This window comes from Burkholderia sp. 28_3 (assembly GCF_003253915.1).
GTDB classification, from domain to species: Bacteria; Pseudomonadota; Gammaproteobacteria; order Burkholderiales; family Burkholderiaceae; genus Burkholderia; species Burkholderia cenocepacia.
This window is the reverse complement of record NZ_QKZF01000005.1, coordinates 165,276-222,946: the sequence shown is the minus strand read 5'-3', so window position 1 is coordinate 222,946 and position 57,671 is coordinate 165,276. Positions and strand designations below refer to the sequence as shown.

The 57,671-nt window shown below is 68.8% G+C and carries 47 protein-coding genes (2 of these 47 cut by a window edge); 26 read left to right on the top strand and 21 right to left on the bottom strand.

Features of this window, described 5'->3' with window-relative positions:
• Window positions 1-623, top strand: the 3' portion of a protein-coding gene (locus DFS13_RS14015) for an ABC transporter ATP-binding protein (RefSeq protein WP_006489654.1). Its footprint begins 157 nt before the window's first position; the window shows 623 of its 780 coding nt (coding positions 158-780); its start codon lies beyond the left edge, outside the window; its stop codon occupies window positions 621-623.
• Between the two features lie 66 nt (window positions 624-689).
• Here DFS13_RS14015 and DFS13_RS14010 read toward each other — a convergent pair whose 3' ends face one another.
• Entirely contained in the window at window positions 690-1,187 is a 498-nt protein-coding gene (locus tag DFS13_RS14010) for a GNAT family N-acetyltransferase (RefSeq protein ID WP_006489651.1), read from the bottom strand.
• 134 nt (window positions 1,188-1,321) lie between these two features.
• On the opposite strand from DFS13_RS14010, the gene DFS13_RS14005 reads away from it, so the two are divergent.
• Window positions 1,322-2,248 carry a LysR family transcriptional regulator gene (locus tag DFS13_RS14005; protein WP_111441855.1) on the top strand — a complete coding sequence of 309 codons (927 nt, stop codon included), beginning with the start codon at window positions 1,322-1,324 and terminating at the stop codon, window positions 2,246-2,248.
• Window positions 2,249-2,795: 547 nt separating this feature from the next.
• Window positions 2,796-3,872, top strand: a complete 1,077-nt coding sequence (locus tag DFS13_RS14000; protein WP_006491862.1) for a porin — start codon at window positions 2,796-2,798, stop codon at window positions 3,870-3,872.
• 145 nt (window positions 3,873-4,017) lie between these two features.
• On the opposite strand, the gene DFS13_RS13995 is transcribed toward DFS13_RS14000, so the two are convergent.
• Both DFS13_RS13995 and DFS13_RS13990 read right to left on the bottom strand, forming a co-directional pair.
• Complete coding sequence (locus DFS13_RS13995) at window positions 4,018-4,356, bottom strand: P-II family nitrogen regulator (RefSeq protein WP_006398637.1); 339 nt, start codon at window positions 4,354-4,356, stop codon at window positions 4,018-4,020.
• A gap of 83 nt (window positions 4,357-4,439) precedes the next feature.
• Entirely contained in the window at window positions 4,440-6,158 is a 1,719-nt protein-coding gene (locus DFS13_RS13990) for an NAD+ synthase (RefSeq protein ID WP_111441823.1), read from the bottom strand.
• A gap of 109 nt (window positions 6,159-6,267) precedes the next feature.
• On the opposite strand from DFS13_RS13990, the gene DFS13_RS13985 reads away from it, so the two are divergent.
• Window positions 6,268-7,446 (top strand): GNAT family N-acetyltransferase, encoded by a 1,179-nt coding sequence (locus DFS13_RS13985; protein WP_006489664.1) that lies wholly within the window; start codon window positions 6,268-6,270, stop codon window positions 7,444-7,446.
• A 71-nt stretch (window positions 7,447-7,517) separates the two neighbouring features.
• On the opposite strand, the gene DFS13_RS13980 is transcribed toward DFS13_RS13985, so the two are convergent.
• Window positions 7,518-9,764 (bottom strand): glycoside hydrolase family 3 C-terminal domain-containing protein, encoded by a 2,247-nt coding sequence (locus DFS13_RS13980; RefSeq protein WP_048985781.1) that lies wholly within the window; start codon window positions 9,762-9,764, stop codon window positions 7,518-7,520.
• Between the two features lie 151 nt (window positions 9,765-9,915).
• On the opposite strand from DFS13_RS13980, the gene DFS13_RS13975 reads away from it, so the two are divergent.
• On the top strand, window positions 9,916-10,950 hold the full coding sequence (locus DFS13_RS13975; protein ID WP_060210802.1) for an AraC family transcriptional regulator: 1,035 nt from the start codon (window positions 9,916-9,918) through the stop codon (window positions 10,948-10,950).
• Between the two features lie 49 nt (window positions 10,951-10,999).
• Entirely contained in the window at window positions 11,000-11,851 is an 852-nt protein-coding gene (locus DFS13_RS13970; RefSeq protein ID WP_077020369.1) for a GIY-YIG nuclease family protein, read from the top strand.
• A gap of 54 nt (window positions 11,852-11,905) precedes the next feature.
• Here the strand turns inward: DFS13_RS13970 and ppa are convergent, their stop codons facing one another.
• A complete protein-coding gene (gene ppa / locus DFS13_RS13965) occupies window positions 11,906-12,433 on the bottom strand; it encodes an inorganic diphosphatase (protein WP_006489643.1) in 528 nt (175 codons plus the stop codon).
• Window positions 12,434-12,768: 335 nt separating this feature from the next.
• Here ppa and DFS13_RS13960 point away from each other — a divergent pair, with 335 nt between their 5' ends.
• From DFS13_RS13960 to DFS13_RS13940, 5 genes are all read left to right on the top strand, one after another.
• Window positions 12,769-14,208, top strand: a complete 1,440-nt coding sequence (locus DFS13_RS13960; RefSeq protein WP_111441822.1) for an aldehyde dehydrogenase family protein — start codon at window positions 12,769-12,771, stop codon at window positions 14,206-14,208.
• An 82-nt stretch (window positions 14,209-14,290) separates the two neighbouring features.
• Window positions 14,291-15,049, top strand: a complete 759-nt coding sequence (locus DFS13_RS13955) for an SDR family oxidoreductase (protein WP_048985777.1) — start codon at window positions 14,291-14,293, stop codon at window positions 15,047-15,049.
• A 145-nt stretch (window positions 15,050-15,194) separates the two neighbouring features.
• Entirely contained in the window at window positions 15,195-16,499 is a 1,305-nt protein-coding gene (locus DFS13_RS13950; RefSeq protein ID WP_006489648.1) for an MFS transporter, read from the top strand.
• A gap of 255 nt (window positions 16,500-16,754) precedes the next feature.
• Window positions 16,755-17,168 (top strand): helix-turn-helix domain-containing protein, encoded by a 414-nt coding sequence (locus DFS13_RS13945; RefSeq protein ID WP_006489657.1) that lies wholly within the window; start codon window positions 16,755-16,757, stop codon window positions 17,166-17,168.
• Complete coding sequence (locus DFS13_RS13940) at window positions 17,165-18,391, top strand: alpha/beta fold hydrolase (protein ID WP_006497166.1); 1,227 nt, start codon at window positions 17,165-17,167, stop codon at window positions 18,389-18,391. Before DFS13_RS13945 ends, DFS13_RS13940 begins: the two co-directional genes overlap by 4 nt.
• A gap of 97 nt (window positions 18,392-18,488) precedes the next feature.
• On the opposite strand, the gene DFS13_RS13935 is transcribed toward DFS13_RS13940, so the two are convergent.
• The 3 genes from DFS13_RS13935 to hemC are packed head-to-tail and all read right to left on the bottom strand — an operon-like array spanning window position 18,489 to window position 22,653.
• A complete protein-coding gene (locus DFS13_RS13935) occupies window positions 18,489-19,676 on the bottom strand; it encodes a heme biosynthesis protein HemY (protein ID WP_058901701.1) in 1,188 nt (395 codons plus the stop codon).
• A gap of 2 nt (window positions 19,677-19,678) precedes the next feature.
• Window positions 19,679-21,649, bottom strand: a complete 1,971-nt coding sequence (gene hemDX, locus DFS13_RS13930; protein WP_034201471.1) for a fused uroporphyrinogen-III synthase HemD/membrane protein HemX — start codon at window positions 21,647-21,649, stop codon at window positions 19,679-19,681.
• Window positions 21,649-22,653 carry a hydroxymethylbilane synthase gene (gene hemC / locus DFS13_RS13925; RefSeq protein WP_012492813.1) on the bottom strand — a complete coding sequence of 335 codons (1,005 nt, stop codon included), beginning with the start codon at window positions 22,651-22,653 and terminating at the stop codon, window positions 21,649-21,651. The genes hemDX and hemC overlap by 1 nt, the downstream gene beginning before the upstream one ends.
• A 208-nt stretch (window positions 22,654-22,861) precedes the next feature.
• Between hemC and ppc the strand changes: the two genes are divergently transcribed.
• A complete protein-coding gene (ppc, locus tag DFS13_RS13920; RefSeq protein ID WP_111441821.1) occupies window positions 22,862-25,876 on the top strand; it encodes a phosphoenolpyruvate carboxylase in 3,015 nt (1,004 codons plus the stop codon).
• Between the two features lie 123 nt (window positions 25,877-25,999).
• Here ppc and DFS13_RS13915 read toward each other — a convergent pair whose 3' ends face one another.
• On the bottom strand, window positions 26,000-26,752 hold the full coding sequence (locus tag DFS13_RS13915) for a class I SAM-dependent methyltransferase (RefSeq protein ID WP_006497169.1): 753 nt from the start codon (window positions 26,750-26,752) through the stop codon (window positions 26,000-26,002).
• A gap of 218 nt (window positions 26,753-26,970) precedes the next feature.
• Here DFS13_RS13915 and DFS13_RS13910 point away from each other — a divergent pair, with 218 nt between their 5' ends.
• Window positions 26,971-27,780, top strand: a complete 810-nt coding sequence (locus DFS13_RS13910) for a helix-turn-helix transcriptional regulator (RefSeq protein ID WP_006492931.1) — start codon at window positions 26,971-26,973, stop codon at window positions 27,778-27,780.
• A 7-nt stretch (window positions 27,781-27,787) separates the two neighbouring features.
• Here DFS13_RS13910 and DFS13_RS13905 read toward each other — a convergent pair whose 3' ends face one another.
• Window positions 27,788-28,783: a spore coat protein U domain-containing protein gene (locus tag DFS13_RS13905; RefSeq protein WP_012492815.1), complete on the bottom strand. Its 996-nt coding sequence runs from the start codon at window positions 28,781-28,783 to the stop codon at window positions 27,788-27,790.
• Window positions 28,784-29,079: 296 nt separating this feature from the next.
• Here DFS13_RS13905 and DFS13_RS13900 point away from each other — a divergent pair, with 296 nt between their 5' ends.
• From DFS13_RS13900 to DFS13_RS13880, 5 genes are all read left to right on the top strand, one after another.
• Window positions 29,080-29,616, top strand: a complete 537-nt coding sequence (locus DFS13_RS13900; protein WP_006484009.1) for a spore coat U domain-containing protein — start codon at window positions 29,080-29,082, stop codon at window positions 29,614-29,616.
• A 6-nt stretch (window positions 29,617-29,622) separates the two neighbouring features.
• Window positions 29,623-30,333 (top strand): molecular chaperone, encoded by a 711-nt coding sequence (locus tag DFS13_RS13895; RefSeq protein WP_006484014.1) that lies wholly within the window; start codon window positions 29,623-29,625, stop codon window positions 30,331-30,333.
• Between the two features lie 70 nt (window positions 30,334-30,403).
• Complete coding sequence (locus tag DFS13_RS13890; protein WP_006497172.1) at window positions 30,404-32,740, top strand: fimbria/pilus outer membrane usher protein; 2,337 nt, start codon at window positions 30,404-30,406, stop codon at window positions 32,738-32,740.
• Window positions 32,741-32,829: 89 nt separating this feature from the next.
• Window positions 32,830-34,239, top strand: coding sequence for an argininosuccinate lyase (gene argH / locus DFS13_RS13885; RefSeq protein WP_006484010.1), 1,410 nt, complete (start codon window positions 32,830-32,832; stop codon window positions 34,237-34,239).
• Window positions 34,240-34,335: 96 nt separating this feature from the next.
• Window positions 34,336-35,019 (top strand): HAD family phosphatase, encoded by a 684-nt coding sequence (locus tag DFS13_RS13880; RefSeq protein WP_006497173.1) that lies wholly within the window; start codon window positions 34,336-34,338, stop codon window positions 35,017-35,019.
• Window positions 35,020-35,097: 78 nt separating this feature from the next.
• On the opposite strand, the gene DFS13_RS13875 is transcribed toward DFS13_RS13880, so the two are convergent.
• The 5 genes from DFS13_RS13875 to apbC form a co-directional block, all read right to left on the bottom strand.
• Window positions 35,098-35,919 carry a lysozyme inhibitor LprI family protein gene (locus DFS13_RS13875; RefSeq protein WP_111441820.1) on the bottom strand — a complete coding sequence of 274 codons (822 nt, stop codon included), beginning with the start codon at window positions 35,917-35,919 and terminating at the stop codon, window positions 35,098-35,100.
• The gene (locus DFS13_RS13870) at window positions 35,919-38,198 is read right to left on the bottom strand and encodes an arginine/lysine/ornithine decarboxylase (protein ID WP_006497175.1); all 2,280 of its coding nucleotides are present in this window, start codon (window positions 38,196-38,198) and stop codon (window positions 35,919-35,921) included. Before DFS13_RS13870 ends, DFS13_RS13875 begins: the two co-directional genes overlap by 1 nt.
• Before the next feature lie 81 nt (window positions 38,199-38,279).
• The gene (gene dcd / locus DFS13_RS13865) at window positions 38,280-38,849 is read right to left on the bottom strand and encodes a dCTP deaminase (protein ID WP_006398615.1); all 570 of its coding nucleotides are present in this window, start codon (window positions 38,847-38,849) and stop codon (window positions 38,280-38,282) included.
• 195 nt (window positions 38,850-39,044) lie between these two features.
• On the bottom strand, window positions 39,045-39,581 hold the full coding sequence (gene sodC / locus DFS13_RS13860; protein ID WP_006493653.1) for a superoxide dismutase [Cu-Zn]: 537 nt from the start codon (window positions 39,579-39,581) through the stop codon (window positions 39,045-39,047).
• A gap of 133 nt (window positions 39,582-39,714) precedes the next feature.
• Complete coding sequence (apbC, locus tag DFS13_RS13855) at window positions 39,715-40,806, bottom strand: iron-sulfur cluster carrier protein ApbC (protein WP_006485416.1); 1,092 nt, start codon at window positions 40,804-40,806, stop codon at window positions 39,715-39,717.
• Between the two features lie 352 nt (window positions 40,807-41,158).
• On the opposite strand from apbC, the gene DFS13_RS13850 reads away from it, so the two are divergent.
• Both DFS13_RS13850 and metG read left to right on the top strand, forming a co-directional pair.
• Window positions 41,159-41,806: an OmpA family protein gene (locus DFS13_RS13850; RefSeq protein ID WP_006485420.1), complete on the top strand. Its 648-nt coding sequence runs from the start codon at window positions 41,159-41,161 to the stop codon at window positions 41,804-41,806.
• A 379-nt stretch (window positions 41,807-42,185) separates the two neighbouring features.
• Window positions 42,186-44,342, top strand: a complete 2,157-nt coding sequence (gene metG / locus DFS13_RS13835) for a methionine--tRNA ligase (protein WP_006493649.1) — start codon at window positions 42,186-42,188, stop codon at window positions 44,340-44,342.
• Between the two features lie 92 nt (window positions 44,343-44,434).
• On the opposite strand, the gene DFS13_RS13830 is transcribed toward metG, so the two are convergent.
• Together DFS13_RS13830 and DFS13_RS13825 are read right to left on the bottom strand one after the other, a co-directional pair.
• Complete coding sequence (locus DFS13_RS13830; protein ID WP_111441819.1) at window positions 44,435-48,478, bottom strand: translocation/assembly module TamB domain-containing protein; 4,044 nt, start codon at window positions 48,476-48,478, stop codon at window positions 44,435-44,437.
• A gap of 45 nt (window positions 48,479-48,523) precedes the next feature.
• Complete coding sequence (locus DFS13_RS13825; RefSeq protein ID WP_012492817.1) at window positions 48,524-50,338, bottom strand: autotransporter assembly complex family protein; 1,815 nt, start codon at window positions 50,336-50,338, stop codon at window positions 48,524-48,526.
• A 216-nt stretch (window positions 50,339-50,554) separates the two neighbouring features.
• Between DFS13_RS13825 and DFS13_RS13820 the strand changes: the two genes are divergently transcribed.
• From DFS13_RS13820 to panD, 4 genes are all read left to right on the top strand, one after another.
• Window positions 50,555-50,743: a DUF3460 family protein gene (locus tag DFS13_RS13820; protein WP_006484044.1), complete on the top strand. Its 189-nt coding sequence runs from the start codon at window positions 50,555-50,557 to the stop codon at window positions 50,741-50,743.
• A 4-nt stretch (window positions 50,744-50,747) separates the two neighbouring features.
• Window positions 50,748-51,620 carry a ScpA family protein gene (locus tag DFS13_RS13815; RefSeq protein WP_006478106.1) on the top strand — a complete coding sequence of 291 codons (873 nt, stop codon included), beginning with the start codon at window positions 50,748-50,750 and terminating at the stop codon, window positions 51,618-51,620.
• A gap of 273 nt (window positions 51,621-51,893) precedes the next feature.
• Window positions 51,894-52,733, top strand: coding sequence for a pantoate--beta-alanine ligase (gene panC / locus DFS13_RS13810; RefSeq protein WP_006496102.1), 840 nt, complete (start codon window positions 51,894-51,896; stop codon window positions 52,731-52,733).
• A gap of 44 nt (window positions 52,734-52,777) precedes the next feature.
• On the top strand, window positions 52,778-53,164 hold the full coding sequence (panD, locus tag DFS13_RS13805; RefSeq protein WP_006484038.1) for an aspartate 1-decarboxylase: 387 nt from the start codon (window positions 52,778-52,780) through the stop codon (window positions 53,162-53,164).
• Between the two features lie 131 nt (window positions 53,165-53,295).
• Here the strand turns inward: panD and DFS13_RS13800 are convergent, their stop codons facing one another.
• The 4 genes from DFS13_RS13800 to DFS13_RS13790 form a co-directional block, all read right to left on the bottom strand.
• On the bottom strand, window positions 53,296-53,958 hold the full coding sequence (locus tag DFS13_RS13800; RefSeq protein ID WP_006484037.1) for a ParA family protein: 663 nt from the start codon (window positions 53,956-53,958) through the stop codon (window positions 53,296-53,298).
• Between the two features lie 145 nt (window positions 53,959-54,103).
• Entirely contained in the window at window positions 54,104-54,517 is a 414-nt protein-coding gene (locus DFS13_RS13795; RefSeq protein WP_111441818.1) for a DoxX family protein, read from the bottom strand.
• 149 nt (window positions 54,518-54,666) lie between these two features.
• Window positions 54,667-54,804 carry a hypothetical protein gene (locus tag DFS13_RS40310; RefSeq protein ID WP_166677917.1) on the bottom strand — a complete coding sequence of 46 codons (138 nt, stop codon included), beginning with the start codon at window positions 54,802-54,804 and terminating at the stop codon, window positions 54,667-54,669.
• An 82-nt stretch (window positions 54,805-54,886) separates the two neighbouring features.
• Window positions 54,887-56,389 (bottom strand): cobyric acid synthase, encoded by a 1,503-nt coding sequence (locus tag DFS13_RS13790; protein ID WP_111441817.1) that lies wholly within the window; start codon window positions 56,387-56,389, stop codon window positions 54,887-54,889.
• A 75-nt stretch (window positions 56,390-56,464) separates the two neighbouring features.
• On the opposite strand from DFS13_RS13790, the gene cobU reads away from it, so the two are divergent.
• Window positions 56,465-57,025 carry a bifunctional adenosylcobinamide kinase/adenosylcobinamide-phosphate guanylyltransferase gene (cobU, locus tag DFS13_RS13785; RefSeq protein WP_006496107.1) on the top strand — a complete coding sequence of 187 codons (561 nt, stop codon included), beginning with the start codon at window positions 56,465-56,467 and terminating at the stop codon, window positions 57,023-57,025.
• On the top strand, window positions 57,019-57,671 hold the 5' portion of the coding sequence (cbiB, locus tag DFS13_RS13780) for an adenosylcobinamide-phosphate synthase CbiB (protein WP_006496108.1). 292 nt of this gene lie beyond the right edge of the window; only the first 653 of its 945 coding nucleotides appear in the window; the start codon lies at window positions 57,019-57,021; the stop codon falls past the right edge of the window. Before cobU ends, cbiB begins: the two co-directional genes overlap by 7 nt.

Below are 57,671 nucleotides of genomic sequence, written 5' to 3'. Positions count from 1 at the left end.
TCAACTTCCTCGAGCAACCGAACGCGGGCCGCATCTTCGTCGACGGCGAGGAAGTACGCACCGCGCTCGACAAGACGGGCGCGCTGCGCGCGGCCGACTCGAAGCAACTGCAGCGCGTGCGCACCAAGCTGTCGATGGTGTTCCAGCACTTCAATCTCTGGTCGCACATGAACGTGATCGAGAACGTGATGGAAGCCCCGGTGAACGTGCTCGGCATTCCGAAGAAGGAAGCGGAAGACCGTGCGCGCGAGTATCTCGAGAAGGTCGGCCTCGCGCCGCGCGTCGAGAAGCAGTATCCGTCGCATCTGTCGGGCGGCCAGCAGCAGCGCGTGGCGATCGCGCGGGCGCTCGCGATGCATCCGGACGTGATGCTGTTCGACGAACCGACGTCCGCGCTCGATCCGGAGCTCGTCGGCGAAGTGCTGAAGGTGATGCAGAAGCTGGCCGAGGAAGGCCGCACGATGATCGTCGTCACGCACGAGATGGGCTTCGCGCGCAACGTGTCGAATCACGTGATGTTCCTGCACCAGGGCCGCGTCGAGGAAGAAGGCGTGCCGGCCGAGGTGTTCGCCAATCCGAAGAGCGAACGCCTGCGCGGGTTCCTGTCGGGCAGCCTCAAGTAACGCGTCCGTCACGCACGACGCCCGAACGGGCGCCTCGCGGTTCGCCGCGCGGCGCCCGTTTCGCGTTTACGCGGCGCTCACCGGCGTGCCGTCGGCAAACGCGCGCAGTGCGTCGCCCGCCAGCCGGTAACGCACCCATTCGCTCTGCGGCGCCGCGCCGACGCGCTCGTAGAAGCGGATCGCCGGCTCGTTCCAGTCGAGCACGCTCCATTCGAAACGCCCGCAGCCCGACTCGACCGCGATCCGCGCGAGCGCCTTCAGCAACCGCAGCCCCGCGCCGGCGCCGCGAAAACGCGGCGACACGTACAGATCCTCCAGATACAACCCCTGCCGCGCGAGCCACGTCGAATACGAGAAGAAATACACGGCGAAGCCGGCCGGCTCGCCATCGACCTCGCACATCAGCGCACGCGCCGGCGAGCCTTCGCCGAACAGGCTGCGTTCGAGCGATGCGGGCGTCGCGACGACTTCGTGCTCGGCCTTCTCGTAGACGGCCAGTTCGGTGATGAAGCGCAGGATCAGCGGCACGTCGGCGACGGTGGCGGAACGGATATCGATTTGCACGGGTTGAGCCCTCCTCCGGCCCGGATATGAAACGGGAAAGCGGCGCCGCGCCCCCGCGCTGGCGCCGTTCGAACCAGCATGCTACGTTCACGTCCTGCCTGCAGGAAGTGCAGTTTCTTCATCCATACCTGAACATGATGCATCCCGATCTGCGCCGCCTCGACCTGAACCTGCTGCTCGTATTCGACGCGCTGTATCGCCACCGGTCGGTCGCGGCGGCCGCGCACGAGCTCGCGTTGAGCCCGTCGGCGTTGAGCCACGCGCTCGCACGGCTGCGCGACGCGATCGGCGATGCGCTGTTCGTGCGCCTCGGCAACGAGATGCAGCCGACCGTGCGCGCCGACGACATCGCCACGTGGGCCGGCGACGCGCTCGACGCGATGTCGAAGGGGCTCGCCCGCGCACGCCGCTTCGATCCCGCGCAAAGCGACCGGACGTTCGTGTTCGCCGCGACCGACTACACCGCGTTCGCGGTACTGCCGGCGTTCCTGGCCCGCATCCAGCACGTCGCGCCGCGCCTGCGGATCCGCGTCGTTCATTCGGACCGCAAGATTTCCGTCGACGCGCTCGCGGCTGGCCGGATCGACTTCGCGCTCGGCTACCACGAGGAAACGGCCGCCGACGCGCCCGGCATCGAGGATTTCGACTGGTTTTCCGACGACTACGTCGTGATCGCGAGCGCCGCGCATCCGGAAATCCGCCGGCGGCTGACGCTCGACCAGTATCTGGCGGCCCGCCACGTCGTCGTCACGCCGTGGAACGAGTCGCGCGGCGTGGTCGACTACGTGCTCGACCGGCTCGGCCTCGCACGGCACGTGGCCGTGCAGTTGCCGACCGTGCTGGCCGCGCCGTTCGTGATCGCGGAGTCGGCACTCCTGATGACCGTGCCGAACCGCGCCGCGCAGGCGCTGCGGCATGCAGCGCCGATCCGCATCTTCCCCGCACCATTCGAGATCCCGCGCTACACGGTGAAAATCTACTCGCACGCGAAGCATGCGCGCACCGATGCGCACCGCTGGATTCGCGCGCTGCTGCTCGACGCGCGGCCGAGCCCCGACTAAGCGCGGCGCGTGGCGGGACGGGCATCGCCAGCGTCGATCGGCGCTGGCGGCAATCGCCCGAATCATTACGAAATACTTACCAATTTCGCGACTTTCGCGCTTACGCCGGCGCCTTTGGAACGTCAATAGTGGCAATCCTTGACCCACGCCCGCGGAATCCATGTCTCCCTTGTGGCACAAGGGTTTTCCGGTAATCGGGAACCCTTGGGTCCGCTGTCGCGCACCGTGTTGCATGGCAATTTGGCGACAGCGGTTAGTCAAACAACGATTTCCATCGCCACAAAATTGTATTTTTGCTAAATTAGTAACCAAAGTAGCAAAACGAAGTTCGTGAAATGTAGTTTAGCTTCACGACACTACAAGGAGACCCGCAGGCCGACCCGGCTGCGCGGGACCGCTCAACGGGTTTTCCGTCCGCTTGCCCGCGTGCCGCGCTTACCGGCCCTGCACGAGGTCTCCCTGGTTATCCCGCTTTTGCCCGGTGCGTGCCGCGCCGGGCATCTCGTGCAGTTCTGGGTTGACTTTTTGACAGGGTATGGAGGAGACGATGAAGAAAGCTTTGGTCGCGGCCGCGCTGATGGCTGCTGGGGTGGTGACGGCGCACGCACAGAGCAGCGTCACGCTGTATGGCCGCCTGGACGCAGGCCTTGAGTACCTGAACGGCCTGCAAAACGGCCACCAAGTGCGCGCGGAAAGCGGCGACTGGGGCACGAGCCTGTGGGGCTTGAAGGGCAGCGAAGACATCGGCGGCGGCAACAAGATCCTGTTCCACCTCGAAGGTGCGTTCAACACGATGAACGGCGGCTTCAGCGGCTCGATCTGGGATCGTTTCGCGACCGTCGGTATCTCGAACGACCGCTACGGTACGCTGCTGTTGGGTCGCGAGCTCGCGATCGCCAACGGCGTGTGGGACTTCGACCCGTTCGGCCAGTCGGCCTGGTCGACGGCCTCGCTGGTGCGCGGCCGCAACTGGAACAAGACCAGCAACAACGTGTCGTACCAGTCGCCGTCGCTGTACGGCCTCGACTTCTACGGCCAGTTCTCGTTCTCGAACTCGACCAGCTTCAACGGCAACACGACGGCCGGCCAACCGGGCCGCGCAATGGGCGGTCAGGTTACCTACACGAATTCGCTGTTCCAGTTGCGCGGTATCTATGACGAAACGCGCGACAGCAACGGCCGCTTCTCGGACGTGTTCAACTACTCGCGTGAATACTTCGCGGGCGTGAACGTGTTCCTCGGCCAGTTCAAGGTCCAGGCGGCCTACCAGGCATCGCGCGCCGACGGCAGCGGCGGCCCCGCAGTGAACGCCGGCGTGACGGGTACGCAACAGGTCTGGGGCGGCGTGACGTGGCAGGCCACGCCGGCGGCGGCGCTGATCGCAGCCGTGTATCACGTGAACGCGAACCATGGCGGCGGCAACGCGAACATCTACACGGTCGGCGGCTCGTACAACATCTCGAAGCGCACGCTGTTCGACGTCCAGGTCGCGACGGTGCGCAACAGCTCGACGGCCAACTTCGGCCTGAACGCGAACGGCGCCGGTACGGCCGTGTCGACCGGCAACCCGCATCCGGGCGGCAGCCAGACCGGCGTCTACGCCGGTATCCAGCACCTGTTCTGATCAGGCGCCGTCAAAGAACGATTCGACAACACTTTCCACGCTGCTGCGAGAGGCGCGTATCGGTGCGGTACCCAGACGGGTATCCGCACCGTTTTTTCTTGGCGGGCCGGCTCGAGCCTGCCGCGCCGATCGACGAATGCGGCGCTCAGACGGCCGCTTCGTTCTCTTCGCCGGTGCGAATGCGGATCACGCGCTCGACGTCCGACACGAAGATCTTGCCGTCGCCGATCTTGCCGGTGCGCGCCGCCCCGATCACCGCGTCGATCACCTGATCGACCTGCGCTTCCGCGACGACCACCTCGATCTTCATCTTCGGCAGGAAGTCGACGACGTATTCGGCGCCGCGATACAGCTCGGTATGGCCCTTCTGGCGGCCGAAGCCCTTCACTTCCGTCACGGTCAGGCCCGTGAGACCCACTTCGGCGAGCGCTTCGCGGACTTCGTCCAGCTTGAACGGCTTGATGATGGCGGTGATGCGTTTCATGATGGTTGTCCCTCAATGCTCGTTTGGATGAAAAATCGCGATCCCGATTGTAAGCCGGCGGGCCGCATCCGGCCCAGCACCGCTCAATCGAGCCGTTCGGTGAAGCGTGACGTGATCGGGTAGCGCCAGTCGCGCCCGAATGCGCGATGCGTGACGCGGATGCCGATCGGCGCCTGGCGGCGCTTGTATTCGTTGATCTTGATGAGCCGCGTCACGCGCTCGACGTCGGCCTGCGCGTAACCGGCCGCGACGATCTCGGCGAGCGGCCGGTCTTCTTCCATGTACATCCGCATGATCGCGTCGAGCACGTCGTACGGCGGCAGGCTGTCCTGGTCGGTCTGGTTCTCGCGCAGCTCGGCCGACGGCGCGCGCGTCAGGATCCGCTCGGGAATCACGTCGCGCAGCCCGTAGTCGGCCGTTGCGTTGCGATAGCAGCACAGCCGGTACACGAGCGTCTTCGCGATGTCCTTGATCACCGCGAAACCGCCGGCCATGTCGCCGTACAGTGTGCAGTAGCCGACCGCCATCTCGCTCTTGTTGCCGGTCGTCAGCACGATCGAGCCGAACTTGTTCGACAACGCCATCAGCAGCGTGCCGCGAATGCGCGCCTGGATGTTCTCCTCCGTCGCGTCTTCCGCGCGGCCCGCGAATTCGCCGGCGAGCGCGGCGCGGAACGCATCGAACATCGGCGCGATCGCGATCTCGTCGTAGCGCACGCCGACGCGCCGCGCCATCTCCGCCGCGTCCGTCGTCGAGATGTCGGCCGTGAAGCGCGACGGCATCATCACCGCGCGCACGCGCTCGGGCCCGAGCGCATCGCACGCGACGGCCAGCACCAGCGCCGAATCGACGCCGCCCGACAGCCCGATCAGCACGCCGGGAAAACCGTTCTTGCCGATGTAGTCGCGCACGCCGGTCACCAGCGCGCGATACACCTGCGCGTCCGTCGACAGCTCGGGCGCGATCGCGCCGGGCAGCGGCCGCGCGCCATCGAATTCGACGATCGCGTGTCCTTCGTCGAACTGCGGCATCTTCGCGACGAGCGCGCCCGCGCCGTCGAGCACGAACGACCCGCCGTCGAACACGAGCTCGTCCTGGCCGCCGACGAGGTTCACGTACACCATCGGCAAGCCGGTCTCGCGAATCCGCGCGCGCAGGATGTCGATGCGCACCGCCTCCTTGTTCAGGTGATACGGCGAGCCGTTCGGGATCAGCAGCACCTGCGCGCCGGCCGCCTTCGCGATCTGCGCGGCCGACGCATGCCACGCGTCCTCGCAGATGATCACGCCGTATTTCACGCCGTTCAGCTCGAACACGAGCGGCTCGGTGTCGGTCGCGAAGTAGCGCTTCTCGTCGAACACCTCGGCGTTCGGCAGGTCCTGCTTGCGGTAGGTGCCGACGATCTCGCCGCCGACGATCAGCGACACCGCGTTGAAGGTGTCGGTGGGCGGCACGCCGCGCTCGATCGGGCGGTTTGCATTACCATCGACGGCTGACGCGCCCGGACCGCTGCCCGCACCGCTGCCCGCACCGCGCAACGGATGGCCGACCAGCACCGCGAGCCCGTCGAACGCCTTCAGCGCGTCGGCGAGCGCGTCGAGCGCGGCGGCGGCGGCCGCGTAGAACGCGGGCCGCAGCAGCAGGTCTTCGGGCGGATAGCCGGACAGCGCGAGTTCGGGGGCGACCATCAGTTGCGCACCATCGTTGTGCGCGGCGCGTGCGGCCGCGACGATCCGCGCGACGTTGCCGGCGAAATCGCCGACGGTGACGTTGATCTGGGCGAGAGCGAGTCGGGTCTTCATGGCGGGAGCGGCGCAACCCGGCGGCGCGCCTTGAACGGCTGACGAAATCGATCCGGGCGCGGGCCACGGCGGCCCGCATCCGGCAACATCCAACGGTACGGATTCACGCTTGAAACACGAACGCATCGATTATCGCACGGGCATCCTGTCGTCCCCCGCCGAGGTGCCGGCCGACGAATGGAACGCACTGCTCGCGCGCGACGCGCAGCCCACGCCGTTCCTGCGCCACGAATTCCTCGACGCGCTGCACGTCGCGCGCTGCGCGGTGGACGACACCGGCTGGTCGCCGCACTTCGTCACGCTGACCGACGCGGGCACCGGCCGCCTCGCGGCCGCCGCGCCCGTCTACGCGAAACAGCATTCGTACGGCGAATACGTGTTCGACTGGGCGTGGGCCGACGCGTACCAGCGCAACGACCTGCCCTATTACCCGAAGCTGCTGTGCGCGGTGCCGTTCACGCCGGTGCAGGGCACGCGGCTGCTCGCGGCCGACGACGACGCGCGCCGCCGGCTCGCGGCCACGCTGCTCGCGTTCGCCGAGCAGAGCGACGTGTCGTCGTTGCACGTGCTGTTCCCGACCGGCGACGAAGCGCGGCTGCTCGAATCGATGGGGATGATGCTGCGCGAGGGCGTACAGTTCCACTGGCTCAACGACGGCTACCGGCACTTCGATGATTTCCTCGGCACGCTCGAGCAGAAGAAGCGCAAGAACATCCGCGCGGAGCGGCGCAAGGTGCACGACGCGGGCGTGACCTTCCGGCGGCTCACCGGCGACCGCATCACCGATGCCGACTGGCGCTTCTTCTCGCGCTGCTACCGGCAGACCTACCGCGAGCACTATTCGAGCCCGTACCTGAACCTCGACTTCTTCCGCACGATCGGCGCGACGATGCCCGAGAACCTGCTGCTCGTGATCGCGGAAGCCGACGGCCAGCCGATCGCGAGCGCGCTCGCCGTGTACCGGCGCGGCGAACACGGCGGCGGCACGCTGTACGGACGCTACTGGGGCGCGATCGAGCACGTGCCCTGCCTGCATTTCGAAACGGCCTATTACCAGTTGCTCGAATTCTGCATCGAGGCCGGGCTCGACACGTTCGAGGGCGGCGCGCAGGGCGAGCACAAGCTCGCGCGCGGTTTCCTGCCGACCGTCACGCACTCCGCGCACTGGCTCGCGCATCCGGCGTTTTCCGACGCGGTCGCGCGCTTTCTCGAACGCGAGACCGCGCATATCCACGCATACGTCGACGAACTGCGCGAACACGATCCGTTCCGGCGCAGCACCGGCTAGCGCGATCCGGCGCACCGGCATGCGGCGAAGCCACGCATGGCCTCGCCGCATACGGCACGATCGTCGCCGGTTCAGTGCGCGGCGAGCGTCACTGTCTGCGACAGCGCCTGCGGGTCACGCGACGACGCGGCCGCCGACAGCCCATACGTGCCCGCGCCGATCCGCCATGCGTGCGCGCTCGCATCCCACACCGCGAAGCGCTGCGCCGGCACCGCGATGCTGACCGTGCGCGCCTCGCCCGGCTGCAGCGCGACCTTGGTCCAGCCGACGAGCCGCTTCGGCGGCTCGCCGAGCGACGCGGGCAGCGCCGCGTAGATCTGCACCGTTTGCGTACCGGCGCGCGCGCCCGTGTTCGTCACCGTCACGCCGACCGTCACGTTGCCCGCTGCGTCGGCCTGCGCGGACATCGCCGACAACGCATACGTCGTGTACGACAGCCCGTAGCCGAACGGGAACAGCGGCTCGATCGCCTTCGCGTCGAACCAGCGATAGCCGTACGCGAGCCCTTCCGCATAGACGTTCCGCAGGTTCGACGGATCGATCGTCGGCTGCGGCAGGTCGGCCTCCTGCTTCGGGAACGTCAGCGGCAGCCGGCCCGACGGGTTCGCGTCGCCGAACAGCAGGTCGGCGATCGCCTGGCCGCCCTGCGCGCCCGGATACCACGCGTCCAGCACGCCGTGCACGTTCGCGAGCCACGGCATCAGCACCGGGCTGCCGTTCTCGAGCACGACGATCACGCGCTTGGCCTTCGCGGCGACCGCGGCGATCAGCGCGTTCTGGTCGTATTGCTGGTTGGACGGGTCCGCCTTCGCATCGGGCAGCGACAGGCTCGCGAGGTCGAGCCCCTCCGTCTGCCACTGCGTGGCGAACACGATCGCGACATCGGCCTGCGCGGCCGCGCTGGCCGCGGCGTTCGCGTCGGTGCCGTCGAGATAGCTGACCGATGCATTCGGCGCCTTCGCGCGGATCGCCGCGAGCGGCGCGGACTTGTACCAGGTCGCGCACCCGCCGAACAGCGTGTCGGCCGGTTGCTGGCAGGTCGTCACCGCGTTGCCGTCGATCGCCGGCACCGCACCCGAGCCGCCGCCCGACAGCACGCCCGCGTCCGCATGCCCGCCGATCACGACGACCGACTTGAGCGTGCCGGCGGCCAGCGGCAGCACCGGCTGCGTGTCACCCGGCGCGGCCGCGTTCTTCAGCAGCACCGCCGCTTGCCGCGCGATCGCGAGCGCGTCGGCATTGCCGGCAGCCTCGTCGATCGCGCCGCCCGGCTTCGGCGGCGCATCCATCACGCCGATGCGGATCAGCGTGCGCAGCTTGCGCTGCACCATGTCGTTCAGCCGCGCGACCGACACGCTGCCGGCCTGCAGCGCCGCGCGCAGCTTCGAATTGAAGTACGAGCCGAGCGGCGCGTTGCCGTCGTCGGCCGCGCCCGGCTGCTCCTCGTCGAGCCCGGCCTGCACGGCCGCGACCGTCGAATGCGTCGCGCCCCAGTCCGACTGCACGACGCCCTTGAAGCCCCACTCGTTCTTCAGCACCGTCGTCAGCAAATACGGGTTCTCGCACGCATACACGCCGTTCAGCTTGTTGTACGCGCACATCACGTTGCCCGGCTGGCCGTCCTTCACGCCGATCTCGAATGCGAGCAGCTCGGCCTCGCGCATGGTCCGCTCGTCGACGACCGAATCGACCGTCATCCGGTTGGTTTCCTGGTCGTTGAACGCGAAATGCTTGATCGTCGCGATCACCTTCTGCGCCTGCGTGGCCTGCGTGCGCGCGGCGCTCAGCGTGCCCGCGAGCACCGGGTCCTCGCCCATGTATTCGAAGGTGCGGCCGTTGCGCGGCTCGCGCGCGAGGTTCACGCCGCCGCCGAGCCCTTCCGCGAAACCGAGCGCGCGCAGTTCGAGCGCGATGCGCGTGCCGTAGGTGCCCGCGAGCGCCGGGTCCCACGTCGCCGCGAGCGCGACGGGCGCGGGCAGCGCGGTCACGCGCGCATTCTTCACGTTCACGCCACCTGCCGAATCGGCGCTGCTGACGGCCGGAATGCCGAGCCGCGGCACGCCCGGGATGTAGCTCGCGCCGTTCAGTGCGTCGGCCGGAAACGGGCCGCCCAGGCTGAGCGCGGGCATGCCGGTGCCATGCACGAGCTGCAGTTTCTCGTCGGTCGTCAGTTGCGCGACGAGCGCGGCCGCGCGCTGGTCGGCTGCCGCGTCGGGGTCGGTCGGCGCATGGATGTCGTCGCCACCGCACGACGCGAGCAGGACCGTGAGCGCGCACGCGGACGCAATCGTCGAACACCGGAACAGCGAAGTTTTCATTGATCCTCCAGAATCGTTCTGTTGTACTTGTCGCCTCACTCCAGCGTCCGAGTCTAAAAATCAACCGGTCACCACGCTTGACCGGCAGGAGCATGCGTTGACCTCTCGCAGCGGGGACAAACCCGAACGGCATGACGACAGGGAGACAGACATGGAGTTGCAACAGAAATCGGTATCGGTCCGGATCTACCGCTGGCTGTGCGAAGACGCGCGTGCGAACGGCATCGATCCCGCACCGCTTTACGAGACGCTCGGCATCGGGCCGGCCGAACTCGCCGACGACACGCGCCGCATCGCGGGCGACCGGCACGTGGCCGCGATGCAGTTGACGAGCGGCTGGCCGCTGTCGTGGCATCGCCCGCCGCCGGAGGTCGTGCCGTGGCTCGTGCCGTTTCCCGAGCTCGCCGGCATCACCTGCAACGCGGCGACGCTGCGCGACGCGTTGCACGGCTACCTGCGCTATCGCGAGCTGATCGGCAACGTCGACTGGGTCTTCGCGCACGAGAACGGCGACGCGATCGCGATCGACTACGTGAACGAAGGAGACGGCCGGCACGCGGGCAGCGCGTTCGCGAACCTCGCGATCCTCGCGGCGCTCGCGCGCCTGTACGACCCGCAGGTGCGCATCGACGACGCCGAATTCGCCGGCCGCGCGTTCGCGCCCGTTGCCGCGCTGCGCGACATGCTCGGCGCGCCGGTCTCGTTCGATGCCGCGCACAACCGTATCGTGCTGCGCTCCGCGCACATCGACACGCCGTTCGAGCGCTACAACGCGCCGCTGGCCGGCATCCAGCGCCATGCCGCCGACGCCGCGCGCGAGCGCGTGCGCGCCCGCTCGACGTTCGGCTCGTCGGTCGAGCAATGCGTGCGCGACTGGCTGCGCACCGCCGACGACGCCGACGTGCCGACCGATACGCTGATGCAGCACGTGTGCACGCGCTTCGCGATGTCGCGCTGGACGCTGCGCCGGCGGCTGCATCGCGAAGCCGTCGGGTTCCATGCGCTCGTCGCGCAGGCGCGGCTCGGCGAGGCGCGCGACCTGCTGCTCAATACGCAGTTGCCGATCGGCGAGATCGGCGTGCGCGTCGGCTTCCGTTCGACGAGCGCGTTCACGCGCTTCTTCACGCGCGAACTCGGCGCGGCGCCGAGCCGCTTTCGCGACGGGCACGGCGACCGGTGGCGTTGACGCCGGTTTTTTCTGAGACACTGGCGGCTTCGCATCCCGCCGCTCCGCCATGTCCTGGTTTCTGTATCTGATCGAATGCGCCGACGACAGCGTCTACACGGGCATCACGACCGATGTCGCCGCGCGCTTCGACGAACACGCGTCCGGCAAGGGCGCGCGCTACACGCGCTCGCGCAAGCCGCGCGCGGTGCTCGCGTCGTTTCCACTGCCCGACCGGTCGAGCGCATCGCGCGCCGAATACTGGGTGAAGCGGCTCACGCCCGCGAAAAAGCGCGAGCTGGCGGCGGGTTTGCGTACGCTGGAATCGGTGTTGCCGGCGGCGGTCGCGCTCGACGAGCGCGGAGATACGGCCGGGACGAAGGCCACGGCGCGCGGGCGGAAGAAAGAGCCGACGGAAAACACCGGCGATGCGGCGAAGGCTGCGGCAACGGAACAGGTCGCCGGGAAAAAGCCGAAGGCCGGGAAAGTTGCCGGGTCTGCAACGGCCGCGAAGACGGCGAAGCCCGCAAAGGGCACACCAGCGTCGAAGTCGAAGTCGACGCAATCAAATCAAGCCGCACCGGACGCGAAACGTGCAAAAGCCGACGGCAACGCTGCTGCAAGAAAGACCTCGTCGCGTGGCGCACCGGTAAAGAAAACCGGCTCGCCCTCTTCCGCGTCGTCGAAAAGGAAGGTACCGGCCACTGCCGGCAAGCCGACCGCGAGCGTACGCGACGAGGCCGCTTCCGCACCGGCCCGGCGCCGTCCAGCGGCCAAGAAAGCCGCCGCTGCGACCGCTCCGTCCGTTGCCCCGCCGCGCGCGAAACGCGCGAAGAATGCACCGGTCACCCCGCCGCTGCCTGCGTCCCCGCCGGCCCGCCGGAAAACCGCACGCGCAAAACAAAACCGCGCGGCCTCCTGAGGAGACGCGCGCGGTTTGCGTTCCGTACGAACCGGCCGTCGGCCGGCACGCCGCTTACTTCTTGTAGTTCGCGGCGCCGTCGGTGATTTCCTTGTGCGCGGCTTCGATGCCGGCCCAACCTTCGACCTTCACCCACTTGCCCTTCTCGAGCGCCTTGTATTGCTCGAAGAAGTGCTTGATCTGGTCCTTCAGGTATTCGGGCACGTCGTCGATCGTCTTCAGGTTCGCCGTCATCGGGCAGATCTTGTCGTGCGGCACCGCGACCAGCTTCGCGTCGACGCCCGACTCGTCGGTCATCTGCAGCATGCCGAGCACGCGCGAACGCACGATCGAGCCGGCCAGCAGCGGGAACGGCGTGATCACCAGCACGTCGACCGGATCGCCGTCGCCCGACAGCGTCTGCGGGATGTAGCCGTAGTTCACCGGGTAGCGCATGCCCGTGCCGATGAAGCGGTCGACGACGAGGAGGCCCAGTTCCTTGTCCGCCTCGTACTTCACCGGATCGCTTTGCGCGGGAATCTCGATGATCACGTTGAAATCTTGCGGCAGGTCCTTGCCGGCCGGAACATGATTGAAGCTCATGAGCACTCTCTGTAGGTCGATGGGAATTCGGGACAGGGCGCCGCGGCCGATGCCGCCGCGGGCGTCCCCCAAAAGGAATGCGCCATTATAGCCAATCGACCGGTGGCGTCCGGATGACGATCGGCGCGATAATCGTTCCGGATGTCCGGGCGTCGGGCCGGCTGCGTTGCACGTCAATCACAAGGTATGGAACCCGAGCAAGCGCTGAAGCGCTAACCTGGGTCGACCGCGATGCATGGGACCCGAGTAACCGCTGAAGCGCTAACTCGGGTCGACCGCGATGCATGGGACCCGAGTAACCGCTGAAGCGCTAACTCGGGTCGACAGGAGGAGACATGGAAGAAGCGAAGCACTTCATCGCGGGCGAATGGACGTTGCCCGCGCAACTGGAAACCATCCCGGTCGTCGATCCGTCCGACGGCCAGCCGTTCGCGACGATCGCGCGCGGCACCGCGCCCGACATCGAGCGCGCGGTCGCCGCGGCCCGCGACGCGTTCGCGGGCCCATGGGGCGCCGCGAGCGCCGCCGAGCGCGGCCGCGTGCTGATGCGGCTGTCGGCGCGCGTGACCGATTCGATCGAGGAACTCGCCGCGATCGAGGCGCGCGATACCGGCAAGCCGCTGAAGCAGGCGCGCGCCGATGCAGCCGCGCTCGCACGCTACTTCGAGTTCTACGCGGGCGCGGCCGACAAGCTGCACGGCGAAACCCTCCCCTACCAGGCCGGCTACACGGTGCTGACGGTGCGCGAACCGCACGGCGTCACGGGCCACATCGTGCCGTGGAACTACCCGATGCAGATCTTCGGGCGCAGCGTCGGCGCGGCGCTCGCGGCCGGCAACGCGTGCGTGGTCAAGCCGGCCGAGGACGCGTGCCTGTCCGTGCTGCGCGTCGCCGAACTCGCCGCCGAGGCCGGGCTGCCGGCCGGCGCGCTCAACATCGTCACCGGCTACGGCCATGAAGCGGGCGCCGCGCTCGCCCACCATCCGGGCATCGACCACATCTCGTTTACGGGTTCGCCGGCCACCGGCAAGCTGGTCACGCAGATGGCCGCCGAGAACCACGTGCCGGTCACGCTCGAACTCGGTGGCAAGTCGCCGCAAATCGTGTTCGCCGATGCCGACCTCGACGCCGCGCTGCCCGTGCTCGTATCCGCGATCGTGCAGAACGGCGGGCAGACCTGCTCGGCCGGCAGCCGCGTGCTGATCGAGCGCGCGGTGTACGAGCCGCTCGTCGAGCGTCTCGCCACCGCGTTCAACGGGCTGCGCGTCGGCCCGAGCCGCGCCGATCTCGATTGCGGCCCGCTGATCAACGCGAAGCAGCAGCAACGCGTGTGGGATTTCCTGTCCGACGCGCAGCACGACGGCATTCCGATGGCCGCGCACGGGCAGGTCGTCGCCGATGCGCCCGAAAGCGGCTTCTATCAGGCGCCCGCGCTGTTGCGCGACGTGCCGCCGTCGCACCGGCTCGCGCAGGAGGAAGTGTTCGGCCCGGTGCTCGCGGCGATGCGTTTCGTCGACGAGGACGAAGCCGTCGCGCTCGCGAACGGCACGCCGTACGGCCTCGTCGCGGGCATCTGGACGCGCGACGGCGCGCGCCAGATGCGTCTTGCGCGGCGCCTGCGCGCGGGCCAGGTGTTCATCAACAACTATGGCGCGGGCGGCGGCGTCGAGCTGCCGTTCGGCGGCGTCGGCCATTCGGGCCATGGCCGCGAGAAAGGCTTCGAGGCGCTGTACGGCTTCACCGCGCTGAAGACGATCGCGATCCGGCACGGCTGAACGCACGGCACGCGACGGACGGCCGCTAGCACCCGGCCGCCCGCCGACACACGACTCGCACTACCTGCACAGGAGACACACCATGCGGTTGACCGGCAAGACGGCCATCGTCACGGGCGGCGGCTCGGGGTTCGGCGAAGGCATCGCGAAGACATACGCGCGCGAAGGCGCGAACGTCGTCGTCAACGACCTGAACGGCGCGGCGGCCGAGCGCGTCGCGAGCGAGATCGCGCTCGCGGGCGGCAAGGCGATCGCGGTGGCCGGCGACGTGTCGAAAGAGGACGACTGGCGCACGCTGCTGCAGGCCGCGCTCGACGATTTCCACGCGGTGCAGATCGTCGTGAACAACGCCGGTACCACGCACCGCAACAAGCCCGTGCTCGACGTGACGGAGGCCGAATTCGACCGCGTGTACGCGGTCAACATGAAAAGCCTGTTCTGGTGTGTGCAAACCTTCGTCCCGTATTTCCGCGCCCAGGGCGGCGGCGTGTTCGTGAACGTCGCGTCGACGGCCGGCGTGCGGCCGCGCCCGGGCCTCGTCTGGTACAACAGCACGAAGGGTGCGATGATCACCGCGAGCAAATCGCTCGCGGCCGAGCTCGGCGCCGACCGCATCCGCGTGAACTGCATCAACCCGGTGCTCGGCGAAACCGCGCTGATGACCGAGTTCATGGGCTGCGAGGACACCCCGGACAATCGCCGCCGCTTCCTCGCGACGATCCCGCTCGGCCGCTTCTCGACGCCGCAGGACATCGCGAACGCCGCGCTTTACCTGGCATCCGACGAAGCGGAATTCATCACCGGCGTCTGCCTCGAAGTCGACGGCGGACGCTGCATCTAGTCGTACCCGGCCGCACGATCGCCCCGTATTGCTTCGCACGAAACCGGATCGGGCATCACCGCGCCCGATCCGGCCACTACAAGGACAGCGGTGCATCCGATCCAGGCAATCGCGCAAGCGCTCACCCGGATCGACAGGAGACAACATGGCAACATCGACGCAGTCGCTGCCGGGCTCGTCCGGCGCATTCGAGGAAGCAACCTACCGCAAGGTGTCGTGGCGGCTCGTGCCGCTCCTGCTGCTGTGCTACGTGGTCGCGTATCTCGATCGCGTGAACGTCGGGTTCGCGAAGCTGCAGATGGCGAGCGACCTGCACCTGAGCGATACCGTGTACGGGCTCGGCGCGGGGATCTTCTTCTTCGGCTATTTCCTGTTCGAGGTGCCGAGCAACATCATCCTGCACCGGGTGGGCGCCCGCGTGTGGATCGCCCGCATCATGGCGACGTGGGGCGTGATCTCGATCCTGACGATGTTCGTCACGACGCCCGCGATGTTCTACGTGATGCGCTTCCTGCTCGGCGTCGCCGAAGCGGGCTTCTTCCCCGGCGTGATCCTCTATCTCACCTACTGGTATCCCGCGCACCGGCGCGGCCGGATGACGACGTTCTTCATGACGGCCGTCGCGCTGTCCGGCGTGATCGGCGGGCCGATCTCGGGCTTCATCCTGAAGGCGTTCGACGGCGTCAGCGGCTGGCACGGCTGGCAATGGCTGTTCCTGCTCGAAGGCATCCCGTCGGTGCTCGCCGGCGTGCTCGTGTTCTTCACGCTCGACGAGCGGATCGCGAAGGCGACGTGGCTGACCGACGAAGAAAAGGCGCTGCTCGCCCGCAACGTCGACGCGGAGGAAGCCACCAAGGAGGACCTGCCGCTCGGCGCCGTGATGTCGAGCCCGCGCGTGTGGCTGATGGCGTTGATCTATTTCTCGTTCGTGATGGGGCTGTACGGCGTCGGCTTCTGGTTGCCGACGATCATCAAGGCGACGGGCGTGACCGACACGTTCATGATCGGCCTGCTGTCCGCGATTCCGTATGCGGCCGCGGTGGTCGCGATGATCCTGATCGCGCGCAGCGCGGACAAGCACCGCGAACGCCGCTGGCACCTCGCGATTCCGGCCGCGATCGGCGCGATCGGCCTCGTGCTGTCGGTGATCTGGGCGCACCAGACGGCGCTCGCGATGCTCGGCCTCACGCTCGCGACGATCGGCATCCTGACGACGCTACCGCTGTTCTGGAGCCTGCCGACCGCGTTCCTCGGCGGCGCGGCGGCCGCCGCCGGCATCGCGATGATCAACTCGATCGGCAACCTCGCCGGCTTCCTGAGTCCGTACCTGATGGGCTGGCTCAAGCAGGTGACGGGCGCCAACGATGCGGGCATGTACATGCTGGCCGGGTTCCTCGTGCTCGGCGGGCTGCTGGCGCTGTCGGTGCCGAAACGGCTCGTCGACAAGTGACGACGCGCGGCGCGTAAACGCGCGCCCGGATCGATCGAACATGCCGGCCGATTTCCGGCCCGTTTTTCCCCGATACGCCCCGCCGTCCGGCATGGCCGGTCGCCGGGGCGTTTTCGATTCCGGACAGGCACACCCCGGATCGGCTGAACGTCTCGCCCATCCGGCGACATCCCATTAATGACAAAATTGTTCCCTTATAGTCCTTTTTATATGGAACAATAAAGACAGCCAAAGGAATCTCCTACCCTACAATTCATGTTCCACACCGTCGAAGACACCGCCGCCCGCCTGCGCGTCCATCCGAAGACCGTCCTGCGGTTCATTCGCGACGGCAAGCTGCGCGCGACGCGGGTCGGCCGTGCATACCGCATCCTCGACGCGGACCTCGCCGCGTTCGCCCGGACGGAGCCGGCCTCGCCCGCGCCGCGTGCGGTGCGTGTCACCAGCATCGTCGACATTCCCGATGCGTCGCAGTCGCTGCACCAGTACCTGTCGCGGTCGCTGCACGCAATGGCGTCAGGCCGCGCATCGTACGTCGACCCCGTGCGAATCGACGTCACGTTCGATCCCGCCTCGAGCGTGGTCAAGATCATCGTGACCGCGACACCGGCGGACACGGCCGCGCTGATGTCGTCGCTCGACATGCTGCTCCAGCAAAGCGGGACATGAGCGCAATCTTCAAGTCGCCCCGCCATGCCCGTGCGATTCGCGCCGCGTACGCGGCCGCGCTGTCGCACTGGCCGGCCGGGCATCGGCGCGTCACCGTGCAAACGCGTCATGGCGCGACGCACGTCATCGTCTGCGGCCCCGAACACGCGCCGCCGGTCGTGCTGATCCACGGCGCACAGACGACGGCGGCAAGCTGGCAGCATCACGCGGCCGACTGGTCGACGCACTTCCGGCTCTACGCGATCGACGTGATCGGCGAAGCGGGACCGAGCGCGCCGGCGCGGCCGCCGCTCGCAGGCGACGCCTATGCGCAGTGGCTCGACGACGTGCTCGACGGCCTGCAGGTGTCGCGCGCCGCGTTCGTCGGCATCTCGCTCGGTGCGCGAACGGCGCTCGACTTCGCGTTGCGGCGGCCGCCGCGCGTCACCCGGCTCGCGCTGCTCTGCCCGTCCGGCATCGGCAGGCAGAAGCCGTTTCTGTGGTGGGCGCTGCCGCTGTTGCTGCTCGGCGATGCCGGGCGTGCATGCGTGCGGCGGTGCGTGCTGGGTCGCCTGCCACCCGCATCGACGCCGGCCGAACGGGACGCGCTCGCCCTGATGCGCGCCATCGATCGCGGCTTTCGGCCGCGCATCGAGCCGGTTCCGGTATTCGACGACACCATGCTCCGCACGTTGTCGATGCCCGTGCTGGCGATCGTCGGAGGCCGCGACGTGATGCTCGATTCCCGCGACACGCGGGATCGCCTGACGCGCCTCGTGCCGCACGCGCAGGTGCGGTTTCTTCCCGAACAGCCTCACTTCATCCGCGGGCAACGCGACACCCTGCGCACTTTTCTCTCATCGACGGACACGCTCGACATGCCCCATCGAATCGTTCAGGCCGCCGGCAGCCGCGTGCTGGTCCGCGATCCTTCCGCCGGCCTCGTGCAACGGGAAAGCGACGCGCTCGATCTCGTCGCGCTCGCGCACGAGCATGAAGCCGACTGGATCGCGGTCGCCGCGGACATGCTGCACGACGACTTCTACCGGCTCGACAGCGGGCTGGCCGGCGCCGTGCTGCAAAAGCTGACCAACTACGGCGTCCGGCTCGGCGTGGTCGGCGACATCGACCGCCGGCTCGCGCGCAGCGAAGCGCTGCGCGCGCTCGTTCGCGAGTGCAATCGCGGAAAATCGGTCTGGTTCGTCCCGAGCGAGGACGACCTGCTGCGCAGGCTCGGCGCGTAACGCGCCGCGGGCCGCCCGCGCCTCGCTACGGGCAAAAAAAAGCCCCGAAGGCCGATCGGCGTTCGGGGCTTTTTACGCTGCGCGGCGCAGCGCCGCGTCACACCACGGTGATCGCGAGCGCGCTTTCGCGGTAGTGCTTCGCGGCCTTGTCGGTTTCGCCGAGATGCTCGAACAGACGGGCGAGCGCACGATGCGCCCGCACCTTCAGCGCCTCGTTGTCGGCCAGCTTCAGCGCCGATTCGAGGAACGACTGCGCCTTGCCCCACAGCTGCTGCTGCTGGCAGAGGCGGCCGAGCGCGAACAGCAGGTCGGCATCTTCCGGATGATCCTTCTTCCAGCCTTCGGCCTTCTGGATCAGCGGCAGCGCATCGGCGCCGGCCGTGTCCGGGTAACGGCGCAGCAGGCGTGCATCCCAGTTGTGCGCGAGCGCGTCCTCGACGATGCGGCGCGCTTCGTTGCGGCGCTCGAGCGGCACGAGCAGTTCGGCCGCGAGATCGGCCAGACGCGGCGACTGGCGCTCGACCGGCGACAGCGACTGCCACACTTCGAGCAGCGCGTCCGGATCGTGCCGGCGTTCGCGCAGCAGGTTTTCCGCCGCCTGCTGGCGCAGCCGCACCGCCGCGGCCGGATGCAGCGCCTCGCGCTTTTCGAGCGCCTTCGCGAGCTTCAGCACCTCGGCCCAGTTCTTCAGTTGCTGCTGCGCCCGCAGCGCGACCTGCTGCGCATGAATGCGCTTGCCGCCGGCCTGCATGTCGGCCAGCGCGGCGAGCGCGCCGTCGGCGTCGCGGGCGTCCGCGCGCATGTCGGCGGCGGCGAGCAGCCGCGCATCCTGCCATTCGGGCGCGTCGATCTTCGACAGCCAGTCGTCGCGGCGCGTGTACTCGTGCATCCGGTGCGCGGCGGTGGCCGCGACGAGACTCGCGGCGCCCAGGTTCGCGTCGACGGTCAGCGCTTCACGCGCGGCCTTCTCCGCACGCGAGAAGCGGCCCGCGTACAGGTTCGCGATCGCATCGCGCAGCGATGCCTGCGCCTTCTCGTTGCGCGCACGCGCCCGATACGCGGCGACCCGCTGCGGCATGCGCCAGATATTGCGCACGATGCGCAGCAGTGCGTACACGACGATGAACAGCACGACGATGGCGATCACGAACAGGTTCAGCGACACGTCGATCCGGTACGGCGGATAGACGAGCAGCACCTGCCCCGCGTCGAAACGGCCGACGGTGGCGAGCGCCGCGGCGATCGCGAACAGGACCGCGAGCCAGACGATTCCTCGAAGCGTCATCGTTACCCCCGGCTCTTGAACTGCTGAACGGCGTTCAGGCTCGTGTTCAGGTTCGGCACCGCGACCGTCAGCGACGCGCCGTCAACCTGCTTGAGCAGATCCTCGACGGTCTGCGTGTCCTTCGATGCCTGATCGAAATACTTGCCGAGCGATGCCTGTGCGGCGTGCAGGTCGGCCTTCATCGCGCTGTCGTTGCGCGCCAGCAGCGACAGCCGTGCGGTGAGCAGGCGCAGCTTCACGTTCTCGCGCACGAAGTAGCCCTGGTCGGGCGACGCGAGCATCGCGTCCGCGTTGTCGATCCGGCGCACCTGCACGAGCCCCTTCAGTTGCTGGCCGAGGCCGGCCGAGAAGTCGTGCCACCACACCTTCCAGCGCGGCTCGCCGGCGGCGACCGGCGACGCGGCGTCGGCCGGCGCGGCCTTCGGCGCCGCGTGCGGCACGATCGCCTCGCCGGACAGCGGCAGCGCGTCGATCTTCGCGATCGCGTCGTCGAGCTTGATCGCGAGGCCGGTGAGATCGGCTGCCGGCGCGGCCTTCAGCTTCTCGATGTCCTGCGCGAGCGCCTTGCGCACCGTGACGGCCTGCGCGCTCTGCGACGTCGCGAGACGCGCGTCGGCGTTCTGCAGCGCGATCAGCGCGAGCTGCGTGTTGCCGGTCAGCTGAAGCTGCTGGCTCGCGCTCGACAGCATCTGATCGACTTCCTCGAGCATCCACGCATCGCGGTTGCGCGACAGGTCCTGGTATTGCTGCTGCAGCGCCTGCTGCGCGCTCTGCGCATCGGCCAGCTTGCCGTCGAGCTGCGCGAGCTGCGTGTCGACCTGGTGCGTGCTGGCGAGCGCCTGCTCGGTCTTCATCCGCGTTTCGGCCGTCTGCGCGTCGAGCGCCTTCTGGCGCGCGACGAACGTACCGTCGAGCCGGTCGATCTTGCGGTTCAGCGCGTAGCCGCCGACCCCTGCCGCGCAGCCGAGCACGACGACGACGAACCACAGCACCGCGCTGCCGCCGCGGCGCGCGGGCGGCTCGGGCGCGAGATAAGGGGGGCTGGTCGGCGGTGCGGATGCAGCGGCCGGCTGGGAAGCGACGCTTTTGGAATCGTTGGTATCTGTCATGCGTTTAGTCACCGGTGCGGCTGTCGCCGGTTGGACGGCCTCGTCGGCCATCGTTCGAAACGCGCGGACGATGCGCTCATCGCCCGCGCCGGTCAGCGTAATCCTATCAAAACCCAATGCGCGCGCGGACTGCTCGATCCGCGGGTGCGGCGTCACGAGCGGCGCATGCTTCAATGCGTCGATCTCGGCATCGTTCAGGTGGGCCCGCGCGAGCTCGTGCAGGTTGCGCACGCCTTCCGAGCTCGTGACGAGCCACGCGTGCGGCTGGCCGTCGAGCAGCGCGTGCACGCGCTCCCACGCGCCGACACGCGGCTCCGGCACGACGCGCCGGTACGCGGCGACGAGCGTGACGTCGGCCCCGGCCTCGCGCAGCCGCTCGGCGAGCCATTCGCGCCCGCCGTCGCCGCGCACGATCAGCACGCGCTTGCCCGCCAGCGCCGGCGCGCCGCCGAACGCGGCCTCGATGCTCGCGAACAGGCTTTCCGAATCGTAATGAGGCACGCCGCCGTCGGCCGGCGCCTGCGGCGCGATCACGCGATGCGCGGGCGCCGCGATGCCGTGACGCTCGAGCGCCGCGACGCTGCCGGGCCCGACCACGCCGACCGGCAGCGCATTCGGCCAGATCGCGCCGTACCGCGCGAGCGCGCGGTCGATCGCGTTCGGCGACACGAAGATCACCAGCGCGTAGTCGGCCAGCGCCGCGAACGCGGCGTCGAGCGGCGCCGGATCGTCGACCGGCGCGATGTCGATCAGCGGGAATTCGAGCACGTCGCAACCGGCATCGGCCAGTTGCGCCGCAAGCGCGTCGGACTGGCCGTCCGGACGCGTCAGGACAGCGGTGAACGCGCGCGCGCCGCCCGCCATCAGGCGTCGCCCTTGCCGGCGGCCTGCGAGCCCGCGAGCAGCGCCTGGACGATGTCGAGCGCGCCTTGCGCCTCGAGCTCGTCGGACACCGCGCGGCCGAGCGCGAGCGCATCGGCGACGGTCATGACCGCCCCGCATTCCTCGGCCGTCAGCACGCGCTTGCCGTCGGTGGTCGACACACGGCCCGTCAGGTACAGCTCGCCCGCGCGCCACACCGCATGCGCGGCAAGCGGCACCTCGCAGCTGCCGCCGAGCGCGCGCGACACCATCCGCTCGGCTTCGACCGCGAGCGCGGTCCGCGGGTCGTGCAGCGGCGCGAGCCACGCGGCGACGTCGTCGCGGTGCGCGGCGATCTCGATGCCGAGCGCGCCCTGGCCCGCTGCCGGCGGACTGGCTTCGACGTCGAGCAGCGCGCGGATCCGCGCTTCGAGGCCGAGGCGTTTCAGGCCAGCGGCCGCGAGGATGATCGCCGCGTAGTCGCCGCGGTCGAGCTTGGCGAGCCGCGTATCGAGGTTGCCGCGCAGCGGCAGCACCTCGAGATGCGGGTAACGCGAACGCAGCATCGCTTCGCGGCGCAGGCTCGACGTGCCGACGACCGCGCCGGCCGGCAGCGCGTCGAGCGACGCGTAGTCGTTCGACACGAACGCATCGCGCGGGTCTTCGCGCTCCATGATCGCGGCGAGCGCGAAGCCGTCGGGCAGCGCCATCGGCACGTCCTTCAGCGAATGCACGGCGAGATCGGCGCGACCGTCGGCCAGCGCGGCCTCGAGTTCCTTCACGAACAGGCCCTTGCCGCCGACCTTCGACAGCGTGCGATCGAGAATCTGATCGCCGCGCGTCGTCATCCCGAGGATTTTCACGTCACAAGCTGGATATAATTTGCGCAGCGCATCACGCACATGTTCGGCTTGCCACATCGCCAGGCGGCTCTCGCGCGAAGCAATCGTCAACGTCGCGGGCGGCTGTGCCTGTTGCGGCCCGGCCGCGGGGGTCTCGGAATTCATTGCTGGAACATCGAAGGACGGGATTGAAGATCGAACAATGGTAGCACGCACGCCCCAGCCCGCCCGGGCCCGGAGCCTGCGCCCGGCCTGCCTCCGTGCGGGTCGCGGCGCCGTTGTGCGGATGTGCCGCACGTAGCTGGTTGCTTGACCGCAGTTCCCGCAGTTTCCGCAGTTCCTTTTGACTCGAGCTTTCCCAAGGAAACCCATCGTGAAGTCTTCCGGATCGGCGCGTACGGTGCGCCGCAATGCTGCCTTGCCCTCCCCCGACGCCCCGACGGGCACCCTCGCCACCGCCGCGAACGGCCGTGCGAAAACGGCAACGAAACCGAAAGACCCGATACGTCAGACAAAACCCGCGACGAAAGCCGCCGGCGCCCCCGCCCGCAAGGCCGTCGCACCGAAGGCCGGCACCCGCACGCGCGACGACAAGGACGGCCCGCTGTTCGAGGACATCCGCTTCCTCGGCCGCCTGCTCGGCGACGTCGTGCGCGAACAGGAAGGCGATACGGTGTTCGACGTGGTCGAGACGATCCGCCAGACCGCGGTCAAGTTCCGCCGCGAGGACGACAGCGAAGCCGCGCAGACGCTCGAGAAGAAGCTGCGCAAGCTGACGCCGGAGCAGACGGTGAGCGTCGTGCGCGCGTTCAGCTATTTCTCGCATCTCGCGAACATCGCGGAAGACCGCCACCACAACCGCCGCCGCCGCATCCACGCGCTGGCCGGGTCCGCGCCGCAGCCCGGCACGGTCGCGTACGCGCTCGACCAGCTGAAAACCACCGGCAACGCGTCGAAGCGCCTGCTGCAGCGCTTCTTCGACGATGCGCTGATCGTGCCGGTGCTGACCGCGCACCCGACCGAAGTGCAGCGCAAGAGCATCCTCGATGCGCAGCACGACATCGCGCGCCTGCTCGCGGAGCGCGACCAGGAGCTGACCGCGCGCGAACGCCAGTACAACGAAGCGATGCTGCGCGCGCGCGTGACCGCGCTGTGGCAGACGCGGATGCTGCGCGACTCGCGCCTGACGGTCGGCGACGAGATCGAGAACGCGCTGTCGTACTACCGCGCGACGTTCCTCGACGAACTGCCCGCGCTGTACGGCGACATCGAGGCCGCGCTCGCCGAGCACGGCCTGTCGGCCCGCGTGCCCGCGTTCTTCCAGATGGGCAGCTGGATCGGCGGCGATCGCGACGGCAACCCGAACGTGACCGCCGCGACGCTCGACGAGGCGATCAATCGCCAGGCCGCGGTGATCCTCGAACATTATCTGGAACAGGTGCACAAGCTGGGCGCCGAGCTGTCGGTGTCGAACCTGCTGGTCGGCGCGAACGACGCGGTGAAGGCGCTCGCGGCCGCATCGCCCGACCAGTCGCCGCACCGCGTCGACGAACCGTATCGCCGCGCGCTGATCGGCATCTACACGCGGCTCGCCGCGAGCGCGCGCGTACGTCTCGGCGAAGGCACGGTGCCGGTGCGCAGCGCGGGCCGCGGCGCGCCGCCCGTGCGTGCGATTCCATACGAGGATTCCGAAGCGTTCGTCGCCGATCTCAAGGTGCTGACCGCGTCGCTCGACGAGCACCACGGCGCGTCGCTCGCCGCGCCGCGCCTCGCGCCGCTCGTGCGCGCGGCCGAAGTGTTCGGCTTCCATCTCGCGAGCATCGACCTGCGCCAGAGTTCCGACATCCACGAGGCGGTGGTCGCCGAACTGTTCGCGCGCGCCGGCGTCGAGGCCGACTATGCGGCGCTCGCCGAGGAAGACAAGCTGCGCGTGCTGCTCGCCGCGCTCGCCGATCCGCGCCCGCTGCGCTCGCCGTACCTCGAATACTCGGCGCTCGCGCAGAGCGAGCTGGGCGTGTTCGAGAAGGCGCGCGAGGTCCGCACGCAGTTCGGTGCGCGCGCGGTGCGCAACTACATCATTTCGCATACGGAAACCGTCAGCGACCTCGTCGAGGTGCTGCTGCTGCAGAAGGAGACGGGCCTGCTCGAAGGCACGCTCGGCGTGCCGGGCCGCGACGCGAAGAACAGCCTGATGGTGATCCCGCTGTTCGAGACGATCCCCGACCTGCGCGACGCGTCGCGCATCATGCGCGACTACTTCGCGCTGCCGGGCATCGACGCGTTGATCGCGCATCAGGGCGCCGAACAGGAAGTGATGCTCGGCTACTCGGACAGCAACAAGGACGGCGGCTTCCTCACGTCGAACTGGGAGCTGTATCGCGCGGAACTCGCGCTCGTCGACCTGTTCCGCGAGCGCAAGATCACGCTGCGGCTGTTCCATGGCCGCGGCGGCACGGTCGGCCGCGGGGGCGGCCCGACCTACCAGGCGATCCTGTCGCAGCCGCCGGGCACCGTGAACGGCCAGATCCGCCTGACCGAACAGGGCGAGGTGATCGCGAGCAAGTTCTCGAACCCGTCGATCGGCCGGCGCAACCTCGAGACGGTCGTCGCCGCGACGCTCGAGGCGTCGCTGCTGCCGCAGTCGAACGCACCGGCGCAGTTGCCCGCGTTCGAGGCCGCGATGCAGACGCTGTCCGACTCGGCGATGGCCGCGTACCGCGCGCTCGTTTATGAAACCCCGGGCTTCACCGACTACTTCTTCTCGTCGACGCCGATCACCGAGATCGCCGAGCTGAACATCGGCAGCCGGCCGGCATCGCGCAAGCTGCAGGACCCGAAGCAGCGCAAGATCGAGGATCTGCGCGCGATTCCGTGGGGCTTCTCGTGGGGCCAGTGCCGGCTGTTGCTGACCGGCTGGTACGGCTTCGGCAGCGCGGTGAGCGCGTATCTCGACGGCGCGCCGGACGCCGCCGAACGCATGAAGCGCGTCACGCTGCTGAAGAAGATGAACAAGACCTGGCCGTTCTTCTCGAACCTGCTGTCGAACATGGACATGGTGCTCGCGAAGACCGATCTCGCGGTCGCGTCGCGTTATGCGCAACTCGTGTCCGACCGCAAGCTGCGCAAGCACGTGTTCGAGCGGATCGTCGCGGAATGGGAACGCACGTCGCAGGCGCTCGCGGAAATCACCGGGCACGAAGGCCGCCTCGCGACCAACCCGCTGCTCGCGCGCTCGATCAAGAACCGCTTCCCGTATCTCGATCCGCTGAATCACCTGCAGGTCGAGCTGATCAAGCGTCACCGCGCGGGCGACACGAACGCGCGGCTGCGCCGCGGGATTCACCTGACGATCAACGGGATCGCGGCCGGCCTGCGCAACACCGGCTGATCCGCGGGCGGCGCGGGCACGCTCCGCGCCGGCCGGGATAACGAAAGCCGCGATACGCGTCGATGCGTATCGCGGCTTTTTTCATGCGACGACAAACGGCGCAGCGTGCGCCGTGCCGCACGCTCAGTGCGCGTCGATCAGCAATGCGTCGTGCTCGAACGAGCCGTCGGCCTGCACCGCGTAGTAGCCGCGCACCTCGTCCGGTGCATGCGCCCACAACGCGCGAATGCCGGCGACGCTGTCGGCCGGCGTGCGAATGCGCGCGACCCACGTGTCGAAATCGATCGGCAGCCGCCAGCGGCTGTGCACCTGCGCGTCGAAACCGGCTGCGCGGAACATCGCGAGCCATTCGTCCGCGCGGTAGTCGCGCACGTGCGACGCGTCGCGCAGCACTTCCGCGGCCTGCAGGTACGTATCGAGGAGCGGATGATCGTTGCCCGCGATGTCGATCATCAGCACGCGGCCGCCCGGCTTCAGCACGCGACGCACCTCGGCCAGCGCCGCATGCATGTCGTGCCAGTGGTGCGCGCTCATCCGGCTCACGACCCAGTCGAACGTCGCGGTGTCGAACGGCAGCCGCTCGGCCGGCCCCTGCTGCGTGCGGACGTTCGCGAGCCCGCGCTCGCGCGCGGCCGCGTCGACGGTCGCGAGCATCGGCGCGGCGAGATCGTACGCGACCACGTCGCGCACGTGCGGCGCGACCGCGAAGCTCGCGTGACCGGCGCCGCAGCCCAGATCGAGCACCGCGGCGTCGGGCGTCGCGCTCACCGCGTCGGCGAGCGTCTGCAGGTCGGCGCCCGTCGCATGAACCGTGCTCGTCAGATAGGCGGCGGCCGTCGTGCCGAAGGCGTCGGCGACCTGGTCGTGGTGTTTCATCGTTCGCTCCTTTCCTTGATGCAGTCGGCCGGCCCCGGCGCTTCAACGCCCGATCCGGCCCCGTGCATCGCATTGTGGGGGACGCCCGCTGCCCTGCCAGCGCGCGAGCCGCTACAATAGGCCTGCGTGTGTACCAGTACAAGTTAAGCAGTTATTCTGGTATTTGATCCACCTGTCTGATCGTTGCCGCGTTTTCGCCTTCACTTCGCCGTTTCCGCATGAACCAGCCGTCCTCCGCCTCCGTCCCGCCACTCGACGCCACGCCCGCCCGCGCGCTCGGCGAATTCATCCGCGCCCACCGCGAGCGGCTGTCGCCGCAGGCCGTCGGCCTGCCTCCCGGCCCGCGCCGCCGCACGCCGGGGCTGCGGCGCGAGGAAGTCGCGCAACTGTGCGGCGTCAGCCCGACCTGGTACACGTGGATCGAACAGGGCCGGCCCGTGTCGGCGTCGGCCGACGCGCTCGCGCGGATCGCCGTCGCGCTGCAACTGTCGAAGGCCGAGCGCGCATACCTGTTCGAGCTGGCCGCGCAGCGCGACCCGGCCGAGCCCGACGTCGCGGGCGGCGACCTCCCGCCGACGCTCGCCGCGACCGTCGCGGCGATCGCGACGCCCGCCTACGTGCTCGACCGCCAATGGAACGCACTCGCATGGAATGCGCCGGCCGCCGCGCTCTTTTCCGGCTGGCTCGATGGCGAGCACGACCGCAACCTGCTGCGCTTCACGTTCATGGCGCCGGCCGCCCGCACGCTGATCGTCGACTGGGAAACCCGCGCGCGGCGGCTCGCGGCCGAATTTCGCGCCGATGCGATCCGCCACCTGACCGACGCGCCGACGCGCGCGCTGATCGACGCGCTGACGGCCGGCAGCGACGCGTTCGCGCAGTACTGGGCGTCGCAGGACGTGTTCGAGCGCGAAGGCGGGCTGCGTGAATTCGACCATCCGGCCGACGGCCGTCTCGTGTACCAGCAGATCACGCTGAAGCCCGCGCACCGCGAGGACCTGAAGCTGGTCGTGCTGGTGCGCGACTGAGCGCGGCTCAGAAGCTGATCGTCGCGGTAATCGTGTCGCTGTAGTTGCCGGGCGCCGGCGTCGCTTGCGCGGGCACGCGGCCGTACACGGTGATTGCCTGCGCGAACCCGCTGCCGGTGCCGGTCGCCATCGACGTGCCGGCAGTGCCGTCGCCCCATGGCTGCGTGAAGCCGCTGTCCTGATAGAGCTGATAGCTGACCGACCCGCCGCCCGCGCGCTGCATCGTGCGAGCGGCGACGTTGCCGCTGCCGCCGCCGTTCAACGCGATCCGGAATGCGTCGCCGTTCGTGCAGCGCGCGCTGATCGAGCCGCTCGCGGTCAGCGCCGACGCCAGCACGCCTGCCGCCGGAAACGCCACGCCGGTCGCGCTGATGATGCAGTTGTTGATGACGGTGGCGGTCGTGGTAACCGTCATCGTGCCGGCCGTCGACTGCGACGCACACGGCGTCGGCAGCACGCCGAGCAGCGAAAAACTGTAGCTGTACGCGGCCTGGTTGCCGCTGAAACTCTGCGTGTAGACGGTGCTGCCGTTGTTCACTGTCGGCACGGTCGGCTGGTTCGGCGCGATGCGACCATAGATGGTCACGTTCGCACTCGCGGACGTGCCGAGCACCGGTTTCGTCAGCGTCACCGATATCGGCGTCGTGCCGCTGCTCACGGCGCCCCAGGCTTGCGAGTAGCCCGCGTCCTGATACAGGTCGTACTGCATCTGGTTCGTCCCGTTGCTCAGGTAGCGCGGACTGGTGCCGCCGAGGTTCACGCACACGAGCACGCCGGTGTTCAGGCTCAGCGTGTCCCACGTGCAGTTCACGGTCATCGTCGCGGTCGTCGTATAGGCCTGTTGCGTGATCGGACTGACCGAGCCGAAGCTCGGCACCGGCGGCGTCACCGTGCACGTATCCGCACGCGCCGACATCCACGGCATGCCGAGTACCGCTGCCAGCAGCAGGTACGCGAGCGCGCGCATCCAGCGGCGCGCCAGGTCGAAGCGGTCATCCGCCATGCGCCTCCCCGAAAAAAACCGTCCGCCCGATCGGGTTCGCGGATCGGGCCGCGCCATCATCGTATCGGTCTGCGCATCGATCGTTCGCACTGTTACTTGATCCATGTCAAATAGGCCGATGGAATCCGTCCGCTCCCCGGACAATGCACGCCAGGTCGGCGTTTTCTCCATTGCGCGCGACCGAACCCGTGGAGTAGTCTTCCACCAACGACAGAGCGGTAACGGCGACCGGCGACAGACCACGCGGCAGGCACTCCGCGGCCGGGCGACCCCTTGAACGGCAGGAGACAATCATAATGACAGATTCCCGACGTCGTGTTTTTTCAGCCATGCTCGCAGCCACGTTCGCATTCGCGCCGGTGCTGCAGCCCGTCACCGTTGCCGCAGTCTATTCGAACGGCACGGCCACCGCGCAATTCAACGTCACGCTCACGATCCAGGCGAACTGCACGATCGCCGCGAACCCGCTTGCATTCGGCACGACCGGCGTACTCGCATCGACGGTCAACCGGCAGACGACGGTCTCCGTCACCTGCACGAACTCGACACCCTACAACGTCGGGCTCGACGCCGGAGCGGTAACCGGCTCGACCGTCGCCAGCCGGCTGATGGGAGGTACCACGGCCGGCAATACCGGCACGACGGTCGGCTACCAGCTCTACCAGGACTCGGGCCACTCGACGATCTGGGGCAACACGCAAGGCACCGACACGGTCGGCGGCACCGGCACCGGTTCCGCGCAGGTGCTGAACGTGTACGGCCAGGTGCCCGCGCAGGCGACGCCGAAGCCCGACACCTACGAGGCCTCGGTCACCGCCACCGTCTATTTCTGACGGGCCGTGCGATTGTTCCCGCGCGCCTTTGCCGCGCTGTGCGTCGGGTGGGCGGCGGCCGTCTCGCATGCCGCCACGCTGCAGATCACGCCCGTGACGATCGAACTGCCGCCATCGGCGGCCGCCGCGAGCATGACGCTCAGCAACCCGGGCGGCCGGCCGATCTACGGCCAGGTCCGCACCTATCGCTGGACGCAGGAAAACGGTACCGACGTGATGACGCCGACCGACGCGCTCGCCGCGTCGCCGCCGCTGCTGCAGATCGACGCGAACGCCGAGCAGTTGATCCGGCTCGTGCGCACGAGCCGCGGCTCGCCGGCCGCCGAGGAGAGCTATCGCGTGCTGATCGACGAACTGCCCGCGCCGGGCACGCCGGTCGACAACGGCGTGACGATCCGGCTGCGCTATTCCGTGCCCGTATTCATCGAGCCCGATGCCGCGCAAGCGTCCCCGCGCCTCGACTGGCGCGTCGAACCCGACGGGACCGGCATGCAGCTCACGGTCGACAATCGCGGCGGACGGCGGGCGCAGATTTCCGCGGTCCGGTTGGTCGATGCGCGAGGCGGCGTCCACGAGATCACGCGCGGGCTGCTCGGCTATGCGCTCGCGAGCAGTACGCGACGCTGGCCGCTCAAGCTCGACGCCGGCACGCGCTTCGTCAAGATCCAGGCGACCGTCAACGCGCAGCCGGTCGAAGCCCGGTTGACGCCGCCCTGAGCCCCCCGAGCAGGATCGCACGACGTTGCCCGTGCCGCCGCCGAGCAAGACCCTCCGGACCGACTGCCCCGTGCGACACGCCGGGCCGGCCCGGCCCACCGCCGCGCCGCTCGCGCTGGCGTTGATACTGGCGCTGCGCGCACTCGCCGCATGCGCGCAGCCGGTACCGCCCACCGCCGTGTCCGACGCCGCGGCGCAAGCCGACGGGTTGTATCTCGACGTGTCGCTCAATGGCGAACCGACGCACCGGATCGCCCGGTTCCGGCAGATCGACGGGCGACTGTACGCGGCCTCCGCCGACCTGAACGATCTGGGCATCGCGACCGGCGGCCCCGCGAACGCACCGTCGAACACGCTCGTCGCACTCGATACGCTCGCGGGGCTGCGCTACGCTTACGACGCCGGCCGGCAAACGCTCGACCTGCGCGTGCCCGACGCACTGCGCATTCCGCACACGTTCGATACGCGCGCGCTCGCCGCCGCGCCGCCGGCCACGTCCGGCCGCGGCTTCGTGCTGAACTACGATGCCTACGCGCAAACCATCGCGCGCGCACCGCTCGCGGTCTGGAGCGAGGCGCGCTATTTCGATCCGGCCGGCGTACTCAGCAGCACCGGCATCGCGTACCTGTACGACGACCGTCGGCGCTACGTGCGCTACGACACGTCATGGACCCGTTCGAATCCCCGCACGCTCACGACGACCCAGATCGGCGACACGATTTCGTCGTCGCTGTCCTGGACGCGCTCGCTGCGCCTGGGCGGCGTGCAGTGGCGCAGCAATTTCGGCCTGCGCCCCGACCTCGTCACGTTTCCGGTGCCCGCACTGTCCGGCAGCGCGGTCGTGCCGACGTCGGTCGACCTGTACGTGAACAACGTGCGCCAGTTCAGCGGCGACGTGCCGAGCGGGCCGTTCGTGATCAACAGCGTGCCGGGCATCACCGGCGCGGGCAACGCGACGGTCGTCACGCGCGACGCGCTCGGCCGCTCGATCGCGACGTCGATTCCGCTGTACGTCGATACGCGCCTGCTGGCCCCCGGCCTCGTCAGCCATTCGCTCGAAGCCGGTTTCCTGCGCCGCGCGTACGGCACCGATTCGTTCGACTACGCGCGCACGCCGGCGGCGAGCGGCTCGCTGCGCTACGGAATCAGCGAGCGGCTGACCGTCGAAGCGCACGGGGAAGCGACGGCCGGCGTCTACAACGCCGGCGCCGGCGTGCTCGTGCGCCTCGGCGAACGCGGCGTGGCGAACGCGTCGCTGGCGCTCAGCGCGCCGGGCAGGACCGGCGTGCAGGCGGGCGTCGGCTACCAGTACGTGACGTCGCGCTTCTCGATCGACGCACAGACGCTGCGCGCATTCGGCGACTACGTCGACCTGGGCAGCCGCGAAGGCGTGCCCGTCTCGCGCGCCACCGATCGCGTGACGGTATCGTTCCCGTTCCTGCGCGCGCAAACGCTGTCGTTCAGCTATCTGGCCCTCAAGTATCCGGGCATCGCCGCGTCGCGGATCGGCTCGATCGCTTATCTCGTCAATCTCGGCGGGCTGACCTCGATCGCGTTCAGCGGCTTCCAGGACTTCCGGCAACGCGACGCGCGCGGCTTCTTCGCGAGCCTGAGCATCGGGCTCGGCGGCAACACGTCCGTCTCCGCGAACGCCGGGCGGCAGAACGGCGAATCGACCTACACGCTCAATGCATCGCGGCCGCCCGACTACGGCGGCGGCTTCGGCTGGAACGTGCAGGCCGGCACCAACGCGGGCACGCGCTACGGGCAGGGCCAGTTGCAGTATCTCGGCCGCGCCGGCCAGGTCACGCTGCTCGCGCAATCGTTCGACGGGCGCAGCAACGCGGCGGTCGACGTCACGGGCGCGTTCGTGCTGATGGACGGCCGGGTGATGACGGCGCGCCGCGTCGACGACGGCTTCGCGCTCGTCTCGACCGACACGGGGCGCGTGCCCGTGCTGCACCAGAACCGGCTGATCGGCGCGACGGACCGGGCCGGCTACCTGCTGGTGCCCGACCTGAATGCGTACCAGAACAATCGCGTCGCGATCGACGGCAGCGCGCTGCCGGCCGACGCGCGGATCGCCGACACGACGCTCGACGTCGTGCCGCAGGCCCGCTCCGGCGTGCTCGCGCACTTCGCCATCACACGCTACAGCGCCGCGTCGATCGCACTGCGCGCGCCGGACGGCACGCCGCTTCCGCCGGGGCTCGAGGTCCGCCACGTCGAAAGCGGCCAGCGCACGATCGTCGGCTACGACGGCCTGACCTTCGTCGACGGCCTCGTCGCGAACAACCACCTGCAGATCTCCGGCGGCGGCCGCGACTGCACCGTCGAATTCGCGTACCGGCGGCCGGACGACGGCACGCTGCCGCGCATCGGCCCGCTGACCTGCGGCCCGCGGTAGCGCGCGCCGGCCGCCCGCGTCGCGAATGTTAGAATCGCAAGATTCCCTCGGCGGCGCCCAGCCGCCCAACTCCCCTTCGAAGAATCGCCATGACGTCCCAACTGCACAAAAAGGGCGAGGCCTGGTCGGCCCGCTTCTCGGAACCGATGTCGGAGCTGGTCAAGCGCTACACGTCGTCGGTGTTTTTCGACAAGCGCCTCGCGCTCGTCGACATCGCCGGCTCGCTCGCGCACGCGAACATGCTCGCCGCGCAGAAGATCATCAGCGCCGACGACCTGGCCGCGATCGAACGCGGGATGGCGCAGATCAAGGGCGAGATCGAGCGTGGCGAATTCGAATGGCAGCTCGACCTGGAAGACGTCCACCTGAACATCGAGGCGCGCCTGACCGCGCTGATCGGCGATGCCGGCAAGCGCCTGCACACGGGCCGTTCGCGCAACGACCAGGTCGCGACCGACATCCGCCTGTGGCTGCGCGGCGAAATCGACCGCATCGGCGGCCTGCTGAACGACCTGCGCGGCGCGCTGATCGATCTCGCGGAACAGAACGCCGACACGATCATGCCGGGCTTCACGCACCTGCAGGTCGCGCAGCCCGTCACGTTCGGCCACCACCTGCTCGCGTACGTCGAGATGTTCACGCGCGACGCGGAACGCATGCGCGACTGCCGCACCCGCGTGAACCGCCTGCCGCTCGGCGCGGCCGCGCTCGCGGGCACGAGCTACCCGATCGACCGTCACGCGGTCGCGAAGACGCTCGGCTTCGACGGCATCTGCGCGAACTCGCTCGACGCGGTGTCCGATCGCGACTTCGCGATCGAATTCACGGCCGCGTCCGCGCTCGTGATGACGCACGTGTCGCGCTTCTCCGAGGAACTCGTGCTGTGGATGAGCCCGCGCGTCGGCTTCATCGACATCGCCGACCGCTTCTGCACCGGCAGCTCGATCATGCCGCAGAAGAAGAACCCGGACGTGCCCGAGCTCGCGCGCGGCAAGACCGGCCGCGTGAACGGCCACCTGATGGCGCTCCTCACGCTGATGAAGGGCCAGCCGCTCGCGTACAACAAAGACAACCAGGAAGACAAGGAACCGCTGTTCGATACGGTCGACACCGTCGCCGACACGCTGCGGATCTTCGCCGAGATGGTCGCCGGCATCACCGTGAAGCCGGACGCGATGCGCGCGGCCGCGCTGCAGGGCTTCTCGACCGCCACCGACCTCGCCGACTACCTCGTGAAGCGCGGCCTGCCGTTCCGCGACGCGCACGAAGCGGTCGCGCACGCGGTGAAGATCTGCGACGACCGCGGCATCGACCTCGCCGACCTGACGCTCGACGAAATGAAGCAGGAACTGCCGAACGTCGCGCACCTGATCGGCGACGACGTGTTCGGCTACCTGACGCTCGAGGGTTCGGTCGCGAGCCGCAACCATCCGGGCGGCACCGCGCCCGACCAGGTGCGTGCGGCCGTCAAGGCGGCCCGCGCCGCGCTCGGCAAGTAACGGCCTGCGGTTCCGGACGGACGCCTTCGGCGTCCGTTTTTCATTCGGGCGGCCAGCGCGCCGCCCGTCGCCTTCCCCGCTTCACGGACGCCCCCGATGACCTTTTCCGCCGCGCTCTTCGACATGGACGGCCTGCTCGTCGATTCCGAGCGGACCATCATGAACACGTGGATCGACGTGTCGAATGCGCACGGCGTCGTGCTGACCGAGATCGATTACCTGCAGATCGTCGGCCGTTCGTTCGCCGAAGGCCAGGTGATCCTGGCACGGCTGATCGGCGACCCCGCTACGTTCGACGCGGTGCGCATCCGCGTGCGCGAACAGCTCGCGGCGCCCGAGCCGCATCCGAAGTTTCCGCTGAAACCCGGCGCATTCGCGCTGCTCGACGCGCTCGCGCAGGCCGGCATTCCGTGCGCGGTCGCGTCGTCGTCCGCGGGCGACGTGATCCGCGCGCGGCTCGGCGCGGTCGGCGTGCTGCCGTTCTTCCGCGCGATCGCGGGCGGCGACGAAGTCGCGCGCGGCAAGCCCGACCCGGCCGTCTACCGGCTCGCGGCCGAGCGCCTCGGCGTGCCGGCCCACGCGTGCGTCGCGTTCGAGGACAGCGACTTCGGCGCGCAGTCGGCCGCAGGCGCAGGCGCGGCGGTCGTCACCGTGCCCGATCTGAAGGCGCCGACGCCCGAGATCGTCGCGCTGAGCCTGCACGTGCTCGCGTCGCTCGACGACGCGATCGCGCTCGTGCCGTCGTGGTTCGGGTTGCAGGGCACGTCGCAGCCCGCGTAGGCAGCACACCGCGCCATGCAAAACGGGCACCCGAGGGTGCCCGTTCCGTCGTGTCGCCCACTCGAAAGCGGCGCGCCGTTACCGGTTGCCGGCCGTCTCCGACAGCCGCTTCATCGTCGCGATGCGCGCGCCGATCAGGTCGACGCGGCCATCCTCGCCGACGAGCGGCGCCGTCGCATCGCGGAACGCCACCCACGCGCGCTGCGCGCGCACGAGCGTCCCGGCCGAATGCGCGGGCATCTTGCGGCGCAGCTTCTGGTAATAGCGGTTCAGGTCGAACAGCGCATGCTCGCACGCGGCATCCTGCACGCACGGTCGCACGCGGCGCACCGCCGGCTCGCGCGGCGCGTTCGCCGGCTTCGTACCGGCCGGCGCGGCCGCCGCAGCCGCACCGCCCTGCGCACCGCTCGTCGCCGCAACCGGCACGGCGGCCGGCGGCGGCGCATAGCGATCGGCCGCCCCGCGCAACGCCAGCGCGCGATCGCGCACCGGCTGCAGCTGCAGGTCGGCGCTCGACATCGCATACGCGGTGCCGCGCGTCGTGTCGTACACGGCCTTCAGCAGCAGTACTTCGTCCTTGCGCCACGTGAGCCAGCGGCGCTGGCTGTCCTGCCAGCCGCGCTTCGCGTCGGCCGGCGCGTCCTTCAACAGGCGCTGGTACGCGCCGTCCATCACTGTCTGCCACTGCTGCTGCGCTTCGCCCATGCACTGGATCTGGCCGGCCGGCGACGACCGGTCGCGCCGCGCGAGACATTGCCGCATCGCGACGTCGATCGGGTCGGCCGCCGCGACTTCCGCATGGGCGACGCCCGCGCCCGCGAGCCCCGCCAATCCTGCCGTCCAGACGACGAGCGCGGTCAGCGCCGCGCGCATCGCCCGGAGTCGTCCGTGCGTCGCCATCAGTCGCGCACGCAGTCGACGAAGTACTCGACGCGGCCGTTCACCTCTTCCGCGACGAGGCCGTGGATGTCGGTGTGGAAGCCCGGGAAGCGCTCGTTGAAGTCGCGCGCGAACCGCAGGTAGTTCACGATCGTCTTGTTGAAGCGCTCGCCCGGAATCAGCAGCGGAATACCCGGCGGGTACGGCGTGAGCAGGATGCTCGTCACGCGGCCTTCGAGCTCGTCGAGCGGCACGCGGTCGATCTTGCGGTGCGCGAGCTTCGCGAACGCGTCCGACGGCTTCATCGCCGGCTCCATGTCCGACAGGTACATCTCCGTCGTCAGGCGGGCGATGTCGTTCGCGCGATACACGTCGTGGATCTGCGTGCACAGGTCGCGCAGGCCGACACGCTCGTAGCGCGGATGCTGCGCGACGAATTCCGGCAGCACGCGCCACAGCGGCTGGTTGTTGTCGTAGTCGTCCTTGAACTGCTGCAGCTCGGTCACCATCGAGTTCCAGCGGCCCTTCGTGATGCCGATCGTGAACATGATGAAGAACGAGTACAGGCCGGTCTTCTCGACGATGATCCCGTGCTCGGCCAGGTACTTCGTGACGATCGCGGCCGGAATGCCGGTCTCGCCGAACTCGCCGTCGACGTCGAGCCCCGGCGTGATGATCGTCGCCTTGATCGGGTCGAGCATGTTGAAGCCTTCCGCGAGCGGGCCGAAGCCGTGCCAGTGGTCGTTCGGCTTCAGCATCCAGTCCTCGCGCGAACCGATGCCTTCCTCGGACAGGTTGTCCGGGCCCCACACGCTGAAGAACCAGTCGTCGCCGTACTCGGCGTCGACCTTGCGCATCGCGCGACGGAAGTCGATCGCCTCGGCGATCGATTCCTCGACGAGCGCGGTGCCGCCCGGCGGCTCCATCATCGCGGCCGCGACGTCGCACGACGCGATGATCGCGTATTGCGGGCTCGTCGACGTGTGCATCAGGTACGCCTCGTTGAAGCGGTGCTTGTCGAACGTGCGGTTCTCCGAATCCTGCACGACGATCTGCGACGCCTGCGAGATGCCCGCGAGCAGCTTGTGCGTCGAGTGCGTCGCGAACACGAGCGCGCCCGTGCGCGGCCGGCCGTCGCCGATCGCGTGCATGTCGCGGTAGAAATCGTGGAACGTCGCGTGCGGCAGCCATGCTTCGTCGAAGTGCAGCGTGTCGAGCAGGTCGCCGAGCAGGTCCTTGATCATCTCGACGTTGTAGACCACGCCGTCGTACGTGCTTTGCGTGATCGTCAGGATGCGCGGCTTCATGTCCGGGTTCTCGCGCAGCGCCTCGCGCGCGAACGGGTTCGCCTCGATCTTCTTGCGGATGTTCTCCGGCTTGAATTCGTCGCGCGGGATCGGCCCGATGATGCCGAAATGGTTGCGCGTCGGCGTGAGGAACACGGGGATCGCGCCCGTCATCGTGATCGCGTGCAGGATCGACTTGTGGCAGTTGCGGTCGACCAGCACGATGTCGCCGGGCGCGACCGTCGCGTGCCAGACGATCTTGTTCGACGTCGACGTGCCGTTGGTCACGAAGAACAGGTGGTCGGCGCTGAAGATGCGCGCCGCGTTGCGTTCGGACGCCGCCACCGGGCCGGTGTGGTCGAGCAGCTGGCCGAGTTCGTCCACCGCGTTGCAGACGTCCGCGCGCAGCATGTTCTCGCCGAAGAACTGGTGGAACATCTGGCCGAGCGGGTTCTTCAGGAACGCGACGCCGCCCGAGTGGCCCGGGCAGTGCCACGAGTACGAGCCTTCGTCCGCGTACTTGACGAGCTCCTTGAAGAACGGCGGTGCGAGCGAATCGAGATAGACCTTCGCTTCACGGATGATGTGGCGCGCGACGAATTCCGGCGTGTCCTCGAACATGTGGATGAAGCCGTGCAGTTCGCGCAGGATGTCGTTCGGCAGATGGCGCGACGTGCGCGTCTCGCCGTACAGGAAGATCGGGATGTCCGCGTTGCGGCGGCGCACTTCGGTGACGAACGCGCGCAGCTCGATGATCGCGGTCGCGAGCTCGGGCAGCTCGCCGTCCGGGCCGGTTTCGCCGAGCATGAGTTCGTCGTCGTCGATCGACAGGATGAAGCACGACGCGCGGCTCGATTGCTGCGCGAACGACGTCAGATCGCCGTAGCTCGTGAGGCCGAGGACTTCGACGCCCTCCTTCTCGATCGCTTCGGCCAACGCCCGGATGCCGGAGCCCGAGATGTTCTCGGAGCGGAAATCTTCGTCGATGATGACGACGGGGAAACGAAACTTCATGGGCGATTCTCCAAAAAGAACGACCGCGGCGCGTCACGCGCAGCGGTCACCCGGAAACTGGTGAGACGTTATGCAACCAGATCAGGTTTTCGGCAGCGTGACACCGCGCTGCCCCTGATACTTGCCGCCGCGATCGGCGTACGACACGTCGCACACCTCGTCGCTTTCGAAGAAGAGCACCTGCGCGACGCCTTCGTTCGCGTAGATCTTCGCGGGCAACGGCGTGGTGTTCGAGAATTCCAGCGTGACGTAGCCTTCCCACTCGGGTTCGAACGGCGTCACGTTGACGATGATCCCGCAGCGCGCGTAGGTCGACTTGCCGAGGCAGACGGTGAGCACGGTGCGCGGGATGCGGAAATATTCGACGGTGCGGGCCAGCGCGAACGAGTTCGGCGGGATGATGCACACGTCGCCCTTGAAATCGACAAACGAACCCTCGTCGAAGTTCTTCGGATCGACGATCGTCGAGTTGATGTTGGTGAAGATCTTGAATTCGTCCGCGCAGCGGATGTCGTAGCCGTAGCTCGACGTGCCGTAGCTGACGATCCGGCGGCCGTCCTCGGACGCGCGGACCTGATCGGGCACGAACGGCTCGATCATCTTGTGCTCTTCGGCCATGCGCCGAATCCATTTGTCGGACTTGATGCTCATGCCAGCCTCCGCAGGGCCGTCCCGAGGAGGCTGGCCGTCCCCTCGGGGGACAGCGAACGAAGTGAGCGTTGGGGTCGTTTCATATCAGGGCGCCTGGAAACGCTGCGTGACGGTCAGGGAGGGCCGCTCGCGCAAGGCGGCGGCCGGGAAAGGCGGACATTTTACGCGATCATCGGCTCGCGCACGCGGCGGCCGTCAACGGATCACGCCGCAGGCCAGCGCGGGCCCCGCGCCATGCTGCGCGAACGCCGGGTCGCTCGCGTCGCGATGCACCAGCGCCGCACGGTTCATCGCCGAGCGCACGCCATCGAGGGCCAGATCGGGTGCGACGATGAAGCCGGCCGCGACGCCGTTCGCATCCGCATGGATGTTGCCGAGATCGCCGGCGACGCGCGCGCCGGCGCGCAGCCGGTCGGCGGCCGGCGCGAACACCTGGCCGGCGCTCGAGCCGTCGCCCGCGTTGCAGTCGCCGCGTTCGTGCACCTGCAGCGCGTGATCGCTGTTCGGCGGCAGGCCGACCAGGTTGTAGGTGACCTGCACGCCGTCCGGGCGCTCGACGAACGTCACCGCACCGCGCGCCTGCGAGCCGACCGTCGGCTGCAGCTGGGCGTCGGCCCGTTTTTCGTGCGACGAGGAAAAGGAGGTACAGCCGGCCAGCAGGCCCAGCGCGGCGGCGGCCAGCAGCGCGCGCTGCGCGCGGCCGGCGCGCACGCCGTGATGTCGTTGTTTCATTCGATCCTCATGCCGGCTGACGGCCGTTTGACACGGCGGCCGCGCCGGGCGGGTAAAGGGACCCGGGAAAAGTCGCCATGATACCGCGCCTCGCGGCGCCGTAAACAGCGTGAGGCCCCGCCCCGCAAGGGTTTTACGTATTTTGAACAACGATCGACGGGAACTTCGACGTCATGTCGCGCGATCGCTCGGCAATCGCCAGCGCCACCCCGCGCGCGATGTCGCGGTAACGACGCGCGAGCGCGCCGTCCGGCTCGGCCGCGACCGTCGGCGTGCCGCTGTCGGCGCGCTCGCGGATCGCGATGTCGAGCGGGAGGCTGCCGAGCACGTTCACGCCGTAATCCTGCGCCATCCGCTCCGCCCCGCCCGCGCCGAAGATGTGCTCTTCGTGGCCGCAGTTCGAGCAGATGTGGATGCTCATGTTCTCGACGATGCCGAGGATCGGAATCCCGACCTTCTCGAACATCTTCAGCCCCTTCTTCGCGTCCAGCAGCGCGATGTCCTGCGGCGTCGTGACGATCACCGCGCCGGTGACGGGCACGCGCTGCGCGAGCGTGAGCTGGATGTCGCCCGTGCCGGGCGGCATGTCGACGATCAGGTAGTCGAGCTCGCGCCAGTTGGTCTGGCGCAGCAGCTGCTCGAGTGCCGACGTCGCCATCGGGCCGCGCCACACCATCGGGTTGTCTTCCTCGATCAGGAAGCCGATCGAGTTCGCCTGCAGCCCGTGGCCGACCAGCGGGTTCATCGACTGGTTGTCGGGCGACTCGGGGCGCTGGCCGTGGATGCCCAGCATCGTCGGTAGCGACGGGCCGTAGATGTCGGCGTCGAGAATGCCGACCGACGCGCCTTCCGCGGCCAGCGCGAGCGCGAGGTTCACGGCCGTCGTGCTCTTGCCGACGCCGCCCTTGCCCGACGCGACCGCGACGATGTTCTTCACATTCGGCAACAGCTTCACGCCGCGCTGCACCGTATGCGCGACGATCTCCTGCGACACGGCGACGCGCGCGTCGCGCACGCCCGGCACGGCCTGGAGCGCCGCGGCGACGCGTGCACGCACGTCGTCGTGCTGGCTGCGCGCCGGATAACCGAGCACCACGTCGAGCGCCACGACATCGCCGTCGATCGCGACGTTGCGCACGCCCTTGTTCGCCGCGTACGGGCGGCCGGTATTGGGGTCGACGACTGCCGCCAGCGCGGCGTCGACTTGTGCCCGGTCAATGCTCATCGAAACTCCGTGAAAACGTTTTTCTCGCGCGCAAACGTCAAAAAATATCAAATTACGCTGCGAAAATCGGGAAAAGTGAAAGAATCTGTTGCACGCCATTGCGCGAACGCGCGACCCGGCGCACTCTTCGCGTGCGGCACGCTATAGGGCCAAATCGGCCACTAACCGCCTATATTGTAGAGGCTGACGCGTCGCGCTGTCCGAACAGCCACGCTGACGGACAGGGCATGCGACCGCCTCGGCGGCTGCCGCGAGCGCAGGCCGGCCTTCCTTTTTCGGACGGCCCGCGCAGGGAGCCGTAACTGTTGTTTGTCGTCGTTGTCGACTCGTTCAACCAAGAGAGGAATCCAAGATGAACATGAAAATCGCGACTCGCCTGTCCGTATTCGCACTCGCCGGCGCACTGCTGGCAGGCTGCGCCACGCAGCAAGGCAACAATACGGCCGTCGGCACCGGCACGGGTGCGGCGCTGGGCGCGGGGATCGGCGCGCTGGCCGGTGGCGGCAAGGGCGCGGCGATCGGCGCGGGCGTCGGCGCACTGGTCGGTGGCGTGACGGGTTACAACTGGCAAGCGATCAAGAACAAGCTCGCACCGTCGGCAGCGCAGACGGGCACGCAGGTGACCGAGCAGCCGGACGGCTCGCTGAAGCTGAACGTGCCGAGCTCGGTCACGTTCGCGACGAACCAGTACGCGATCACGCCGGCGTTCACGCCGCTGTTGAACGACCTCGCGACGACGCTGAACCAGAACCCGCAAGTGACGGCATCGATCGTCGGCTACACGGACAGCACGGGCTCGGCCCAGCTGAACCAGACGCTGTCGCAGAATCGCGCGCAAAGCGTCGTGAACGCGCTCGTGCAGCGCGGCGTGAACGGCGGCCGCCTGTCGGCGCAAGGCATGGGCGCATCGAACCCGATCGCGGACAACGCGACCGAAGCCGGCCGCGCACAGAACCGCCGCGTCGAGATCTACCTGCGCGCACCGCAACAGCATCAGTAAGCGCGACCACGAGAGGAATCGTGCGGGCAGCCTGCCCGCACAGCCCCGCCTGGCAAGGCTTTGGGCGGGGCCGGTAACAAATCGAAAAAATTTTCGAACTTCTGTCGCAGGCCGTGGTCAGTATTTACGGTACGCGGCTGGTGTTGCCGGCGCGTCACCATTCTCCTCTTGTCGTTGTTGCTCCGGGGCCGTATCCGCCCCGGTTTTTTTTGCCCGGAGAATTCGTGCTGCGCTGCAGCACAACGTCGCCGGGCATGCCGCGTGTGCGGCCTCGCCCCTTCCGCCGCCCGGTCCGCGGCGCCGGCCCGCCGCGCTGGCCCGCGCCCCTGCTAGAATCGCAGTTTCCCGTCGTTTTTCCCGCTGTTCTTCTCCAGACCCTATGTCCGCATCCGACCTCACTTCCGTGCAGGCTGCGGCGCCGCAAGGCAGCCGCCAGATCCTCGTTACGTCCGCACTGCCCTATGCCAACGGGCAGATCCACATCGGCCACCTGGTCGAGTACATCCAGACCGACATCTGGGTGCGGGCGCTGCGAATGCATGGCCATGAGGTCTACTACATCGGCGCCGACGATACGCACGGCACGCCGATCATGCTGCGCGCGGAGAAGGAAGGCCTGACCCCGAAGCAGCTGATCGACCGCGTGTGGACCGAGCACAAGCGCGACTTCGACAGCTTCGGCGTGTCGTTCGACAACTTCTACTCGACCGATTCGGACGAGAACCGCGTGCTGAGCGAGAAGATCTATCTCGCGCTGCAGGAAGCCGGCCTGATCGCCGAGCGCGAAATCGAACAGGCGTACGATCCGGTCAAGGAAATGTTCCTGCCGGACCGCTTCATCAAGGGCGAGTGTCCGAAGTGCCACGCGAAGGACCAGTACGGCGACAACTGCGAAGTGTGCGGCTCGACCTACCTGCCGACCGAACTGCTGAACCCGTATTCGGTCGTGTCCGGCGCGACGCCGGTGCGCAAGACCTCGAAGCACTACTTCTTCCGCCTGTCCGACCCGCGCTGCGAATCGTTCCTGCGCGAATGGGTGAGCGGCCTCGCGCAGCCCGAAGCGACCAACAAGATGCGCGAATGGCTCGGCGACGCGGGCGAAGCCAAGCTCGCCGACTGGGACATCTCGCGTGACGCGCCGTACTTCGGCTTCGAGATTCCGGGCGCGCCCGGCAAGTATTTCTACGTGTGGCTCGATGCGCCGGTCGGCTACTACGCGAGCTTCAAGAACCTGTGCGAGCGCAACGGCATCGATTTCGATGCGTGGATCCGTCCCGGCTCGAAGGCCGAGCAGTACCACTTCATCGGCAAGGACATCCTGTACTTCCACACGCTGTTCTGGCCCGCGATGCTCGAGTTCTCGGGCCACCGCACGCCGACCAACGTGTTCGCGCACGGCTTCCTGACCGTCGACGGCGCGAAGATGTCGAAATCGCGCGGCACGTTCATCACCGCGCAGAGCTACATCGACACCGGCCTGAACCCGGAGTGGCTGCGCTACTACTTCGCCGCGAAGCTGAACGCGACGATGGAAGACATCGACCTGAACCTCGACGACTTCCAGGCGCGCGTGAACAGCGATCTCGTCGGCAAGTATGTGAACATCGCGAGCCGCGCGGCCGGCTTCCTGATCAAGCGTTTCGACGGCCGCGTGCAGGACAGCGCGATGAATCATCCGCTCGTCGCGAAGCTGCGCGATGCGATTCCGCAGATCGCCGCGAGCTACGAAGCGCGCGAATACGGCCGCGCGCTGCGCCACACGATGGAGCTCGCGGACGAAGTGAACGCATACGTCGACGGCGCGAAGCCGTGGGATCTCGCGAAGGATCCGGCCAACGCGGTCGCGCTGCACGAAACCTGCAGCGTGAGCCTCGAGGCCTTCCGCCTGCTGTCGCTCGCGCTGAAGCCGGTGATGCCGCGCGTCGCCGCAGCGGTCGAGGCGTTCTTCGGGATCGCGCCGCTCGCGTGGGCCGATGCCGCGAAGCCGCTGTCGTCGGCGCAGCCGATCAAGGCGTACCAGCACCTGATGACGCGCGTCGATGCGAAGCAGATCGAAGCGCTGCTCGCCGCGAACCGCGATTCGCTGCAGGCCGATGCAGCCGGCGCGGCCGCCGGCGGCGCCAATGCTGCGAAGGACGCGAAGAGCAACGCCAAGGCGAACGCGAAGCCGGCCGTCGTGAACGGCGCCGACGACGCGCCGATCTCGATCGACGATTTCGCGAAGATCGACCTGCGCATCGCGAAGATCGTCGCGTGCCAGGCGGTCGAAGGGTCGGACAAGCTGCTGCAGCTCACGCTCGACGTCGGCGAGGAAAAGACCCGCAACGTGTTCTCGGGCATCAAGTCCGCGTACCAGCCCGAGCAGCTCGTCGGCAAGCTGACCGTGATGGTCGCGAATCTCGCGCCGCGCAAGATGAAGTTCGGCCTGTCCGAAGGGATGGTGCTCGCCGCGTCGGCCACCGACGAGAAGGCGGAACCGGGCCTCTACATCCTCGAACCGCACAGCGGCGCGAAGCCCGGCATGCGCGTGAAGTAAGCAGAACGCACTGCTGCCGCCGCAAAAAAGCCCCGCACGATGTCGAATCGTGCGGGGCTTTTTTATCGCTGCCCGGTAAGCCGCATCCGCCGTCAGCGCTGCCCGAACCAGCGATCGAAGCGCCGCGTGTAGTTCAGGTCGACGCCCTGGAACGTGCCGCCGTACGCGGACACCGACCAGAAGCGCGTCAGGTTGATCGTCGCCTTGAACGCGTTGCTCGCCGATTGCAGCCCCTGCTCGAAGCCGAGCACGAACCGCTCGTTGATCGCCTTCGACACCAGCACGACCTGCGGATCGGTCAGGCCGACTTCGCTGCGGCCGACCGACACCTCGTCGAGGCCGAAGGTCTGCGCGACGCGCTTGCCGGTCACGCTGCCGAGCAGCCCGAGCGCCGCCGTCATCGCGCCCTGCTGGCCGACGTTGTTGCCCTGGTCGGTGCCGTGCCCGAACAGCAGCCACGACAGCTTTTCGTTGTCGGTGACGTTCGGCTCCGACACGAGCTTGACGGTCGGCGACTGGATCGTGCCCGTCACCTGCACGCCGGCCTCGACCTCCTGGTTGCGCCGCATCGCGAGGATGTTGACGCCCGGGTTCGATACCGGGCCGTTGAACGTGAAGAAGCCGTTCTCGATCGCGAGCTTGCGGCCGAACGTCGTGTACGTCGAACCTTCGGTCACACGCACGTTGCCGACCGCGCGCAGCGGCACGCCCGGCGCGCTCATCACGGTGATCGTGCCGCGCAGCCCCAGATCCGCGCCGTGCCCCTTGAAGCGGAAGTTGTTGCCGAGCCCGACGTCGATGTTCGCGCGCGGCGCGAGCGATGGCGCCGGCTTGTCCTCGACCGCCTTCGGCTTCGCGACCGCGGTGCCGGTCGGCGTCTCGCCGCGCACCGTGCCGTCCGGCTGCACGATCACGACGTCGTCCGACAGGTGCGGCGCCGATTGCTCGGGCAGGTCGAACAGCGCGCGGTCGACCACGAACTTGCCGTCGATCGACAGCGCGCCGCGCGGCCCGTCGTTCGCGACGGTGGCCTTGCCCGACAGCGACAGCTTGCGATCGGGCGCCGCGAACAGTTCGAGCTTGTCCGCGACGATGCTCGCGGTCAGGTCCGGCGCCTCGCCGTCGAGGCGCACGCGGCCGAGCGCGCGCAGCGTGCCGTCGCCGCCGTGAAATTCGACCTGCTGGAATTCGACGAGGTTGTCCGACAGCTTCACGCGCACGATGCCGTCCTTCAGCTGCACGCCCTGGTCGATCAGCGTCGCGGACAGCTCGTCGCCCGTCAGCGTCCCCGACAGGTTCGGTTTCACCGGCGTGCCGGAAACCGTCAGCTTCAGCGCCGCGCGCCCGCCGAGCAGGTAGCTCGGCCCGAACAGGTTGCCGGTGGTCTTCAACGCCGGGATGTCCGCATCGATGCGGCCCGACAGCGGACCGTCGTCGACGATGCCGAACACGCCGTCGCGCAACGCGAACGGCACCGTGACGTTCGCGTCGAGCGTGCCGATCCGGCTCGCCTTCGCGAGCGCCGTCACGTTGAGCCGGTTGCCGGGCGCGAAGCTCGCCCGGGCGGACAGATCGGTCAGGCCGAGCGACGCGATGCCGCGCCCGCTCTCGATCGTCACGTCGCCGCCGCGGCGCTTCACCTGCACGTGGCCCGTCGCGTTCGCACCGAGCGAGAAATCCCAGTCGGCATCGAGCACGACGTCGGTCCGCACCGGCGGCCGCTGGCCGGTCAGCGCCTGGCGCACCTCGAGGAAACGCGCGACCGATGCACCGGTCACGGTGCCCGCCGAGCGCATCTGGCCGCGATCGAACACGAACGATTTCAGGTCGATCGCCGCGCCTTCGAGCGTGAGCCGCGTCGCGCCGAGCGTCACACGACCGGCGCCGGCCGATATCGTCAACGGCGCCTGCAGCGCGAGCGCCGGCGTGCCGCGATTCGCGAGACGCGTGACGGTGCCGTCCCAGCGCATGCCGTCGCGGTTCTCGACCACGCCGCCGTTCGCCGCGAGCGTCAGGTCGATCACGCGGCCGCTGGCCATCCCGAGCGCCGACGCGTCGAGCGTGTGCTTCGCGCGCGTGCCGTCGAGGTTCGCGCGCAACGACTTCAGCTTGAACGAGCCGAGCGCGATGTCGGCCGCGTCGGCCGTGAACACGAGCGCGCCGTGCGCGCCGTCGCGGATGTCCGCGCGGCCCTGGGCGGTGCCGATCCGGTTCGAGCCGACGACGACGTGCTCGGCCTTGTAGGTCGCCGTCACGTTCGGATGCGCGAAGCTGCCGGTCAGGTCGCCCTGCGCCTGCACGAGTCCTTCGATGCCGAAGCCGAGGCGGTCGAGCTGCGGCGCGTCGACGACGAAGCGCAGCCGGTCGCCGGGTGCGCCGAAGCTGCCGCGCAGGTCGACGTGGTTGCCGGCGATCGACAGGTTCGCGTTGCTCGGCAGGATGCGCGAGCCGGCGAGCTGCACGACGCCGGCGCCGGTCAGCGGCACGCCGTCGTACAGGCTGTCGGCGAGCTTGAAGGTCGCTTTCGTCGAGACCTGCGGCGCGAACGCGCCCGACGCGGTCAGCGTGCCCGACACGCGCGTTTCGCCGCGCTTGGCCGGGGCCCTGGCGGCCTTCGCCGGCGCCTTGCCGCCGCCCGCCTTCGGCGCACTCATCGCGGCGAGCAGCAGCGGATCGAACGCGGTCAGCGTCGCCTTCGCGTCATAGCTCGAGTGCGCGTCGTGGCGGAACACGCCCGTCAGGTCGATGCGCCCCTTGGCCGCAGTCACGCGCGTATCGGTCAGCACGGTCTGCTGCTGCGTGAGCGCGACCTTGGCGCGCGCGCCCAGCGCGAGCTTCGGATCGTTCAGGTTGAAATCGACGGTCGTCACGTCGCCCGCGAGCGTCACGCCGAGCGGGCCGCCGAGGCGCATCGGCCGCAGTTCGGCGACGAACGCGTTCAGGTCGAGGTTCGCGACCTTCAGGTCGAAGCGACCCTTGCCGCCCGTGAGCGTGCCGCCGCCCGTCACGCTGCCGTCCCGGATCAGCTTCAGCGCGAGGCCGTCGATCCGCTGCGCGTGCGCGTCGAGATGCACGGTCGCATGCGCGTCGATCACCGGCAGCAGATGGTCGCCGAGCGTACCGGGTTTCGCGTTGACGATCGACACCGGGCCCGTCACCGCGAAGCCCTTCGCGGGCGCCGAGCCTGCCGGCGCGGTCACTGGTGCGAGTTCGGCGCGCACCGCGAGATCGGCTGCCGGCGCGCCGGGCGACAGTGCCTGCGGATTCACGTGGTCGAACGCGAGCGACGCACGCGTGAGCGGCACCGTGCCGAATGGCGCAGCCTCGACGTGCGCGCGCCCGTTCAGCTTCATCCCGCTCGCGTCGACCTCGGCGACGAGCGCCTCCAGCGAGCCCGACACACGGGCCCGCGCGTCGACCGCTTCGTCGGACAGCTTGCCTGCGTAGGTGGCTTCGCCCGTCAGCGCGAACGGCTTCACCCCGTCGAGCTTCGCGCGCGCGGTCAGCGCGCCGTACGGCGTATCGACGCCGTCGAGCACGAGTTCATGGTGACGGCCGTCGCTGCGGCCGTTCAGCGCGAGATGGTCGAGCTGCGTCGTCGAGCCGCCTTCGTGAATCGCGAGGCGATCGACGCGCAGGTCGTCGATCCGCACCTGCAGCGGCAGGCTCAGGTCCTGCGGCGTCGTACTCGGCGTCGACGGCCCCGGCGCGATCCGCACGTCGATCGTGCCTGCGCGCAGATAGGCGATGGACAGCCGCCACGGCGCACGCGTCAGTGCCCAGCGGCCGTCGAGCCGGTCGATGCGGACCTCGGTGCCGGTGCCGTCGGGGCTGGTCCACGCGAACCCGCGCAACCGCACGCCGGTCGCGAGCGAGCCGCCTTCGAGCGTGCCCGCGAGCCGTGTCCCGAGCACCTTGCCGGCCACCTGCCACGCGAGTCGCGTCCCGCGCTCGGTCGTCACCGCGCCGGCCACGAGCCCCACTGCCAGCACGACGAGCAGCACGACCGTCGCAAGCGTCCACGCGACGACACGCCACGCACGGCCACGGCGCGGCGCGCGCGGCGGCGTGTCGGGCGCACCGTCGGGCGAATCCGGATCGTGAGGCGGCGGCGTGTCGTTCGGGTCCTTCGTCATGCGGTTCGTCGTGCGGGTCGTCAGGTCGTCAATAGGGCGGCAGGTTCAGAAAGCGATGCCGAGCGTCAAATACGGGCGCACGCTGTGGTTGCGCAGGCCGTACGCGACGTCGACGTTGATCGGGCCGACCGGGCTGCGCCAGCGCGCACCGACGCCCACGCCCGGGTAGAACACGCGCTCGCCCCACGCATCGGTCGCGGTGCCGATGTCGAAGAACGTCGCGGCGCCCCAGTCGCGGTTGAACCAGTGCTGGTATTCGGCCGTACCCGTCATCAGGTACTTGGTCGGCAGAACGGAGCCGTCGACGCTGTTGCCGATGCTCTGGTAGCCGTAGCCGCGCACCGAGTTCGAGCCGCCGGCGCGGAACAGCAGCGACGCCGGCACGCCGGTCGAGCTGCCGCTCGTAAACACGCCGCCGAGCTCCGCGCGGAACACGAACAGGTCGCGCTTGCCGATCGGCAGGTATTGCTGCCCGCGCGCGTAGCCGCGGATGAAGGTCTCGTCGGCCAGCACGCCCTTGACCGCGAAGCCGGCCTCCGCATGAATCAGGTTGCCCGAGCGCGGAAACAGCGGATCGTCGACGTTGCGGCGGGTCCACGCCCATTGCGGCACGAGCGCGCGGCTCGTGGTCGGCCCCGCGCCGTTCTGGTCGAGCCGATCCTGGTAGTACATCAGCGAATACGAATAGTCGATGAACTGCCCGGTGCGCGTACGCTGCACGCCGACCCGCGCGCTGTAGATGCGGGTGTCCGACACGTTGGTGTTCGTGTACGACGCGAGCACGCTGTTGGTCCAGCCCTTCTCGCCCGGCGGCATCGACAGCTGGACCTGCCCGTACTGCTGGATCTGGTCGAGCCGGCCCGAGACGGTCAGCGGCCACGCGGCGCCGAACGTGTCGAGATACGTATAGGAGCCTTGTACGTGCGGCCCCGTATCGGTGGCGAAGCCGACGCCGCCGCGGATGTTGTTGTACGGGAACTCGCTGACCTTCACGTGCACGGGCGTGCGCTCGGGCTTCGACGTATCGTCGCCGACGTCGATCGCGACGCTCGCGTAGTACGGCGTGTTCTGCAGCTGCCGCTGCAATTCCGCGATCCGCTGCACGTCGTAGATCTCGCCTTCCGACAACGGATTGACGTTCGTGACGATCTTTTCCGGATAACGACGCACGCCGTCGACATCAACCTTGCCGATCGTGAACGTCGGGCCGCTGTCGAACGTGACCGCGAGTGTCGCACGCTGCGTGCGCGGATCGATGCGCGCCTCGGACGACGCGATCTTCGCGCCGAGATAGCGGCGCGCCTGCAGTTGCCGCAGCGCCGCGCCCTTGGCGCTGTCCCAGTCGGACTGCGTGAACGGGTCGCCCGGCTTCATCGAGAACGCGAAACGGGTGGCGGTCTCCTGCTTCGGATCCTCGGTCTCGACCGGCCCCTTGAACGTCAGGTCGACCGTCGACACGACGGTCTGCTTGCCCGGGTCGACGGCGATGCGCACGTCGCGCTTGCCGTCGCGCGTGCGCACGTCGGTGCGCACGACCGGCGAGAAATAGCCGGCCGTCGCGGCCAGGTCGCGCACCTGCTGCGGCGTGGCGGTCACGAGGAAGTCGAACTGGTCGTCGCTGATGTCGTCGCGCTTCGCGAAGCGCGCGATGTCGAGATGGGTCTTGAGGAGCTTGCGGATCGAGCGCGGCGCGTCGATGTCGACGTCGTACTTCGCGTGGGCCGGCACCGCGAAGCACGCGGCCAGGCAACCCGCGAGGGCCGCCCGCGCGACGCGGGCCGCGGCGCCGGCGCGAGCGCGTGCCGCGCGCGGGCCCGCGTCATGCGCCGTGTGTGCTTGCTGGTTCGACTGCCCCGCCAAATATGACCTCGCCGTCCTGGATTGTCACGGTTTCGTGGAAAACCCTGTATTTGACCACAGGGCGCGGGCGTCACAGCCAAACGATTGTGAAAGAGTGCTAGGGACCGGCCCGCGGTTTCGACGCGCGATTGGCGCCGGCTGTTCCCCGTGATGCGGTAAAATCCCGCCATCGCGAATCCGGCGCGTCGTGCGCCGCCCGAAACGGAAGATCCAGCCATGCCGTACCAGTCCGACGTCACGCAGTTCCTGAACCAGCTCAAGCAGCAGAAGCCGACGCTCGAAGAAGAGCAGCGCAAGGGCCGTTCCCTGCTGTGGGACAAGCAGCCGATCGATCTCGAAGAGCGCGCCGAGCAGCAGGAATCGCGCGTGAAGCAAACGCCGTACGTCTACTACCAGAACTTCTGACGACGTGAGCGCCGCCGACGAGGCCAGCGCCGCCCGGCAGGACGACGCGATCGCCGCGCCCGCGGGCGCCGATTCGACGCCCGACACGGTCGACGGTGTCGCGGCGTTCGCTCGCCTGTACGGCGAGCCGCTCTTCAAGCTGCCGCAGGACCTCTACATCCCGCCCGATGCGCTCGAGGTGTTCCTCGAGACGTTCGAAGGCCCGCTCGACCTGCTGCTGTACCTGATCCGCAAGCAGAACTTCAACGTGCTCGACATCCCGATGGCGCAGGTCACCGCGCAATACCTCGGCTACGTCGACCAGATCCGCGCATCGAACCTCGAGCTCGCGGCCGAGTACCTGCTGATGGCCGCGATGCTGATCGAGATCAAGTCGCGGATGCTGCTGCCGGTCAAGAAGGCCGACACCGGCGAGGAAGCCGAGGATCCGCGCGCCGAACTCGTGCGCCGGCTGCTCGAGTACGAGCAGATGAAGCTCGCCGCGCAGCGGCTCGACCAGCTGCCGCAGCTCGGCCGCGATTTCCTGCGCGCCGAGGTGTACATCGAGCAAAGCGTCACGCCGCGCTTTCCCGACGTGAATTCGGACGACCTGCGCGCCGCGTGGGCCGACGTGCTCAAGCGCGCGAAGCTCGTCCAGCACCACAAGATCTCCCGCGAGGAGCTGTCGGTGCGCGAACACATGAGCCTGATCCTGCGCCGGCTGCAGAACGCGCGCTTCATGGAGTTCGCCGACCTGTTCGACACGTCGCGCGGCGTGCCGGTCGTCGTCGTGAACTTCATCGCGATGCTCGAACTCGCGCGCGAATCGCTGCTCGAGATCACGCAGGCCGAGCCGTTCGCGCCGATCTACGTGCGTCTCGCGTACCTGCCCGCATAAGGGCCGCCCCCCCCGTCGCCTCCCGTTCCCGGTTCGCTCCGACGCTCGCCGCTTCGCCGCGGCGGGTGGCCGTCCGGCGCGTATCCGACACGTATCCGGCAAGCCTCGATAAAAAGTGAACGATCGTTCTTTTATCGATGCGTCGCGCGGCCAAATCCTCTACAATCCGCCGACGCCCGATGCGCCGCCCGCGCGCCGGCGTTCTCCGCTTCGACCCCGACGCCGCTGCTGCGGCGCCAACGCGCGCCTGCGCGAGGAACCCGCTACCCGATCATGAAAGTCATCAGCTCGATCCAGGAACTGCGCGACCAGCTGCGCGGACAGAACCGCACGGCGTTCGTGCCGACCATGGGCAACCTGCACGAAGGGCACCTGTCGCTGATGCGCCTCGCGCGCCAGCACGGCGACCCGGTCGTGGCGAGCATCTTCGTCAACCGGCTGCAATTCGGCCCGAACGAGGATTTCGACAAGTACCCGCGCACGCTCCAGGACGATATCGAGAAGCTGCAGCAGGAAAACGTGTACGTGTTGTTCGCGCCGACCGAGCGCGACATGTACCCTGAGCCGCAGGAATACCGCGTGCTGCCGCCGGACGATCTCGGCGGGATTCTCGAAGGCGAGTTCCGGCCCGGCTTCTTCGCCGGCGTGTGCACGGTCGTCACGAAACTGATGTCCTGCGTGCAGCCGCGCGTCGCCGTGTTCGGCAAGAAGGATTACCAGCAGTTGATGATCGTGCGCCGCATGTGCCAGCAGCTCGCGCTGCCGGTCGAGATCATCGCGGCCGAGACCGTGCGGGATGAGGACGGCCTCGCGCTGTCGTCGCGCAACCGCTACCTGACGCCCGACGAGCGCAGGGAAGCGCCCGAGCTGGCGAAAACGCTGCAGCGCGTGCGCGACAGCGTGCTCGGCGGCGAGCGCGACCTCGGCAAGCTCGAGCAGCACGCGCACACGCACCTGGCCGAACGCGGCTGGGCGCCCGACTACATCGCGATCCGCCGCCGCGCGAACCTGATCGCACCGAGCGCCGCCGAACTCGAAGCCGGCGAGCCGCTCGTCGTGCTCGCGGCCGCGAAACTCGGCGCGACACGCCTCATCGACAACCTGGAAATCTGACGGGCGGCCCGCCCGCGCCTCTCACGACGCATCACGGAGACACCATGCAGCGCCACATGCTCAAATCGAAGATCCACCGCGCGGCGGTCACGCACTGCGAACTGCACTACGAAGGTTCGTGCGCGATCGACGAAGACCTGCTCGAAGCGGCGGGCCTCATCGAAAACGAACGGATCGACATCTGGAACATCAACAACGGCGAGCGTTTCTCGACGTACGCGATCAAGGGCGAGCGCGGCAGCGGGATGATCTCGCTGAACGGCTCGGCCGCGCGCCGCGCGCAGCTCGGCGACCTCGTGATCATCGCGGCGTTCGCGATGGTCGACGAAGCCGAGCTGCAGGCCGGCTGGAAGCCGAAGCTCGTGTTCATCGACGAAGGCAACAAGATCAAGGGCCACCGCGATCACGTGCCGACGCAGAACTGGACGTGACCTGAGCGGCATGCCCGCGTGCCGTGGCGCGCGGTGCAGCGATGCCGCTGGCGACCGAAGGGCCGGATACCGTACGCGACGGGATCCGGCCCTTTCTCATTGGAGGTCGCATCGGCCGGACGGCCGGGCGTTCAGGACGCTGCCTTGGCGGCCTTCTCGGCCTTCGGCGCGCGGCGTTCGGCCCATTCGACGATCGGCCGCCACTGTTCGAGATCCTTCTCGACGCGGCTTTTCGCGACGTCCCACAGCGTCAGGCCGTGCGCGGCGATCTGCACGTAGTTCTGCGTGTCGCGCACGTAGCCGAGCACCGGCAGGCCGAGCCCCTCGACGAACCGGTGCAACTGGTCGGACGAGCGCGTGCGCGCGTCGACCCGCATCCCGACGATCCCGACCTCGACGCTGCCCTTGCGCACGGCCTTCTCGCCGGCGAGGCGCTCCAGAAACTGCTGGGTCGCAAGAATATCGAACATCGACGGCTGCAACGGCACGATCACCTTGTCGGCCAGTTGCAGCGCGACGTTGAGCCGCGTGCCGTGCAGGCCGGCCGGCGTATCGATCACCGCGTATTCGAGGCCGCGCGGCGGTTTCGACGGCGCCTCCGGATCGAGATCCCACGCCTCGATCGCCGGCAACCCGGCCGGCCGCAGGTCGAGCCACGCATGCGCGGACTGCTGCCGGTCCAGGTCAGCCAGCGCGACCCACGCGCCCTGCGCCGCGAAATAGCCGGCTAGATTGGTGGACAGCGTGCTCTTCCCAACGCCGCCCTTCGGATTCGCCACCACGATGACCGTCATGAATTCCCCCGAAAAAGCCGCGCGGCGCCGGCCGCATGACAGGCGCCGCTCGATTGCGGATACAGGGAGCGATGATATCGGCAAACGGGGGGTGACCGGAACCGGTCACGTCGAACCGGGCCGCCGGCGTCCGCTTTCGTTCCCGTCACGCGCGCCGGACCGCGGCCCCGCGCGCGCCGATCGCGAACGCGCCGCCGCCCAGCAGGGCCTGCACGGCCAGCGTGACGGCCCAGAACGCCGGATATTCCCAGCCGCCGTGCGGCGATGCGAAGCTCCAGCCGTTCGGCAGATGCGCGGCGACCGCGCCGAGCATGAACGGCAGCAGCACCAGCGCGGCGATGCGCACGCGGAACCCCGCGAGCAGCGCCAGGCCGCCCGCCAGTTCGACCAACGTGGTCAGGTATGCGAGCCAGCCCGGCAGGCCGATCGACGCGAAGAACTGCGCGGTGCCGGGCAGCGTGAAGACGAACACCTTCTGCGCGACGTGCGCGAGGTAGAGCACGCCGAGTGCGACGCGCAACAGCGTCGCGGCGAAATCGTTCAGGCGGGTGGCGTTCATGATGGATTCCTTCGTGAGTGGATGGGAATGGATCGCACTCTATTCGAATCGATTCGGCCGATAAACACGCCAATTCACTTAAATTGATTCCACAAAAGAACGAATCGGACCACAAAAAAGGGCATGACCGACCATGCCCCGCATCCTGCTCAGTAGCCGCCCTTGCCTTGCGTGGCATCGCCGCCGGACTGGTCGCCGCCCGGCGCATACGAATCGCACGCATGCGCCGCCGCCGACCCGCCCAGCAGCGCCGCGAGCAGTACGCTCCACCACCATCGCGCCCTCATCGTCGCCCTCCTTCGGGCGGACCTCCGCCCTCCTCTGTTGTACGCGATCGGGCGGAAAAAGCGAGGACGGACCGGCGCGGCCTCAACGAAACTCGGCGTACAGCGCGTCGAGGTCGAGGTGCTCGGCGAACGTGTCGGCCAGCCGCTCGAGCGACGCCTCGCGCAGCGCCGGGTAGTCGATGCGGGCCGCCCCGTCGAGCCCTGCCCATGCAAGCAGCGCCGCGCAGGCGTCGGGGGCGTCGAACAGCCCGTGCACGTAGGTCGCGAGGATCTGGCCGTCGGCCGATCTCGCGCCGTCGGGACGTGCGCCGCCCTGCGCGGTATCGGCGGCCAGCATCAGCGCGGGCGTCGCGAGCGCCGGCCCGCGCGTGTCGCCCATATGGATCTCGTAGCCGCGCACGGCAGCCTCGCCCGGCAGCGCGACGTGCCCGGTCACGTTCTTCAGCGTCTTGTCGGGCTGCAGCATCGTGTCGAAATCGAGCAGCCCGAGCCCCGGCACGCTGCCGGGCGCGCCTTCGAGGCCGAGCGGATCGTCGAGCGTGCGGCCGAGCATCTGCATGCCGCCGCAGATGCCGATCACCTTGCCGCCGTAGCGCAGATGGCGCCGGATCAGCGCGTCCCAGCCCGCGTCGCGCAACCACGCGAGGTCGCGCTGCACGCTCTTCGAACCGGGTAGGATCAGCAGGTCGGCGTCGGGCACCGGGCCGCTCTTCCAGTACGTGAATTCGACCTGCGGATGCGCGCGCAGCGGATCGAAATCGGTGTGGTTGCTGATGCGCGGCAGCGCGGGCACCACCACGCGCAGCACGCCGGCATCACCCCGTGCGGCGGCGCTGCGCGCCTGCGCGGGCAGCATGTCCTCCGCGTCGAGCAGCAGTCCGTGCAGGTACGGCAGCACGCCGAACACCGGCTTGCCCGTCTGCGCGCGCAGCCAGTCGAGCCCTGGTTCGAGCAGCTTGAGGTCGCCGCGGAAGCGGTTGATCACGAAGCCGCGCACACGTGCGCGCTCGCTGTCCGACAGACATGCGAGCGTGCCGACCAGATGCGCGAACACGCCGCCGCGATCGATGTCGGCGACGAGCACGACCGGGCAGTCGACCCGCTCGGCAAACCCCATGTTCGCGATGTCGCCATCGCGCAGGTTGATCTCGGCCGGACTGCCGGCGCCTTCGACGATCACCGTGTCGTAACCGGCGCGCAGGCGCGCGTACGATTCGAGCACCGCATCGAACGCGACCGGCTTGTAGTCGTGATACGCCCGCGCGTCGAGGTTCATGCGCGCCTTGCCGTGAATGATCACCTGCGCGCCGCGGTCGCTCGTCGGTTTCAGCAGCACCGGATTGAAATCCGTATGCGGCGCAACGCCGGCGGCCAGCGCCTGCAGCGCCTGCGCACGGCCGATCTCGCCGCCATCGGCCGTCACCGCGCTGTTGAGCGCCATGTTCTGCGGCTTGAACGGGGCCACGCGCGCGCCGCCGCGGCGCGCGACGCGGCACAGGCCCGCGACGAGCGTGCTCTTGCCCGCGTCGGACGTCGTGCCCTGGATCATCAGCGTGCCGCGCGGCCGCGGCTCGGGTGCATTCATCGTGTCAAAGGTCGTCGCGAAGCAAAGGCGGCATTATCGCCCGCGCCGGGTCGTGCGCGCCGTTACAATCACGCGATGATTCCGCACGACCTCACCTTCGTCCTCGGCGGCGCGCGCTCGGGCAAGAGCGCGCATGCCGAGCGGCTCGCCGCCGACAGCGGCCGCCCCGTTACCTACATCGCGACCGCCACCGCCGCCGATGCCGATGCCGAATTCGCGCAGCGCATCGCGCATCACCGCGCGCGCCGGCCGGCCGAATGGGGGTTCGCCGACGCGCCCATCGATCTCGCGGGCACGCTCGCGCGGCTCGACGATCCGCACGCGTGCCTGCTCGTCGACTGCCTGACGCTGTGGCTCACGAACCTGCTGTGCCCCGCCGACGGCGAACCGCTCGACGATGCGCACTACGCGGCGCAGGTCGAGCGGCTCGAGCACGCGTTGCGCGGCGCACGCGCGAAGGTGATCGTCGTCAGCAACGAGATCGGGCTCGGCGTCGTGCCGCTCGGGTCGGTCACGCGCCGCTACGTCGACGAGCTCGGGCGCCTGAACCAGCGCGTCGCCGCGCTCGCGACGCGCGTCACGCTGCTGGTTGCCGGGCTGCCGCTCGACCTCAAGGCGGGAGCCCGGTCATGCTGATGCTGTCGCTGCCGGTCGTCGCGATGCTCGCGGTCGCGGCCGCGATCGTCGACCGCGCCATCGGCGAGCCGGCCGGCTGGCATCCGCTCGTCGCGTTCGGCCGCCTCGCCGCGCGCATCGAAGCCGCGTTGAACACGGGCCGGCGCGGCCGTGTGATCGGCGTCGCCGCGTGGCTCGCGGCGGTCGTGCCGCCGGTGGCCGTCGCGGCATGGCTCGTCGCCGTGCTGCCCTGGCCGTTCGCCGCTGCGCTGCACGTCGCGCTGCTGTGGTTCGCGCTCGGCGCGAAGAGCCTCGCCGAACACGTCGCGCCGATCGCTGCCGCGCTGCTGCGGCGCGACCTCGACGCGGCACGTGCGCTGACCGCGCGCATCGTGTCGCGCGACACCAGCAACGCGGACGAAGGTGCGCTGTCGCGCGCGGCCGTCGAATCGGCGCTCGAAAACGGCAACGACGCGATCTTCGGCGCGCTCTTCTGGTTCGTCGTCGCGGGCGGCCCCGGCGCATTGCTGTTCCGGCTCGCGAACACGCTCGACGCAATGTGGGGCTACCGCACGCCGCGCTTCCTGACCTTCGGCTGGGCCGCCGCGCGCCTCGACGACGCGCTGAACTGGATGCCCGCGCGGCTCACCGCCGCGAGCTACGCGCT

Coding starts and splice junctions, on each gene's coding strand:
- DFS13_RS14005 (WP_111441855.1), top strand. CDS start 1,322: ATGATGCATCCCGATCTGCGCCGCCTCGACCTGAACCTGCTGCTCGTA.
- DFS13_RS14000 (WP_006491862.1), top strand. CDS start 2,796: ATGAAGAAAGCTTTGGTCGCGGCCGCGCTGATGGCTGCTGGGGTGGTG.
- DFS13_RS13995 (WP_006398637.1), bottom strand. CDS start 4,356: ATGAAACGCATCACCGCCATCATCAAGCCGTTCAAGCTGGACGAAGTC.
- DFS13_RS13990 (WP_111441823.1), bottom strand. CDS start 6,158: ATGAAGACCCGACTCGCTCTCGCCCAGATCAACGTCACCGTCGGCGAT.
- DFS13_RS13980 (WP_048985781.1), bottom strand. CDS start 9,764: ATGAAAACTTCGCTGTTCCGGTGTTCGACGATTGCGTCCGCGTGCGCG.
- DFS13_RS13975 (WP_060210802.1), top strand. CDS start 9,916: ATGGAGTTGCAACAGAAATCGGTATCGGTCCGGATCTACCGCTGGCTG.
- DFS13_RS13970 (WP_077020369.1), top strand. CDS start 11,000: ATGTCCTGGTTTCTGTATCTGATCGAATGCGCCGACGACAGCGTCTAC.
- ppa (WP_006489643.1), bottom strand. CDS start 12,433: ATGAGCTTCAATCATGTTCCGGCCGGCAAGGACCTGCCGCAAGATTTC.
- DFS13_RS13960 (WP_111441822.1), top strand. CDS start 12,769: ATGGAAGAAGCGAAGCACTTCATCGCGGGCGAATGGACGTTGCCCGCG.
- DFS13_RS13955 (WP_048985777.1), top strand. CDS start 14,291: ATGCGGTTGACCGGCAAGACGGCCATCGTCACGGGCGGCGGCTCGGGG.
- DFS13_RS13950 (WP_006489648.1), top strand. CDS start 15,195: ATGGCAACATCGACGCAGTCGCTGCCGGGCTCGTCCGGCGCATTCGAG.
- DFS13_RS13945 (WP_006489657.1), top strand. CDS start 16,755: ATGTTCCACACCGTCGAAGACACCGCCGCCCGCCTGCGCGTCCATCCG.
- DFS13_RS13940 (WP_006497166.1), top strand. CDS start 17,165: ATGAGCGCAATCTTCAAGTCGCCCCGCCATGCCCGTGCGATTCGCGCC.
- DFS13_RS13935 (WP_058901701.1), bottom strand. CDS start 19,676: ATGACGCTTCGAGGAATCGTCTGGCTCGCGGTCCTGTTCGCGATCGCC.
- hemDX (WP_034201471.1), bottom strand. CDS start 21,649: ATGGCGGGCGGCGCGCGCGCGTTCACCGCTGTCCTGACGCGTCCGGAC.
- hemC (WP_012492813.1), bottom strand. CDS start 22,653: ATGAATTCCGAGACCCCCGCGGCCGGGCCGCAACAGGCACAGCCGCCC.
- DFS13_RS13915 (WP_006497169.1), bottom strand. CDS start 26,752: ATGAAACACCACGACCAGGTCGCCGACGCCTTCGGCACGACGGCCGCC.
- DFS13_RS13910 (WP_006492931.1), top strand. CDS start 26,971: ATGAACCAGCCGTCCTCCGCCTCCGTCCCGCCACTCGACGCCACGCCC.
- DFS13_RS13905 (WP_012492815.1), bottom strand. CDS start 28,783: ATGGCGGATGACCGCTTCGACCTGGCGCGCCGCTGGATGCGCGCGCTC.
- DFS13_RS13900 (WP_006484009.1), top strand. CDS start 29,080: ATGACAGATTCCCGACGTCGTGTTTTTTCAGCCATGCTCGCAGCCACG.
- argH (WP_006484010.1), top strand. CDS start 32,830: ATGACGTCCCAACTGCACAAAAAGGGCGAGGCCTGGTCGGCCCGCTTC.
- DFS13_RS13880 (WP_006497173.1), top strand. CDS start 34,336: ATGACCTTTTCCGCCGCGCTCTTCGACATGGACGGCCTGCTCGTCGAT.
- DFS13_RS13875 (WP_111441820.1), bottom strand. CDS start 35,919: ATGGCGACGCACGGACGACTCCGGGCGATGCGCGCGGCGCTGACCGCG.
- DFS13_RS13870 (WP_006497175.1), bottom strand. CDS start 38,198: ATGAAGTTTCGTTTCCCCGTCGTCATCATCGACGAAGATTTCCGCTCC.
- dcd (WP_006398615.1), bottom strand. CDS start 38,849: ATGAGCATCAAGTCCGACAAATGGATTCGGCGCATGGCCGAAGAGCAC.
- sodC (WP_006493653.1), bottom strand. CDS start 39,581: ATGAAACAACGACATCACGGCGTGCGCGCCGGCCGCGCGCAGCGCGCG.
- apbC (WP_006485416.1), bottom strand. CDS start 40,806: ATGAGCATTGACCGGGCACAAGTCGACGCCGCGCTGGCGGCAGTCGTC.
- DFS13_RS13850 (WP_006485420.1), top strand. CDS start 41,159: ATGAACATGAAAATCGCGACTCGCCTGTCCGTATTCGCACTCGCCGGC.
- metG (WP_006493649.1), top strand. CDS start 42,186: ATGTCCGCATCCGACCTCACTTCCGTGCAGGCTGCGGCGCCGCAAGGC.
- DFS13_RS13830 (WP_111441819.1), bottom strand. CDS start 48,478: ATGACGAAGGACCCGAACGACACGCCGCCGCCTCACGATCCGGATTCG.
- DFS13_RS13820 (WP_006484044.1), top strand. CDS start 50,555: ATGCCGTACCAGTCCGACGTCACGCAGTTCCTGAACCAGCTCAAGCAG.
- panC (WP_006496102.1), top strand. CDS start 51,894: ATGAAAGTCATCAGCTCGATCCAGGAACTGCGCGACCAGCTGCGCGGA.
- panD (WP_006484038.1), top strand. CDS start 52,778: ATGCAGCGCCACATGCTCAAATCGAAGATCCACCGCGCGGCGGTCACG.
- DFS13_RS13800 (WP_006484037.1), bottom strand. CDS start 53,958: ATGACGGTCATCGTGGTGGCGAATCCGAAGGGCGGCGTTGGGAAGAGC.
- DFS13_RS13795 (WP_111441818.1), bottom strand. CDS start 54,517: ATGAACGCCACCCGCCTGAACGATTTCGCCGCGACGCTGTTGCGCGTC.
- DFS13_RS40310 (WP_166677917.1), bottom strand. CDS start 54,804: ATGAGGGCGCGATGGTGGTGGAGCGTACTGCTCGCGGCGCTGCTGGGC.
- DFS13_RS13790 (WP_111441817.1), bottom strand. CDS start 56,389: ATGAATGCACCCGAGCCGCGGCCGCGCGGCACGCTGATGATCCAGGGC.
- cobU (WP_006496107.1), top strand. CDS start 56,465: ATGATTCCGCACGACCTCACCTTCGTCCTCGGCGGCGCGCGCTCGGGC.